Below are 57,671 nucleotides of genomic sequence, written 5' to 3' on the forward strand. Positions count from 1 at the left end.
GATTACGTGAAAGCAGCAGTTGAGGGAAGTTCTTATTATCAATTGCCCCGTGCTCTTCAGTGGGCAACAGGCAATATCGGATTCCACCACGTACACCACTTGGCACCGCGAGTACCAAACTATAACTTGGAAATGGCGCATGAATTGACTCCGCCATTACAAAAAGCTACAACCATTACATTGAAGACTAGTTTTGAATCATTACGTTATCGCTTGTATGATCCAAACCATAAAAAATTCATTACATTCAAAGAAGCAAAACAATATTCACTAAAAGATAAGTTGTCGATTGATTTAAAACCAAAACGTACACGCTTATCATAAAATGGCGAGAGAAGGAGCAATCCTTCTTCGCCTTTTTATTTTGTCCTTATATCTTTAAGAAGCGAGTAGAGAAATTATTTGTTACAATGAAACGAAAAGGATGGCGATGAGAACTGATGTATAGCTGGTATAGTGTTTTCCCGAAAAGCCCATGGCTAAGTATTTATGCTTGGGTTGTATTTTGTATATTGCCTTTCTTTTTTATTTTACGAAGTGCATCTCCCTTTAATTTAACAATAGGTATTATATTACTAGTGTTATTTTTTCTATCATATTATTTTTCCGCCAAGTCAAAAAATGGTCTTATGTATATGTGGATCAGCTTTGAAATTGTCATTACGGTCGTAATGACATTGTTATTTGGCTATGTGTACCTGTCATTATTCATTGCTTTCTCAATTGGAAATATTAGACGACCAGTCGGCTTTTTTATTATTTATGGATTACATATTGCTATTTTAATAGGGGCAATCGTTGCAGGGTTCTTTCTGGAAATTGAATTATTTTTGCCACAAATACACTTTGTTATTATCACGGTTATCGGTGTAGTATTATTGCCATTCAATTTATACAACCGTCAAAAACGAGATTTACTCCAAGATCAGTTGGAGATTGCAAGGGAACGGATATCAGAATTGATGATCATTCAAGAGCGTGAGCGTATTGCTCGTGATCTCCATGATACGCTTGGACAAAAGTTATCCATGATTGGTTTAAAGAGTGACTTGGCATCTCGATTGATGGATCGAGATATCGAGTCAGCAAAAGCAGAGATTCAAGATATACGTCAAATTTCTAGTACAGCATTAAAAGAAGTACGAGTTCTTGTTAGTGGTATGCGGCGTGTGAAACTTAAAGATGAGCTAGTGCGCGTCCAACAAATGCTGAAGGCCGCTGAAATCGAAGTCGATATAGAAGGTAATCCAAATTTCCCCGACGTTTCACCTATTGTAGAAAACGTACTTGTAATGTGTTTGAAAGAAGCAATCAATAACGTAGTGAGACACAGCTATGCAAAGCGATGTTGTATTATATTTGAACAGACAGAAAAGGCATTCGTAATTAGAATAAACGACAATGGAATTAGTATTGCGCAAAACGGCGTGAATTTACCGGGGAATGGACTCGATGGCATGAAGGAACGATTAGAGTTCGTCAACGGTAAACTGTCGATCAAAAGTGACAATGGAACTCAACTGAAAATCATGGTACCTGCTGTCTTAAAGCAAATAAAGGAGGGGTAACGTATGATCCGCATTGTAATTGCAGAAGACCAAGGAATGCTGCTCGGTGCATTAGGGTCGTTGTTGAACCTGGAAGAAGATATGGAAGTAGTAGGTAAGGCTAAAAATGGTCAGGAAGCTGTAGATTTGGTGAAAAGTCTTCAGCCTGATATTTGTATAATGGATATTGAAATGCCGATTAAAACTGGCTTGGATGCAGCAGAAGAACTACAAGATATGGACTGTCAAATTATTATTCTGACGACATTTGCTAGAGCAGGTTATTTTGAACGAGCGCGGAACGCAGGAGTTCGTGGATATTTACTGAAAGACAATCCGATCGAAGAACTGGTGAAATCGATTCATTCTATTATTGAAGGACGCCGCATTTATGCACCAGAATTAATCGACATGGCATTTGATATGAAAGAAGAAGAGAAGAATCCGCTGACTGAGCGGGAAGTCCAAGTACTTAAGTTAGTGTCCGAAGGGAAGACAACGAAACAGATTGCGGCTGAACTGTTTTTATCACCCGGTACTGTTCGTAATTATGTCTCCACAATACTGGATAAACTCGGAGTGCGTAATCGTATTGAGGCGATTACGTTATTCAATGAAAAAGGCTGGTTCGAGTGAAATTTGTGTGGACATACATTTATAACCGAGGAGTGATTGGTAAGTGAATAAGAAGACGCAAAGTGAATGGCTTGAAAAGCTACCCTTATTACAAAGCGTAGTAGAGCAGAAGGAAGTGTTATGGTGTAACCCTTCTGTCGAATGGGTAGCGGCGGGTCTGTTGAAGACGCATTTATCAAAAGTCGATATAGTAGATGCCAGCGATCGCCTAGAACGATTTGCTCCCTATTTGGCGAAAGCCTTTCCCGATACGGATAAAGGTGTCATTGAATCTCCATTAACCCCGATTCCAAAGATGAAGCGAGAACTTGAAACAGCGTACGCTATCCAGATCCCGGGAAAGCTTTTATTAAAGCAGGATAATGCGTTGCCAATTTCAGGGTCAATCAAAGCGCGTGGTGGTATTTATGAAGTTTTGAAGCATGCAGAGACGCTTGCGATCAATAGTCAGTTGCTCGATTCTACAAAAGACTACAGCCAATTTGATACACCGGTATTCCGTGAGTTGTTTGCGAAGCACAAAATCGCAGTAGGCTCGACAGGGAATCTGGGATTGAGTATTGGTATTATGAGTGCAAAACTTGGCTTCCATGTAACGGTGCATATGTCAGCCGATGCCAAACAGTGGAAAAAGGATTTATTGCGCTCAAAAGGTGTTCATGTGGTTGAGTATATCGATGATTACAGTAAAGCGGTAGAAGAAGGCCGACGTCAGGCAGAGGCTGACCCGTCTTGTCACTTTGTGGACGATGAAAACTCGATCGATTTATTCATGGGGTATGCAGTGGCAGGAGAACGTGTTGCAGCACAATTGAAAGAGCAAAATATTATTGTCGATGAAGCACATCCGCTATTCGTCTATTTACCTTGCGGTGTAGGCGGAGGACCAGGTGGCGTGGCATTCGGATTAAAATTGGCATTAGGCGATCATGTGCATTGCCTCTTTGCTGAACCAACACACTCGCCGTGTATGATGATTGGAATGATGACAGGAATGCACGACCAAGTCTCAGTTGCAGATTTTGGCCTGGACAATAAAACTGCAGCTGATGGTTTAGCAGTCGGTACAGCGTCCGCATTTGTCGGGAAAACGATGGAACCATTCCTCACAGGATGCTATACGGTAGAAGATCAGACATTGTTCACGCTCCTGAAAAAGCTGGCGGATAGTGAAGACATCTGGTTAGAACCTTCAGCACTTGCTGGTATGACAGGGCCTGTACAAGTTATACAGTCTAAATTACCGTCAGCAGATTTCAAAAACACAACGCACCTTGTATGGGGAACGGGCGGAAATATGGTGCCTGCAGACGAAATGAAGAGATATTATAATCATACGGGGAAATAACACACTCTATTTCCCGGGAAATCGACAAAAGATCCGCAGAGATATTCTCTGCGGATCTTATTTTTTAAACTATTTGATTTGGAAGAGGGAAGATATCGTTGATCAACGTGCTGGAACGCAAATTGGATCTCATCACTGATCCCCACCATTTTGACTTACATCTTGGTGTTACTGCAAATCTTTAAAAATCTTCAATTTCAACAGTCTTGGAGCCAATAATAGGCCGATAATTGTACCACTCACTGTCGATACAAGAAAAGGGGGTAGAAAGAAGAAGGCAGTGACGGTAGTGCCCATCAAAATTTTGGCATAAGGCACCGCAAACAATGGTGCTATCAAACCGGTTCCAATAATTTCTCCAATACCCGCACTCCAATTTCTTTTGAAACGCTGATAGAGTACGCCAGCTAAAAGTGCACCGATCATTCCGCCTGGAAACGCGAGCAGTGAACCTGTCCCTGTCAATAAACGTACGAGTCCTGTCATAAACGCTACCATCACGGCAGCTCCAGGCCCCATTATAATCGCCACTACGACATTCACAGCATGCTGTATGGGATATGCTCTGGCGATACCAGCAGGGAATGAAACGAATGCAGAGCCGGCAACTGCGATGGCTACAAACATTGTCATGAAAATCATTCTACGTGTATTCATACGAACCCCATTCATTCCAACAAGGAGTATATTGTTCTTGCTAAATCACTTGCTGCATACAGTGGATCTTTAGCCGATGCGATCGCAGAAACAACGGCTACACCATCTGCTCCGGCTTGGATAATAGAGCTGGTTGTAGCCAGCGTAATTCCGCCTATAGCGACTATCGGCATATCAGGGAAAGTAGTATGAATTTCTTCTACTAAAGTGGTACCGACAACTGCCGAAGCATCAAGTTTGGTTGACGTCGGATAGATCGGACCCAGTCCTACATAATCCGCGCCAATGGATTGTGCAATTTGTACTTCTTGTGCATTGTGAGTCGAAACCCCAAGCCATTTATCCGGACCAATTCGCTGACGCACGCTGTCTGCCCGTTCATCATCTTGTCCTACATGAACCCCGTCCGCATTAATTGCCAATGCAAGATCCACATCGTCATTGATGATGAAAGGAACGCGATACAATCTGCATAGCGCCTGACACTTTCTGGCAAACCCGAGCAAAGCTTCGCCTTCGAGGGCATGTAATCCTTTTTCACGCAACTGAAAACATGTGACACCCCCGCGAAGAGCTGCTTCCACTATTGCTAATGGATCTTGATTCCCTGAGTTTGGTGTGCCCATTACAAAATATAAACCTAATGCTTTCTTCAATCCTATATTTGACATCAGTGTATCTCCTTTTTTAGATCACCATATGCCCAATGATTTGTCGGTCCATGGCCTGAACCGATCTTCAAGCCATTTTCAATCGCGGCTTGTATGAATTGCTTCGCTTCGGCAACTGCATCCGTCAAGGAATAGCCTTTAGCTAGAAAACTTGTCAACGCCGCTGCAAATGTGCATCCGGTTCCATGTGTGTCTTTAGTTTGGATCCAAGGTGTAGTTACAGTGAATGACTGACCTTCTTCGTCCGCGTAATAATCCTTTGCGTCCAACACATCATTACGGTGGCCGCCTTTCATAACGACGGCTTTCGCTCCCATTTGGATAAAAGCAGCTGCGGCTTGCTGAATGTCTTCATCTGTTCGTATTTTCATTCCGGTCAGTACTTCCGCTTCAGGAATATTCGGAGTCACAATGGTAGCCAGTGGCAACAAATGCTCTTTTAATGCTTGAATCGCCTGTTGTTGCAATAAAGTTTGTCCTCCCTTTGCAATCATGACAGGGTCAATGACTAATGGAAACGAAGGGTATTCTTTTAATAGCGTAGCTACTTCAGTAATAATTTCTGCAGAAAACAGCATCCCGGTTTTACATGCTTTTACATCAAAATCATCAAGTACTGCACGTATTTGTGCTATTACTCCTTCTGTTTGTATTGGATAAACACCGTGAACACCGTGTGTGTTCTGAGCAGTCACCGCGGTTATAGCAGAAGTGCCAAATACACCTAGTTCCTGGAACGTTTTTAAGTCGGCTTGAATTCCTGCGCCACCTCCGCTATCCGAACCGGCAATGGTCAATGCTACTTGTACTGTCAATTGAAAAACCTCCTGTCTATTAGGTTGAAAATGTTTTCGATTCTCTATCCAATGTATGTAATGTATTTATGAAGTTCACAGCAAAGTCGCCAGGACCACGTGAAATTTTTGCTGTCTGTTCACCAGCCCGTTTATAAAATGAAAGTGCATCTGCTACGGCTTCCAAGGGATGCTCCATTCCTACAGAGAGAAAAGCACCCGTGATAGAACTAAGTAAACACCCCGTACCTGTAATGGTAGTCATCATGGGGTGACCGCCTGTAATGGATAATGTGGAATCACCATCCGTGACAATATCCACTTCGCCTGATACTGCAACCAGACAGTTATACTTGCGAGCAGTCATTGTCGCTATACTTTTGATGTCGGCAGAACCTTCACCTGCGTCAACACCCTTGGCGGCCCATGGAACATCTGCAATTGCAGCAAGTTCCCCTGCATTACAACGGATCAGTGTGACGTCTACTTCGTTCAGTACTTTCAGGACGCTAGCTTTACGAAAAGCTGTGGCGCCTGCACCCACAGGGTCTAGTACGACGGGTTTTCCTACTGCGCGGGCACTGTTTCCTGCCAAAATCATTGCATCTACTGTTTGTTGCTTCAATGTGCCAATATTTAAAATGCTGCAAGAGGCAATTCTAGCGATATCTTCTGCTTCTTCTACTGCATCCGCCATAACGGGAGAAGCGCCTATTGCAAGTAAACCATTTGCTTGGAAATTCGCGACTACAAAATTTGTAATGCAATGAACGAGCGGTTGCCTTTGACGAAGTTCTTGAATAAGCTGCATGTTTCTTTTCCTCCCTTTAAAGGTATATATACAAAAAACCCATGCATAGATGGGCAATTGGGTATGAAAACTACCCACTTCCCTCCGCTAGTATGTGCTAGATCAGGTTCAAAGGGTTTGCGTAATCGCATCTCAGCCGAAAAGAAGGCGCCCCTAGTGGTGGCTATGTATCAGACAGGCTAATTATATCATATACATGAAAAAGGTTGAAATAATACTGGGATTAGAAGGTCTAAGTATTTGGAAATGAGCGATTCCGAATAGACAAAGAGGTATAACGATATGCTGAATGTTACATAATTATCTGAAGGCGTATAACTGTTTCAGATGAAATAGATAAAAGGGAGCAGATCGCAAATGGAGAAATTATTTGAAATTCAACAGATGGTTCATTCATTGGATGATATATCATTCACATGGAGTGACACAGGTGGTTATTATCGTGTTTATAAAAATGACAGGCAAGTATATGAAGGAACGGCTCCAAAGTTTACGGATGGTGAATTAGACCCGTCACATCCTTTTCAATATACAGTGGAACGAGTAGAGGAAGGACGGGTTCAAGATGTGATTGTTATCCAGACGTCCGCCCTAACAGAAGTACAGGAAGATGAACATCCTTTACAACGCTTAGTCATTACAACGATTGTCGCCCCATCACAAATTGCACTGTCATGGGAGTGGATTAAGGACGTAGAGAAGTTTGATATTTACCGCAACGGACAATACATCGAGACAATTACTGATAATCGTTTTATTGATCGTGAGACAAGTCTTTCTGAGTCGGTAGTATATAGTGTCGCGGCAACGCGTCCATTGATTGACAGCAATCAGAAAATGAATGTCAGTAAATCGATCGCATCAAAAGTGTATGAAGTGATTATGCCTCGAAATCTTGAGAATAAACCGACAGAAGAAATCTACACTTTTTCTGTACGGGTAAAGCAGCGGAATCAATTACTAAAACCGGTAGCTGACAGGAAAAAGACAAAAGAAGTGGAACAGTGGAAGTTCCGTTATACGACATTTTTAAAGGAAGATATTATAAAGAATCCGAATCTCTTTTCACCGATACCATACTTTACAGGAGATGATCGGGACTTTAATCCAGAAGGGAAAAGCTTCCGTACCCGTGTGGATATAGAAGGAGAGTTTATCGGGGGAGACAGTACATTGCAATTTACGAAAGCCACGGGACCGTCAATCGGCTTGAATACGATGAAACGGTATAAGCGTCATGACCATGCGTCTGTAGATGGTATAGACATTGATCGGTTGGAAGGGAAATCGACAGAAGTTCATTTTACAATCAATCATGACGTAGGCAATCCATTAACCACTTCACCGCCAATTCATTATGAAGTGAAAGCTCATGTGGATCAGGAAGGGAACATTGACCTGGTTGGCTATCATAATGATGCACCTCATCATGAAATTTATTTAGCGCTTGACGGAGAGGACTGGCGTTCCGTCCATCGTACTGAAAGTGAAGGATTAGCGTATTTGTCAGGTGTGCTGGGAGATAATTATTGGCGTTATACCACATGTAATTAATGCAGTTGAGAAAATAGTATTATCCATCCCCTCTATTCTATCGTCTAGTAAGTATAATTTTATCTATTATTGTCAAAGCTAAATGATATAAAAACGTTAGAGGGTTTTCGTATGAAAAAAACCGGTTCTATAAGTGTCTTGCATGTTATTTTCCTGTCGATGACAATAATTGGTTTGAAAAATCATGTGACTATTATCCCGTCATTGGTGAAAGGGGCGGGAAGGGATGGATGGATATCTATTCTAGTTGCAACTATTGCAATCTTTCCTTGGCTTTTTCTCGTACTTTACATCCATAAAAAATCAAATCAACAACCGTTAACAAAGTGGTTGGAGACGAACATCGGGAAAGTCGCTACAGCCATATTCCGGTATGTAACGGCTTTCTTTTTAATTATTATGGCCGCATTTACAATGGGTGAGACATTATTTTGGATGGTGTCAACTTTTCTGCCAGAAACGCCTATGCTGCCGTTGGTAATCGTTTACACCATTTTATGTATCCTACTTGTCACCACAAACTTACAAACGATTGCGATGGTTAATGTACTTATTTTATTTTGGATCGTTATTTTAGGTTTTTTTATTGCATTTACGAATATGCAAGTGAAAAATTATGAGTTGCTTCAACCTTTTTTGGAACATGGATTTCAACCTGTACTCACTACCGCGATGTTTGCAGCATCCGGATTTGTCGAGATTTTGTTGTTCTTGTTCATACAACAACAAGTCAAAGATCGGATGCGGTGGTATCATTTCGCTATTATGCTTTTCATTTTAATGGGTTTGACCATGGGTCCTACCATTGGAGCCATAACGGAGTTTGGTCCAACCGAAGCGATAAAACAAAGATTTCCCGCCTATGAAGAATGGGGACTGGGATCGGTTGGGCGGTTTATCGAGCATTTTGATTTTGCTTCAATTTATCAATGGTTGTCAGGTGCATTCATAAGAGTGGGGCTTCTTTTATTCATAGCAGCGGACTTGTTAAATATGACAGGAGACAAACAGCGTATTTGGAAAATACTTGCCCCCGCTTTTTTCTTTATGACGTTGTCGTTATCTCTTTTGGATGATCGTCTTTTTCATACCATTAAAGGAGATTATGTATTGATCATCACTTTATTCTTCATGCTCTTTCTATCTTTCTTTTTAGTCGTTATTGCTTTGATTTCAAGAAAACCATCTAGAAAAGTCAGAACATAAAATCTATACAGAAAATGGTGAAGAACCATGAAGTCGGATGAAAAGGAAATAGATATAAATTCCATGAAACAATTGTTTCTAAAGTCCGCGGATGTTCAGTTTCAATCGTACACGTTCAATGAACGTCCAGTAGTATTCATTACATGTAATGCCATGATCGATCAGCAATTGCTGAATGAAGTCATTGTTCAACGTGTTCAGCTTATGATGAATCATTTGAAGGATGTAACGACAGAAGAAGCCATTGTAGCACAATTACACATACCGGATTTAAAAAGAGTGGAAGACATAAATGAAGCGGGTACACTCGTATACACCGGAAATTTGCTTCTATATTTTGAGGAGTTTGGTCTTCTCTTTTCAAGTAATATTGCAAAAAAACCAAACCGAAATCCCGAAGAGACAAAATTAGAAGCACCGGTTAAAGGGCCTAGGGATAATTTTATTGAAGATGTTTCGGTCAATATCGCGCTAATCCGGAAGCGTTTACCAACGAGTTCATTGAGTGTGGAAAAATTTGAATTGGGGAAGCGAACTAAAACGACAGTAGCTCTTCTATATTTTGACGATATCGCTAGTAAAGAGACGTTAAATAGTATAAAAAATCAGATAAAAAAAGTTGATATGGATATCGTATTCAGCCCGGACTTACTGATGGAGAGTATGGATATTAAGGGCGTACTCTTCCCAAGAACTAACTATACAGGTCGACCCGATAATGCGATTCAATCACTAGCAAGAGGTAGATTTCTCATTTTTGTTGATGGGGCGGCCTATGCTGTAATTTTGCCCATAAACCTGTTTTTACTTGTTAAAACAAGTGATGATAATGAGAATATAGCTATTTATAGTTCGTTGGAACGAATATTGCGTATTTTTGGTTTGTCGATAGGTATAACTTTACCGGCACTTTGGCTCGCATTAACAACATTTCATCAAGATCAATTGCCCCTTCTATTATTAGCGACAGTCGTGAAAGCTAATACGGGACTGCCGTTGCCTACAACACTTGAAATGCTACTCATGCTACTCATGTTTGAATTATTTCGTGAGGCAGGCTTACGTCTTCCAATTGCACTTGGAGGAACGATTGGCGTTGTGGGTGGGTTAATTATTGGAGATGCCGCCATTCGGGCAGGAATTACAAGTCCCGCTATGATTGTCGTTATAGCGGCTTCAACGATTTCGACATTTACGTTGGTTAACCAATCGTTGGTGGGATCCGTGAGTATACTACGTATATTTTTCATTATCTTAACATCCTTTTTTGGACTGTTTGGATTCCTTATGGCGCTCTATTTTACCGTTCTATACTTAGCTAGTATTCGAACATTCGGGGTGCCTTACATGAATATTGCGACGGATTTAAGCTGGGAGACCATACAGAAGTCGCTTTTGCGTTTATATCCCAAACAATATAAAAAGCGTCCGAATATGCTAAGTCCCAAGGATAAAACACGGAACAAAGAAGGTGGAAAATGACTGCACGTATACTTGCGCTAGTTTTGGCAATCCTTTCAGCAGTTCTTTCTGGCTGTGTGGATTCTAATGAGCCGGAAAGAATGCTTTATATCAATGGGGTCGGTGTGGATTTTAAGGATGGAAAATACGAAGTGTATGTGCAACTTGTCAGTTTTGCTAATACAGCAAATAGCGAGCAACCCATTGATATCGGAGCCGTGCAAGCGGAAGTTGGACATGCCACAGGCAATACAATGGATGAAGCGCTTTTTGAATTATATCATTCAGTAGATCAAAAATTGTTTTGGGGTCATCTTTCTTATATTGTTGCATCAGAAGACGTGATGGTTAAAGGGAAATTAAGTCCGGTTATTGATAGTTTTATTCGCTATAAGGAAACAAGATATCAAATTTGGCTGTACACCACGAAAGATCCCGTGCAAGATGTTCTTTTATTAAGACCCGTTCTTAATAAATCAATCACATTGTCTAAGCTTGGTGATCCCAAGAACTCCTATGAACAAGAATCTTTCATACAGCCACTAAATATTCGACAGTTACTAATCGGACTGGATGAGCCTGGCCATGAAGCGATGATTCCATTAATTTCAGTGGAGGAAAATTGGAAGTCTATGCAGGAGCCTATTAAAGCACCGGTTTTGTCAGGGGTGGGTGTAATTACCCCTACCAGCTTCAAGGGATTTATCTCAGGTGACAAAGCCCGAGGAATACAATGGATGTCAAATAATACGAAAAGGGGCCAAGTTACCTTTAAATTGGACGGAGGAAATTATTTTACGATGATCATTGATAAGGTGAAGGTGAAAATCAAGCCGATTACTGGAAAGGGAGAAGTGAAGTTTGATATTAATGTCGATTTATCGGCAACTGTCAGTGAAATGGGAAAAGATATTACGACAGATCGAATTCGGAAAGAGATAGAAAAAGTGGTGGAAAGTGAAATTAAGGAAACGTATGAGGATGCTTTAACAATAGACGTTGATATTTATCATCTTTCAGAGAAACTATATAGAAAAAACGTTAAAGAGTGGAAGAAGCATCATAAGGAAGGTAAATTGGAGTTGACCGAGGATTCTATTCGAAACTTGAAGGTGCGTGTTACAAAGCTTTCCTCAGATAGAAAATCATATAAAGAGACGATTGAACGATAAAGAATGACAACACAACTAATGGAATAAGCGATTTCTATTTGTCTGACCTGCACTATGTGAGTGGATAGCGATTGAGCTTTATAAATCAATCTTGGCATCTATACTCTTTTCTTGGGAATAAAAGACCCTGGTTTTACCGCTTATATAGGGGAAAACAGGGTTTTTTCTTTCGAAGGTATAGAATGAAAATATTCTACATTGAATTTTTTTATCGCACAGTTGGATTATGAATAGTAAATAAGTTAGTTCCAGCCAGTGTAATTGGCGAAACTTCTGCCGTATATTTAAAGTGAAAAGTATTTAGTTGAAAGAAATGGAATCTTCCGCTATTATAAAAGATACTACATGTAAGCGCATTCAATTCGCATAAAGTTCTATAGAGATTCGTATAGTAGCTCTGTGTGCAAAAATGATTGCACTAGACTAATAGAAAAATGAGAGAACAGGGAGTGTGACGCAGTATGGTACAAGCTTCAGAAAATCTAGTTTATGCAAATCCGAATACAGAAGGTTCAAAAGTTCAGTTCAAGGAACGCTATGATAACTTTATTGGTGGCAAGTGGACGACACCAGTAAAAGGCCAGTATTTCGATAATCCAACACCACTTACAGGTAAGGTATTTACCCAGGTGGCGAGATCTACGGAAGAAGACATTGAACTGGCTCTGGACGCTGCTCATGCGGCGAAAGATGCATGGGGAAAAACATCAGTCACTGAACGTTCGAATATATTGCTGAAGATAGCAGATCGTATTGAAGAGAATTTGGAAATGCTGGCTGTAGCTGAAACATGGGATAACGGAAAAGCTGTCCGTGAAACGTTGAATGCCGATCTTCCACTTGCAGTAGATCATTTCAGATACTTTGCTTCTGCAATTCGTGCACAAGAAGGCGGAGTCAGTCAAATTGATAACGACACAGTAGCCTACCATTTCCATGAGCCATTAGGAGTCGTGGGTCAGATTATTCCTTGGAACTTCCCGATTCTAATGGCAGTATGGAAACTTGCCCCGGCATTGGCGGCAGGAAACTGTATCGTGTTAAAACCAGCTGAGCAAACACCAGCGTCTATTTTGGTATTGGTAGAATTAATCGAAGATTTACTACCAGCAGGTGTTTTAAACGTCGTCAACGGTTTTGGACTGGAAGCCGGAAAACCCCTAGCGTCCAATCCGAGAATTAATAAAATCGCTTTTACTGGCGAGACGACAACAGGTCGTCTGATCATGCAGTACGCTTCTCAAAACTTGATTCCGGTCACATTAGAACTGGGCGGGAAATCCCCGAACATTTTCTTTGAAGATGTAATGGCGAAAGATGATGCGTTCCTTGACAAAGCAGTCGAAGGTTTTGTTATGTTCGCCTTGAATCAAGGGGAGGTCTGTACATGTCCGTCCCGAGCGCTAATTCAGGAATCCATTTACGACAAGTTTATGGAACGTGCACTTGAGCGTGTTAAAGCGATCAAGACGGGTAATCCATTGGATCCAACAGTCATGATGGGTGCTCAGGCATCTACTGAACAACTGGAAAAAATTCTTTCCTACTTGGATATCGGAAAACAAGAAGGCGCAGAATGTCTGACGGGTGGAGAGCAGAACAAACTCGAAGGGGATCTTGCAGAGGGGTATTATGTGAAGCCGACTGTATTTAAAGGGCATAATAAAATGAGGATCTTCCAAGAAGAGATTTTCGGTCCCGTAGTAGCGGTTACAACATTCAAAGATAAAGAAGAAGCGTTAGAAATTGCGAACGACACATTATATGGACTAGGTTCAGGTGTATGGACGCGTGATATGAATACGGCGTACCGCTTCGGTCGCGGAATTCAGGCAGGACGCGTATGGACGAACTGTTATCATGCGTATCCGGCACACTCTGCATTTGGTGGCTATAAAGCTTCAGGGATCGGACGTGAAAATCACTTGCAAATGCTGGCACATTATCAGCAGACGAAGAACATGCTCGTTAGTTACGACGAAAGTAAACTAGGATTCTTTTAATCGAATCTATCTGGAGGATTCAAAGTGAATGGAGGAAATCCTATGCCAGATCGAGTAATCGCAACAGAAAAAGCGTTGGTTCTTATAAAGTTGTTAAAAGATAAGCACGGTCCTTTGATGTTCCATCAGTCTGGCGGTTGCTGTGATGGATCTTCTCCGATGTGTTACGAAGACGGAGATTTGATTGTAGGTAATCAGGATATCTTGCTTGGTCATATTGGTGGTATGCCATTCTATATGATGAAAAGCCAGTTTGAGTATTGGAAACATACGCAGCTGATTATTGATGTAGTCGACGGACGTGGGGGAATGTTTTCGCTCGAAGGAGTGGAAGGGAAACGTTTCTTAACTAGATCTCGTGCTTTTACCGACGAGGAATATAAGGAATTTACTTCATAAAAAAGCCTTCCATGCAATAGGAAGGCTAGGACTGGAAGCAACTCTCAAAAAGTGGGAGTTTGTTTTCAGTTTTTTTATTTACTGCATCAGGGCTTTATAATGATTAAACACTTCATGCCATAAAACGTTGACGGTCCTCAGGTGAAGGCAACATGCAGGATAATTCCTTTTTACCGAACCATTTATATCGGTTTGTTGCAACATAGTCGTAGACGATATCGCGGATTGCTGGTGGGATGACTACGAATAGAAATGCCAAGTGCCATAAACCATCCAGTTTTTTTGCGATACGCAAGGCTGCGCCTGACTTTGTATAAGCTTTCCCATTTTCGATCAATACTAAGCTATCAACGTTGTCAGGAATTTGATAGTCCTTACGAAGTTTTCTACCTACATCATCTTGTAACGAAGCGAATGAAAAGTGTTTGTATGGATCACGTTTAATAATAAACTGAACGCTTGCATCACAGAAGTTACATTCGCCATCAAATAGTATAATTCTATTTCGTTTCATATATATTCTCTCCTTTAAAAATAGGTGATATCGTACTATACCCACATAGTTTTAACTTCACTCATGCTCATTAAACTGAATAGAGTGAATTACTTTGTGGTTAGTATATAAGAGAAGATGATTAGGATCGATTTGTCTTGTGCATCATATCATATAAAAAAGAAGGAGTGGAAAGGTATGAAACGCCAATACATTCATCCAGCTGAGCTGGCGTTGCGTCGCGACTCTGACTTTTTACACTCTGAGAACATGGTAGGTGAAGGTGCTCCGGTCCATAGCGCATTAAACGGGTGTAAATTTATTGTGAAGAAACCAGAATCAATAGAAAATAGTCTAGGTTATGAGTAGCCTTCTATACGGAGAAGCTGTGAGTTATAAATAGCTTATTAACAAAATAGCAATGACTTTTATCTCTAATGATAAAGGTCATTGCTATTTATTTTTCACTATACTATGGCGGTAGCCCGTAACAAATGTGTTAGCTCGCATGTAATAAGGTATAAGGAGGTGGAGAAATGAATCAAGGACATTGTGGAATGTCAGGCGGACATGGTCAGCAGGGATGGGGACACCATCAGCATCATCAAGGTATGCATGGTCAGCAAGGTTTTCAACCCGTTTTTTGCCCACCGCAATATCGCTTTAACGATTGCTTCACTAAACAGGAAATGCCATTTATTCATCCGATCGTGAATGTGAATCGACACCACGTAGTCGGTGTGCCACAGCACTACTATACAGAAACTACTGAAAATGTTATGGGCTCTACTATCATGCCAGGAAGAGGGCCGGGATATGGAGGTATGTGGGGTGGCGAAGGTTGTCACCGCCGCAGAAGGTGCCGCTAATCATTTTTTAATATGAAGAATCCGCCAACTCTAGTATTTCAGAGATGGCGGATTCTTTTATTTCTACCAACGCCTGTCGAGTCTAGACGGCGCTTTTAGCATTAGGGTTATCCAGCTTCAAGCGCCAGACTCTCGGGGCGTTTCAGAAATGCCAAAAAGGTAAAGAGCACCTTTGTGGTATTTCCTCCAACGCCTATCGAGTCTAAACGGCGCTTTTAGCATTAGGGTCATCCAGCTTCAAGCGCCAGACTCTCGGGACGTTTCAGAAATGCCAAAAAGGTAAAGAGCACCTTTGTGGTATTTCTTCCAACGCCTATCGAGTCTAGACGGCGCTTTTAGCATTAGGGTCATCCAGCTTCAAGCGCCAGACTCTCGGGACGTTTCAGAAATACCACAAAGGTAAAGAGCACCTTTGTGGTATTTCTTCTAACGCCTATCGAGTCTAGACGGCGCTTTTAGCATTAGGGTTATGCGTTAAAGTATCGTGCGTCGGGGTGTGCGAAGACGATGGCTGATACGGATGCTTCTGGTTCCATCATGAATTCTTCGGTTAGCACGACGCCGTGATCTTCCGGTTTGATGAGGCGGAAGAGTTTAGCTTGATCTTCTAGATTTGGACAAGCAGGGTAGCCGAATGAGAATCGCTGACCTTGGTATTTAGCTGCGAAACGTTCGAGCATGGTAAAGTCTGTTGGGTCAGGGAATCCCCATTGATCACGAATTTCTTGGTGAATCCGTTCAGCGAAACCTTCCGCTAATTCCAATGCAGTTGCTTGGAATGCGTGGCTTTCAAGGAATTTTCCTTCTTCCTTCAGTTTGTTTGCATAATCACGGACCCCTTTACCAGCGGTCACTTGCATGAATGCAACGTAGTCCATTTCGCCACTTTGCACTGTTTTCAAGTAATCAGCCAAACATAGGAATGGGTCTTTTTCTTGACGCGGGAACGTAAATCGTTCAATTTCAGTTTTTGAATCTTTCGGATGATAAATGATTACGTCATCGCCGTCTGCTTGGGCTGGGAAGAATTGATAAATACCGGAAGCTCTCATCTTGTCGGACTTCAAGAATCCAGTCACCATGTCATGAAGTTGTACTGCGCGTTCTTCTTTTCTTTCAAGCATTTTATCGACATTTCCTCGTAGGCCTAAGTGGTGACCAATAAGTGTACGCATATTTACGTAAGGATGTAGGTGGGCAACCGAGTAATCTTTCACGACCCGTCTGCGTAAATCAGTTGGGGTGAATACAGGAACATCGGTGCGTACCGTTTTCACAGGACGTGGCTTCACTGCAACCGCTGAAGTACCTCGACTTGCTTTAATCGCATCATTGGTTTCACGTTTCTCTATACTATCTGCTAATTCCTCGAGTAGCGTGCCTTTGTCATTACTTTGGAGACGGTTTGCTAAATCAAGGCCTTGCATCGCGTCTTTTGCAAAAATAACAGGGCCGTCATACTCGGGTGCAATCTTTGTTTCAGTAAAGCGTCTTGTTAATGCAGCTCCACCTACCATTACCGGTGTGTCAATTCCTGCTGCCTTAAAGTCCTGTGCCGTCAACACCATCTGTTGTGCAGACTTTACAAGAAGTCCTGATAGTCCTACGATGTCTGGTTTTTCTTTACGAATCACTTCAATTAATGCAGCTGGAGTAACTTTAATACCGATGTCTATTACTTTAAATCCGTTATTACTTAAGATGATTTCCACGAGGTTTTTTCCGATATCATGTACGTCACCTTTTACAGTTGCAAGAATAATCTTGCCTTTCCCACTATCGTCTTCTTTCTTATCCATAAATTGTTCAAGATAGGAAACAGAAGCTTTCATGACTTCAGCACTTTGAAGAACTTCAGCTACGATCAGTTGGTTATCATTGAATAGTCGTCCAACTTCAGCCATTCCTTTCATTAAAGGACCATTGATGATATCGAGTGGTTCATCATATGTCTTTAAAGCTGTTTCCAAGTCAGGAATTAAACCTTCTTTTGTACCTTCCACTACATAGTATGCAAGACGATCAGGCACGGTTTTTGGAATGTCATCTTCTGACTTTTCTTTTTTCTTCCCACGATAGAAATCCGTAAACTCAGCTAATGTTTCATCAGTTGTTGTAAACAGCAAGTCGTTTGCCAGCTTGATTTCTGCTTCTGGAATCGATGCAAAGCGTTCAAGTTTCTCTGTATTTACAATCGCATAATCCAGACCTGCTTGTGTACAGTGATACAAATACACGGCATTCAACACTTCACGACCAACAGGAGGTAACCCGAAAGATACGTTGCTGACACCGAGAGTCGTTAAGGTGCGCGGTAGTTTTTCTTTGATTAATCGAATTCCTTCAATCGTCTCCACCGCTGATCCGATGTATTGCGCGTCGCCTGTACCAACAGGGAAGACAAGTGGATCAAAAATGATATCTTCTGGTGGGATCTCCCATTTATTGACGAGTAAATCATAAGAACGCAAGGCGACTTCTAGTTTACGTTCTCTCGTAACTGCCATCCCGATTTCATCAATCGTTCCTACAACGACAGCTGCTCCATATTTTTTTACTAAAGGAAGTACAGCATCAAAGCGTTCTTCACCATCTTCTAAGTTAATAGAGTTAATGATTGCTTTACCTTGCGAAAATTTCAGCGCCTCCGCAATAACGTTTTCGTCCGTAGAGTCGATGACAAGAGGAACTTTGACTTTTTTCACGACTTCTTTCATGAAACGAGTCATATCGTACAATTCATCACGGTCAGGGTTCGCAAGACAAATATCTAATACGTGAGCACCACGTTTTACTTGTGCTCGTGCGATTTCAGCAGCTTCTTCAAACTTTTCCTCTACAATTAGTTGTTTGAATTTACGTGAACCGATAACGTTTGTACGTTCACCAATTAATAATGGACGCAATGTATCGTCGTAAAGCAAAGGTTCGATCCCTGAAATAGCATGACCATGAGGGTTTTCGGGCATCTTGCGTGGAGCCTTATCTTTAACTACCTCACGTATTGCACGAATATGATCAGGCGTTGTACCGCAGCAGCCGCCCACCATGTTCAACCAACCTTTTTCAGCGAAGCCTTCCAGTTTTTTCGATAGTGATTCAGGAGATTCATGATAATGTCCTTCCTCATCTGGCAATCCCGCATTTGGATAGCAGGTTACGTAGCTTGTCGCTAAGTCCGATAATGAACGCAAATGGTCCGTCATGAATTCTGGACCTGTCGCACAGTTTAAACCCACCGAAAGTGGATGGACGTGTTCAATGGAAATATAGAATGCTTCAATACTTTGTCCAGCAAGTGTTGTACCCATCGGTTCGATCGTACCTGAAATCATGATAGGAATTTCGCGTCCAAGCTCTTCAAATGCCTTTTTAATACCAATTGTTCCAGCTTTCACATTCAGCATATCCTGACTCGTTTCCATCAGTATCAAATCACTGCCTGCTTCTATAAGCGCTTTAGCCTGTACATAAAAATCATTGGATAGTTCATCGAACGTAATACCGCCCGTGACCGAAAGCGTTTTTGTCGTAGGTCCGATCGCACCTGCGACAAAACGTGGCCATTCTGGAGTAGAAAACTTCGCCGCACTTTTTTTCGCTATCTCTACAGACTTTGCATTAATTTCATCTGCACGATGACCAAGTGAAAATTCATTTAGTACTAGGGGAGTGCCGCCAAATGTATTCGTACAAATGATATCAGCACCGGCTTCTAAATATTCATCGTGAATTTTCTCCAAGACGTCAGGGCGTAACACACTCATGTATTCATTACATCCATCGTATTCTTCTCCGCCGAAGTCTTCCGTCGAGAAATCTTCCGCTTGCAGCATCGTCCCCATCGCACCATCAATGATCAGGATTCGTTTATCTAGTTGTTCTTCAATAGGATGTCTCTGCATGTGTTAATTCCCTCTCCTTCTGCTGGTCTATTTTCTTAATATACTCATACAACTCTAATGTCATATCGTAGCGCAGGAATGGTGTGATGAGATACAGCCCATTAAAATATTGTGCCGCTGTATCTATCAATTCTTTTGCGATTTCAAGACCTGTTTCAGTTGATCTTTCGCGATCCTCTCCGCATTCACGCATTCTTTCCAACACATCTTCTGAAAGCTTGATGCCCGGTACCTCGTGATGCAGGAACTCTGCATTTCGTATATTCGTCAATGGCATGATACCGATGAAGATCGGTGTATCCAAGTGTTTTGTTGCTTCATATACATCGATAATCTTTTCTTTCGTATAAACTGGCTGAGTGATGAAATAGTCCGCACCCGCTTCAATTTTCTTCTCAAGCCGTTGTACAGCACGATCGATTACACGTACGTTCGGATTGAAAGCTGCTGAAATGGAGAAGCTGGCTTTCTTGCGCAACGGCTTACCAGAGAATGAAATCCCTTCATTCAATTTCTTAATCAATTGCAATAACTCCATGCTGGATACATCGTAGACACTTGTAGCACCGGGGAAGTCCCCAACTTTTGTCGGATCGCCTGTTACAGCTAGGATATCGTGAATACCTAATGCATCAAGCCCCATCAAATGTGATTGTAAGCCGATAAGATTGTGATCCCGACACGTTAAATGTACAAGCGGGCGGATATTATGTTGCATCTTAACGATCGAGCCCATCGCCATGTTGCTGATGCGAGGGGAAGCAAGTGAATTATCTGCCATTGTTATAGCGTCAACTCCAGCGTCATATAACATATTTGCACCTTTGATATAATCGTCCGTTTCCAAGTGGCGTGGTGTATCTAGTTCTACAATTACTGTACGCTCTGTTTTCGCTTTTTCATGAAGAGGTTGATGTTTTGCAGGACCCGCTTCATGAATCACGATAGGTTTTGCCGGTTGTACAACCTTTTCTGTGATAGGTGTCAGTCGCGCTAACTGTGTTTTCGCAGCTTTAATATGCTTAGGTGTTGTCCCGCAACATCCACCAATCAGCCGAACGCCTTGATCACGAAGTAATACGGCAGCGCGTCCAAAGTATTCTGCTTCTGATTCATAGACAATACGGCCATCCTCAACATCTAATAGACTGGCGTTTGGATATGCGGATAAAAATGCTTTTTCCGGTAATGTCACATTATCGAATGCTTGAATCGTGTGGTAAGGACCTAATCGACAATTGACTCCTACGATATCTGCTCCAAGAGACTCGAGCTGATGAAGTGCGGCGTTTAATGAAAGTCCGTTCTGCAATACGCCGGGATCATGCATAGAAACTTGTGCAATCAATGGGACATCCGTGATTTTCTTTAATGTTGTAACTACGGATGATAACTCTTCAAAGTCATAATACGTCTCTAATAGAAGACCATCAGGATCACCTGCCAATAATGCATTGGCTTGTTCTAGTACGACTTTTTCTATTTCATCCAATGTAGCATCGCTTTTACGTATCCCCCGCAAGCCGCCTATTGTTCCAAGCACAAATTGCCCGCCAGGTGCCGCTGCACGTTTTGCAATTTTCATAGCTGCCTTATTGAATTCTGTAACATGACTTTCTAGACCGTAGCGAGCTAATTTGTTTGCGTTCGCACTGTAGGTGTTTGTCTGGATAATATCTGCACCGGCTGTGATGTAATCTTGGTGAATTTGCTCTATAATTTCAGGCTTTTCTATGTTTAGTTCTTCATAACAGTAATCAATTCCGTAAGAATATAAAATCGTCCCCATTGCACCATCTGCCGTTAGGACATTTGTTTGTAGTTTCTCGAGCAATGACATAATTCCATCTCCCTTTGCTTTTTTTAATCAAAAAAAGCCTTCAAGTATATTAGAAGGCTTTGTAATCTCAATGACTAGTTCCCTCTCATCTTTTCAGTGTGTCGATTTGACAGACTGCTGGAAGTAGCACCTTGCCAAAATGGCTGGTTGCTGAAGCGTCGACGGGCCAGTCCCTCGGCTTCTCTTGATAAGATATGTTTCTTATTCAATTATTTCGATTATTCTAACCATATCATAGCGGCTTTGTTGGATACCGTCAAGTGAACGTTTGGTGAAGTTCAAAGTGCGGAGTTAGAGCATAGAGAAATTGTGGCATATATGATAAAATACAAGAATCAACTCAAAAAGGTGAGGAATTATGCGATTCTTTAAATACTCATTTCCAATCGCTGTTCTTGTAGGTACACTTGCTTGGATTATGATAGGCAACAGTTACGAGGAAGTTGCTTATGATATGCGTGTGTACATTACGATAGCGGCTGCTATATTTAGTGGATTAATCTCAAGTGTTTTGTTTCGAAAAGAAAAAGAAGAACAGATTGATGAGAAGAAGTAGACTGTCAGCGTGATGCTGCAGTCTTTTTTTGTCTACTTTTATTGGTTAACTAAATAATAAATTATGTTGACAATAAATGAGTTAACCGATATTATTTGTGAGGTAACTAATATAAAAAGAGGTGTCGTAATGACAATAGCAACAGAGAGACGACCGGTAAGTAGATTTAGCGCATTAACTATTGTCTACAGTGGGATGTTCGCAGCGTTAATGATGATTGGAGCGAATATTACATCCTTCGTGCCGTTTTTAGTAGTTGGTGGAGTACCCATCACATTGCAAACATTTTTCGCAATCTTATCAGGACTATTACTTGGCAGTCGTCTAGGTGCGTTATCGATGACGGTTTATATGTTAATAGGGCTAGCGGGCGCGCCGGTCTTCGCTAAATTTTCTGGAGGCTTCGGTCAGATCTTGAGTCCGACGTTTGGCTTTATTCTCACATTTATTCTGATCGCTTATGTAGCGGGAAAGATTGTAGAGCGAAAACACACCATGTCTGCTTTTATTACCGCAGCATTGGTCGCTACAGCAATCAACTATATACTAGGCACAAGTTGGATGTATTTTGCGTACAAGATGTGGGCTGCTGCACCCGACGTGTTTACCTATAAGATTGCTTGGCTATGGATGATGCCTCCACTGCCGAAAGATTTAATTCTTGCTGTATTGTCAGGCGTATTCGCGTTTAGAATGTCAAAACACTTGAAAGTGAGGCGTACGTTATAATGAACTACCAAAGATTGGCTACACAAGTACTTGAAGGTTATGTATTAACTGATGAGGAATCACTCGCAATATTAAATAGCCCAGATGAAGATTTACTATTATTACTGCACGCAACGTATTCAATTCGATCGCATTATTTTGGAAATAAAGTGAAGTTAAATATGATCATCAATACGAAATCAGGATTATGTCCAGAAAACTGTGGGTATTGCGCACAATCCATCATTTCAAAAGCACCTGTCGAAAAGTATGCGATGATGAAATCGGAAGAAATACTAGAAGGTGCAGAACGTGCTGCTGCTAATAAAGCGGGCACCTATTGCATTGTAGCAAGTGGACGGGGACCGCGTGACAGTGAACTGGACATTGTCATTGAGTCTGTTAAACAGATTAAAGAGAAACACAAAGGCATGACGGTATGTGCTTGTCTAGGTATTTTGAAACCAGGACAAGCGACTCGTTTGAAAGAGGCGGGAGTCGATCGCTACAACCACAACTTGAACACTTCTGCAGAGCATCACGAAAGTATTACTACATCGCATACATACGATGATCGGGTAAATACTGTAGGACTTGCCAAAGAAGCAGGCATATCTCCATGTTCAGGTGTCATCGTCGGCATGCGTGAAACAAAGCAAGATATCATCTCCATGGCGCGTAGCCTAAACGAACTGGATGCAGACTCAATACCTGTAAACTTCCTGCATGCAGTGGATGGAACTCCATTAGAAGGGACATCAGAACTGGAGCCACGTTACTGCTTAAAAGTCCTGTGTCTGTTCCGCTACATTAATCCTAGCAAAGAAATCCGCATCTCAGGTGGACGTGAAGTTAATCTAAGAAGCCTACAACCACTAGGCCTATACGCTGCGAACTCTATCTTTATCGGCGATTACCTCACAACAGCTGGCCAAGAAAACGATCAAGATCAAAAAATGCTTGAAGATATGGGCTTCGAAGTTGACTTGGAACCTTTGAACAAAGAACCCATCACTATTTAAATAAAATGAATAAAATTATTTGTATACTTTGTGACTGAAGACAATCCACTATAAGGATCTGTTCTTCAGTCTTTTACTATTCGTTTAGAATACACTATAGAAAGATTACAGTAGTTCACCATAAGTAGAAAGTACCCGTCTGGAACGTTGGACAACGGTGCTAACCTATCCGCCATGTTTTTGTCTCAAGACTAATTGAATAATCATTAGCTAAATGTGGCAACCTAGCAATAGGTTTTCTTTCGACGTAATAAGGTATACATATAAACAAATGAATTGCATCCCACCTAATTTCTGCGATACAATCAAGTCAAAGATAGTCAAAGTCAACTAGAAGATCGAGCGAAATGAGGTGACGAGATGCGTAATATTTCTGACATTATAGAAGGATATTTGAAGTCGATTATAGAAGAGGAAGATAGCGCTTCTATTGAAATCAAAAGAAATGAGATTGCCGAGAAATTCCAATGCGTACCATCACAAATCAATTACGTAATCAAAACCCGGTTTACAGTCGAAAGAGGCTACGCCGTAGAGTCTAAGCGAGGGGGCGGGGGCTATATCCGGATTTACAGGGTACGTACCAACTCCCGAAAGGATTTACTTGAACAAGCGTTGGAGATTTTAGAGAGTGAAGCGTCTTCTACTATGGCGGAAGATGTCATCATCCGTTTAATTGAAGAAGAAGTCATTACAGAACGTGAAGCTAAGTTGATGCTTGCTGCGGTGGGCCGTGCTACTTTGCGTTATATGTTACCTGAGCGGGATGCGTTACGTTCGCGTATTCTTCGCGCCATGTTAGTTACATTAATTTATGAAGAGATAGAATGAGGTGAATCTCAATGCTTTGTGAAAACTGTAAAGAACGACCAGCTACTGTAGTGTTTAAACAAGAGACCTTAAATGATAAAACTGAGCGCCATTTATGTGATAAATGTGCATTTTACTCGCAAACATTTTCATTCAGTCCGGATCAGGAACCGTTATCAATTCAACAATTTTTAGCACACTGGTTGGGCGGATCAGAATTATTCTCAGAACAAAAAGCCGATGAGAGATTACCGGATGGTCCGAAATGTCCGAATTGTGATTTGACCTTCCATCGTTTCCTTGACATCGGAAAGTTTGGTTGTGCTACATGTTACGTGGCATTCAGCGGACAGCTACCAAGGTTGTTTGCTAAATTGCATAATGGGCATACCCAACACCGCGGAAAAATTCCGGTTTCCCTTAATGAGCGTTTTGCTTTAAAGAAAAAACTAGAAGATATCCGTACGAAAATGCAGCAAGCTGTAGAAAATGAACGATTTGAAGAAGCGGCAACTTTGCGGGATGAGGCGAACCAGTTGAAACAGCAACTGTCCGACGGGGGTGATGATCAACATGTCATTTGAAAAATTCTTCAAACAAGAACTGACGGGTTGGATGGTGGCGGAAGGTGAGCATGCTGACATTGTCTTATCCACAAGAATCCGGCTAGCTCGTAATTTACAAGATCATCTATTTCCTATAAATGCTTCACAAGAAGATGCAAACCGTGTAAGCCAAACGTTGAATCAAGCAGTCGAGACGATGCAGGATCACCACTTCACAGGCACCACGATGAAAGATTTGTCACCACTTGAAAGACAAATTTTAGTCGAGAAACACTTGGTCAGTCCGCAATTGATCAATCCTAAAAAACATGGATCGGTTTTGCTGTCGGAAGATGAAACGATCAGTATTATGGTGAATGAAGAAGATCATATTCGCATTCAATGTATTTATCCAGGCTTTCAAATAGATCAGGCATATGAGCATGCTGATCAAGTGGATAGCGAACTGGAAGTGAATTTGAACTATGCCTTCGATGAAACATTCGGCTATTTGACAAGTTGTCCATCTAACACAGGTACAGGAATGCGCGCTTCTGTCATGATGCATTTACCTGCATTAACTATCACTAAGCAAATCGAGCGAATTATTCCTGCGATATCAAGGCTTGGAATGGTCGTACGTGGAAGTTACGGAGAGGGCAGTGAAGCGCTAGGCAATATTTATCAAGTTTCCAATCAAATTACACTTGGCAAATCAGAAGAGGAAATACTGAAGGACTTAGGGAGTATTTCAAAGCGTTTGATTGCGCATGAAAAGAAATCCCGTGAATTATTATTGGCTAAGTCAGAAGTTCACTTAGAGAATAGATTATTTAGAGCACTTGGCACACTGACTCATTCGCGGATTTTACCATCAGCGGAGGCGGCAAAATGTTTGTCTGACGTCCGTTTGGGTATTGATTTAGGTATCATTGAAAATATTGATATGAACATTTTGAATGAATTGATGATTTTCATGCAACCAGGTTTTCTCCAACAATACGCGGAGACAGAGTTAACATCTGATGAACGAGATATTCTTCGTGCACAATTATTCCGGGATCGGCTAGGCGTAGTACGATCTGCTACACAAAAAAAAGACAGTGATCCGTTATGAGCAAAGTTTTTGCAAGAAAGACTCATAGCATTTATAATTAATCAAAGATAGTCAAAGTCAATATGCGAATTAGGTTGTATCGCGAACTGACATGAATATATATAGTTATATGAAACAAAGCATGGATGCGTTATTTTGCATAACATAGAATATAGTCCACTGATGAAGGAAAGAGGGGAATGGATATGATGTTTAATCGATTTACACAACGTGCACAAAAAGTTTTACAACTGGCTCAAGAAGAGGCTATTCGTTTAAAGCATGAATCTATTGGTACTGAGCATATTCTACTTGGATTGATTCGAGAAGGCGGCGGCATCGCGGCAAAAGCTCTTGAAGCAATTAGCGTGAGTGCAGATACTATTGAACGAGAAGTAGAGATTTTAGTAGGCGTAGGCTCTAAAGATGTGGGTCCGATCGTTCATTATACTCCGCGCGCAAAACGTGTGATCGAATTATCTGTTGATGAGTCTCGCAAATTAGGACATTCTTATATTGGTACTGAGCATATTTTATTGGCTTTAATTCGAGAAGGAGAAGGTGTGGCGGCACGCGTTCTGAATAATGCAGGTGTTAGCTTGAATAAAGCTCGCCAGCAAGTACTCCAATTGCTTGGTAATGATGAAAGTTCTGTTGGAAACCCAGCGAATTCTGCATCAGCAGCAACACCTACATTAGATGGCTTAGCGCGAGATTTAACTGAAATCGCACGTGAAGGTACATTAGATCCAGTAATTGGGCGAAGCAAAGAAATCACGCGTGTTATTGAAGTATTGGCACGTCGTACGAAAAACAACCCAGTACTGATTGGGGAACCGGGTGTAGGTAAAACAGCGATTGCAGAAGGCTTGGCGCAGCAAGTCGTAAGTAATGAAGTACCGGAAATCTTGCGCGACAAACGCGTTATGACACTGGATATGGGTACAGTTGTCGCAGGTACAAAATACCGTGGTGAGTTCGAAGATAGAATGAAGAAAGTAATGGAAGAAATTCGTCAAGCAGGTAACATCATTTTATTCATTGATGAATTGCACACATTGATTGGTGCGGGTGGAGCAGAGGGTGCTATCGATGCATCCAATATCTTGAAGCCATCACTTGCACGCGGCGAACTACAATGTATCGGTGCTACAACACTTGATGAATATCGTAAATATATTGAAAAAGATGCAGCGCTTGAACGACGTTTTCAACCAATTCAAGTCGATGAGCCATCCGTAGACGAAACGATTCAGATCATTAAAGGCTTGCGTGACCGTTACGAAGCGCACCACCGTGTGAAGATTACGGATGAAGCGGTTGAAGCAGCAGCGAAGATGTCTGATCGTTATATCTCGGACCGTTTCTTACCAGATAAAGCAATTGATTTAATTGACGAAGCGGGTTCGAAAGTCCGCTTGCGTTCGTATACAACTCCTCCTAACCTAAAGGAGCTCGAGGTGAAGCTTGAGGCCATCCGTTCCGAGAAGAATGCAGCCGTACAAAGCCAAGAATTTGAGAAAGCTGCTTCTTACCGTGATAAAGAGCAGAAGATGAAGGAAGAATTGGAAACAACGAAAGCGGCTTGGAAAGAAAAGCAAGGGCAGACTGAATCCGAAGTGACAGTAAATGATATCGCATCTGTTGTGGCGATGTGGACAGGAATTCCTGTTGACAAGATTGCAGAAACAGAGTCCGCTAAATTGCTTAACATGGAAGAAATTCTACATGAACGCGTCATTGGTCAAAATGAATCCGTTGTAGCAATTTCCAAAGCGATCCGCCGTGCACGTGCGGGGTTAAAAGATCCTAAACGTCCAATTGGTTCATTTATTTTCCTTGGCCCTACTGGTGTAGGTAAAACTGAACTAGCCCGCGCGTTAGCAGAAGTAATGTTCGGTGATGAAGATGCGATGATTCGTATCGACATGTCAGAGTATATGGAGAAGCATGCAACATCTCGTTTGGTGGGATCACCTCCCGGCTATGTTGGTTATGAAGAAGGTGGTCAGTTAACGGAGAAAGTTCGCCGTAAGCCTTATTCAGTAGTACTACTCGATGAAATTGAAAAGGCACACCCTGATGTATTCAATATCTTATTGCAAGTATTGGAAGATGGGCGTCTGACAGATTCTAAAGGACGTACAGTTGATTTCCGTAACACGGTAGTCATCATGACTTCTAACGTAGGGGCAACGGAATTGAAGAAAAACCGTTACGTTGGCTTTAATATTCAGGATGGCGAGTCCAATTATGATGATATGAAAGAGAAAATGCTTGCAGAGTTGAAAAAAGCATTTAGACCAGAGTTCTTAAACCGTGTAGATGATATGATTGTCTTCCACTCATTGGAGAAAGAGCACTTACGTGAAATTGTTAGCTTGATGAGTGATGAACTTGCAAAACGTTTGGCTGAACAGGACATCGAATTGGTGTTGACTGAATCTGCTAAAGATAAGATTACGGAAGAGGGATATGATCCCGAATACGGGGCTCGTCCACTACGTCGTGCATTACAGAAACATGTAGAGGATAATCAGTTTGTCGTACGTACGGAAAAACAAACAGTAGCAGCAGAAAAATAATAATAGGATAAACCGGATAGCTCGCTCGCTTAGTTTTTAAAAAGCGTAGCGGGCTGTCCTTTTCGTATTTTAAGATAAGGAGAGAGTATATGGCTAAGCGTAAATCAAAGTTCATGTGCCGCTCTTGTGGATATGAATCCGCTAAGTGGATGGGGCGCTGCCCTGGTTGTGGAGAATGGAACACAATGGATGAAGAAGTAGAGATTGTGCAAAAAGGACCGCGTGCCGCATTTCAGCACGGGGAAAGAATGAATCAGAAAGCTTTGCCGATCAGTCAGGTAGAAATGGCTGAAGAGCCCCGTGTCAAAACGGAATTAGAGGAATTAAACCGCGTACTTGGAGGGGGGATCGTTCCGGGCTCGCTCATATTAATCGGTGGTGATCCGGGAATCGGGAAATCTACATTATTGCTTCAAGTCTCGTCATTACTTGCGAATCAACAGCAGCGCGTACTATATATATCAGGAGAGGAATCGATTAAGCAAACTAAGTTACGAGCAGAACGTTTAGGTGTGAAGTCAGACGAGTTATATATTTATGCCGAAACCGATCTCGCAATGATCAATGAAACTGTGGACGATGTGAAGCCGAGATTTGTTATTGTGGACTCGATTCAGACTGTTCATCATCCAGAAGTATCATCAGCGCCAGGGAGTGTATCTCAAGTGCGTGAATGTACCGCAGAACTAATGCGTATAGCAAAGACGCAAAACATTGCTATATTCCTCGTAGGTCACGTAACGAAAGAAGGGCAGATTGCAGGACCACGATTGCTTGAGCATATGGTGGATACGGTACTATATTTTGAAGGAGAACGTCACCATACATACCGTATTTTACGCAGTGTTAAAAATCGCTTTGGTTCCACCAATGAAATCGCCATTTTTGAAATGTTGCAAGCGGGATTAAAGGAAGTCTTAAATCCATCTGAAATGTTTTTGCGTGAGCGGTCACAAGGTGGAGCGGGCTCTACCATTGTCGCTTCTATGGAAGGCACACGACCGATACTCGTTGAAATTCAAGCATTAATGACGGCATCAAGTTTTAATTATCCGAAGCGTATGGCGACTGGACTGGATCAAAACCGTGTGCAATTATTGATGGCGGTATTGGAAAAACGTGCAGGGATGCTATTGCAGACACAAGATGCGTATATTAAGGTTGCGGGCGGTGTTAAATTGGATGAACCCGCCATTGATTTAGCAGTCTTACTAAGTATCGTTTCTAGCTATCGTGACACGGCTGTAGGGGCGCGGGATTGTTTTGTTGGTGAAGTAGGGTTAACAGGAGAGGTTAGAAGGGTATCTAGAATAGAACAACGCGTTACGGAGGCGGCGAAGCTTGGTTTTGATCGCATTATCATTCCGTCGTCCAATCTGGGTGGTTGGGATGTTCCGGAGGGGATTGAAGTTGTAGGAGTTGAAACTATAACGGAGGCGTTGGGAGTGGCATTCAGATAATAAATTTTTATACAACGGGATAAGTAGAAAGATAAGAAACTTTCCTGTAATTTAAATAGTCCTAGTAGGTTAAGTGAGGAATTTTCAGAAATTCCTCACTTAACCTAAGCGGCTAACCATAATTCGTTGTATACTATTAGAAAGAAAAGGAGGTGGAAGAATATGTTGAAAAAGGTAGTCCAAGTTTCGTTCTTATTAATCGGAGGAACTCTCGGTGTATTATTTTTACCGTACTTATTCGCTATGTTTGAGTTTACATCTCGCCCCATTATAGAGAACCCGTATGTGGAGGCAATTATAGGAGCCATCATTCTATTTTTATTAAGCTTATTTTTAACTGAACCGATTGTAAATTTCATTAAATGGATTGAAGAAAGACTTCTGAAAGCACCGATCATGGATTTATTATTCGGTACAATTGGATTAGTCGTAGGATTAATCGTTGCATTTTTATTCAGTTTCGGACTAAGTGCTATCGGTTTTCCGGTAGTGTCTTCTGTTGTGCCTGTATTATTGTCTATTCTTCTCGGTTATTTAGGTTTCCAAGTAGGTTTTAAAAAATGGGAAGAATTCATTAATGCATTTTCTAATTTACGCATGACAACAGCAAAAAGGAAAGAATCGTCAGAACCAGTTGTCACTCCCCCACAAAAAGATGTATATAAATTATTAGATACTAGCGTCATTATCGATGGACGTATTGCGGATATAGTGGCAACAGGATTTTTACAGGGAATTTTAGTTGTACCTCAGTTTGTACTGACGGAACTACAGCATATAGCAGATTCATCTGACACGTTGAAGCGAACAAAAGGTAGACGTGGTCTGGATATTCTAAAACGTTTACAAAATGATGATGGCCCTCAAGTGCTCATTACGGACGAAGATATTCCAAATGTAGCCGAAGTGGATCTAAAGTTAGTTAAACTGGCGAAGAAAATGGATGGCCTAGTTGTAACAAATGATTTCAACTTAAACAAAGTATCGGATTTGCATGGTGTTGCAGTTTTGAACATAAACGATCTCGCTAATGCAGTAAAACCGGTAGTCATTCCGGGTGAAGAAATGCATGTGGTCGTCATCAAGGACGGCAAAGAACATAATCAAGGCGTCGCATACTTGGATGATGGCACAATGATCGTCATTGAAGATGGTCGGTCTCATATCGGGGATGCCATTGATGTTGTAGTGACAAGTGTATTGCAAACATCCGCGGGACGAATGATTTTTGCGAAACCCAAGGGTCGATAACCAGCATAGAAAGCAGAGTGACAAACGTGAAATATACAGTGATGATTCCTGCTGCAGGAAGCGGCAAACGAATGGGTGCTGGACAAAATAAACTCTTCCTGAAAATTGGAGGGCATTCAATCTTGTATCATACAGTAAGTGTGTTTCAAGAAGACCCCAATTGTGAAGAAATCATTATGGCTGTGAAGCCGGAAGAGCAAGCCGTGATTGAAGAGATTCTTGAACTGCATCAACATGCGAAACCTATTACATTTGTAAAGGGTGGTGGTGAGCGTCAAAACAGTGTGGCGGCTTGTATCTCTGCTTATGAAAAGAAAGGTATTGTTCTCGTCCATGACGCGGCTAGACCTTTCTTAAATTCATCAGTCATTACCGAACTGGTGCGTACCGCTAATGAAAAAGGTGCAGCTATAGCGGCAGTTAAGGCGAAAGATACAATTAAGTACGCGGAAGCTGGTGCTGTAAAAGAAACGTTGGATCGTGAAAAGCTGTGGCTTGTACAAACGCCTCAAGCATTTCAATATAAATTGCTTAAAGAAGCCTCTGACTCGGCCATTCAAGACGGTTTCCTGGGCACGGATGAATCCATGCTAGTGGAACGGATTGGTCACGAAGTCCAAGTGGTGGAAAGCTCATATGACAATGTAAAAATGACAACCCAGGAAGATCTGGCTATAGGTGAAATCTTACTGGCCAGAAGAAAGTAGGAGGAATAATCACATGTTTCGAATTGGACAAGGTTTTGATGTACATGCATTTGAAGAAGGTAGACCACTTATTATCGGCGGTATCACCATTCCGCACACAAAAGGATTGATTGGTCACTCCGATGCGGATGTGTTGTTGCATACCGTAACAGACGCTGCACTTGGTGCAATTGGTAAAGTGGATATTGGCACACATTTCCCTGATACGGATGATGCGTTTAAAGACGCCGATTCTGCTGTTTTATTGGAAAAAGTGTGGGCGATGGTAAAAGAAGAAGGTTATCGTCTAGGTAATATTGATTGTACGATTATTGCGCAGCGCCCGAAAATGGCACCATATATTGGGGATATCCGTGAACGCGTGGCGGAATTGCTTGAAGCGGATCTGTCGCAAGTGAACGTGAAAGCTACGACTACGGAACGTCTAGGTTTCCCTGGGCGCGAAGAAGGAATCGCAGCGATGGCAACGATTTTACTAATGAAAAACCAGTAACTTTCAAAACATCCTCTACAGTGCTAAAATAGATAGGAAATTATATAAGAACGTAATCAATTTGAAACGGAGAGGTAAATCATATGACACAAGAAGTACGAGTGCGTTATGCACCAAGTCCAACAGGCCAACTACATATTGGTGGCGCGCGGACCGCGTTATTCAACTATTTGTTCGCTCGCCACTATGACGGGAAATTCATTGTTCGTATTGAAGATACGGATACAGCACGAAATATTGAAAGTGGTGAGCTGTCACAACTTGAAAATTTGACGTGGCTCGGTATCCATCATGACGAATCAATTGATATTGGCGGAGAATATGGGCCGTACCGTCAAATGGATCGTCTGGATTTGTATAAGAAGTATGCAGATGAAATGCTCGAAAAAGGGCATGCTTACAAATGTTTCTGTACACCTGAAGAGTTAGAAGCAAAGCGTGACGCACAGAAAGCAGCGGGAATCGCAGCGCCTATGTATGATGGCACTTGTCGCAATTTGACAGCTGAACAAGTAGCGGAAAATGAAGCCGTTGGGAAACCTTACAATATTCGTATGCGCGTTCCTAAAGACGTTACGTATACAATTGATGACCTTGTGCGCGGTGAGGTAACATTCGAATCAAAAGACATCGGTGACTGGGTTATGGTTAAAACGAACGGTATTCCTACGTATAACTTTGCTGTAGTCGTCGATGATCATTTGATGAAAATCTCCCATGTTTTCCGCGGAGAAGAGCATTTGACGAATACACCAAAGCAACTAATGGTATTTGATGTATTCGGTTGGGAACATCCGCGATTTGGTCATATGACGCTGATTGTCAATGAAGAACGTAAAAAGCTTTCAAAACGTGATGAATCCATCATTCAATTCATTACACAATACAAAGATTTAGGTTATTTACCGGAAGCAATGTTTAATTTCTTCTCTTTGCTTGGTTGGTCGCCTGTTGGAGAAGAGGAGATCTTCTCACATGACGAACTTGTGAAACAATTTGATGAGTCTCGCTTATCAAAATCACCTTCTATGTTCGACACGGATAAGCTGACGTGGATGAATAATCAATATATAAAAAAACTGTCTTTGGAAGAAGTAATTGAATTAACATTGCCTCATCTACAAGCGGCGGGATTGGTTTCTGAAAATATGTCTGCTGAAGAACAAGCATGGGTTCACGATTTGATCGCGCTATATCATGGACAATTAAGCTTTGGTGCTGAAATCGTCGAGTTATCTGCCCAGTTCTTCCAGGATACATTGGAATATGATGAAATAGCATCGGAAATTTTAGCTGGTGAACAAGTGCCTGAAGTGATGACTTCGCTTAAGAAGCAACTTGAAGAATTAGAAACTTTCGACGCGCCATCCATTAAAGTGGCTATTAAAGCAGTTCAAAAAGAAACGGGACATAAAGGCAAGAACCTATTCATGCCTATACGTGTTGTGGCGACTGGCCAGACATCAGGTCCTGAACTACCAGATGCAATTGCACTGATCGGTAAAGAAAAAATCATTCAACGCGTTGGAAGATTTGCAAAATAATCAATATTGACAATTCAATGAATTTATGTAAAATGAACCTAATATGAAATTACCATATATAAAGCGTTGAGAAGGAAAGTACGTAGTGGATACTCTGTAGAGAGGGTCATCTAGGCTGGAAATGACCTGAGTCGTTCACTATCGAAATGCACCTTTGAGCGATGAGCCGAAACTGTTAGTAGGCCATACGTATAGTCTGCGTTAAAGACATTAAGCGGGGGACGATTAAGTTCTCAAGCGGAGTGGAACCACGCATTTAATGCGTCTCTGTCATCATAAGTGACGGGGGCGCTTTTTTTATCTCACAAAATTTTTCAATAGTGGAAACCACCGTCATGTGAAAGAGAAAAAAGGGGGAAGTTCATTGTTCAAACGTATGAAAGAAGATATTCGGTGTATTTTCGATCAAGATCCGGCAGCCCGCAGCACGATTGAAGTAATCTTAACGTATTCGGGGTTGCATGCAATTTGGATGCACCGTATTGCACATGTGTTTTATAAGCGTAATCTCCGTTTCTTGGCCCGTGTAGTATCGCAAGTTAGCAGATTCTTTACGGGTATCGAAATTCATCCTGGAGCCGTGATAGGTAGACGTCTTTTCATCGATCATGGGATGGGTGTAGTAATAGGAGAAACATGTGAAATTGGTGATGATGTGACACTGTATCAAGGAGTCACATTGGGCGGGACAGGTAAAGAAGGCGGTAAGCGACATCCGACGCTCTGTGATAATGTATTGGTTGCGTCAGGTGCCAAAGTACTTGGTTCCATCACGATCGGTGAGAATAGTAAGGTAGGAGCGGGTTCGGTCATTTTGAAAGAAGTGCCGCCCAACTCTACAGTGGTTGGGATACCAGGGAAGATCGTTATTTCAAATGGGGTACGTGTGAAAAGTAAACTGGATCATTCTACGCAAGATCCGATTGCGGATGAAATCAAGCGATTAGAAAAGCAAATTCAGGAGTTAAAGCTGCGTACTGAGCAGTTGGAAACTATGAATGAAAAAGAAGGAGATTTACATGAGCATTCAACTTTATAATACATTGACACGTAAGAAAGAAAAGTTTATTCCAATAGAAGAAGGAAAGGTTAAAATGTATGTCTGTGGACCGACCGTTTATAACTATATTCATATCGGAAACGCTCGTCCTGTGATTGCATTTGACACGATTCGCCGCTACTTGGAATACCGGGGGTATGAGGTGAATTACGTCTCGAACTTCACGGACGTAGACGACAAAATTATTAAAGCGGCGAATGAATTAAATGAAGAGGTTGGAGAATTAACCGAGCGTTTCATTGCGGCGTATCACGAAGATGTTAGTGCTCTCGGTTGTGAAGTAGCAACTGCACATCCTCGAGTAACTGAGCATATTCATGACATTGTGGAATTCATCCAAGTTCTTATCGATAAAGGATTTGCCTACGAGTCTTATGGAGATGTCTATTTCCGTACACGTGAATTCGAAGGCTATGGGAAACTTTCACACCAATCTATTGATGAACTAAAAGTAGGTGCGCGGGTGGAAGAAAACGCCATCAAAACAGATCCTCTTGATTTTGCACTTTGGAAATCGGCAAAAAGAGAAGAAATTTCGTGGGATAGTCCGTGGGGCAAGGGGCGTCCGGGGTGGCATATCGAATGTTCGGTAATGGCCAAGCAACTTCTCGGGGATACCATTGATATTCATGCAGGTGGGCAAGATTTAACATTCCCGCACCATGAAAATGAAATCGCGCAGTCTGAAGCGGCTACAGGCAAAACTTTCGCCAACTATTGGATGCATAACGGGTATATCAATATTGATAACGAAAAAATGTCAAAGTCTTTAGGTAACTTTATTTTGGTACATGATATTCGTAAGCAAATCGACCCGAAGGTACTGCGTTTCTTCATGCTATCTGTGCACTATCGTCATCCGGTCAACTTTGCACAGGAACTTGTAGAGAGTGCGGCGAATGGATTGGAGCGTATCCGGACTTCGTACAGCAACTTGCAGCATCGTCTGACGATTTCGGCGGATCTGGCGGAAAATTCCGAGTCATGGTTAAATAAGATCAGCGACCAAGTTAACGCATTTGAGAAATCAATGGATGATGACTTCAATACTGCTAATGCAATCGCGTCAATTTTTGAACTGTCCAAACAGGCAAATGTTTACTTGCTTGAGAAAAATACAGACCGTCACGTACTTCAGCAATTCATCGAAGCGTTTGATCTGTTAATGGGTGTACTTGGATTGCCTTTTGATAGCGCGGATGAATTAGTGGATGATGAAGTGGATAAATTGATCCAGGAACGTCTTGATGCTCGGAAAAATCGTGATTTTGCACGGTCGGATGAAATTCGTGATGAACTAAAAGTGCGAGGGATTATTTTAGAAGATACAGCGCAAGGTACTCGCTGGAAAAGAGGATAACGGCGTGGAGAAATTACGTGAAATAGACGTTAAACAACTCAATGCACTAGCCCTTGCTTATATGGGAGATGCCGTATATGAAACAGCAGTTAGAGAACATTTACTACGCCGTGGACGTGTAAAACCGCAAATTTTGCATAAGGAAGCTACGCGCTTTGTCTCTGCGAAAGCACAGGCGCGAATTATCCTAACGATGAGAGATCAACAAATTCTCACGGAAGAAGAATTGGCGGTAATGCGCCGTGGTCGCAATGCGAAGGCGGGATCTGTCCCCAAAAACACTGATGTGACAACATATAATTATAGCTCTGCATTCGAAGCAGTTCTCGGGTATGTACATTTATTGGATCGGCAAGAGCGACTGGCTGAACTGATCGAGACAGCTATTCGACTGGTGGAGCAGCCTGAGGAGGAGAAAGCATGACAGAGTTAGAAGTTGAATTGATTGGTGGAAGAAACCCTGTCGTAGAAGCGCTACGTTCAGGAAGACAACTGAATAAAATCTGGGTAGCAGAAGGCGTTAATAAGAAAAGTATCGGCGAAATTATGAAGCTTGCTAAAGAAGCGGGAGTAGTTGTGCAGACAGCACCGAAGCAGAAATTGGATGGTATGACGGATCTGAGTCACCAAGGAATTCTCGCTTCAGTTGCCGCTTACGATTATGCGGAGCTGGAAGACTTATTTGCAATTGCTAAAGAAAGGCAAGAAGATCCGTTCTTCATCATTCTTGATGAGCTAGAAGATCCACATAATCTAGGATCTATCTTACGAACTGCTGATGCTTCAGGCGTGCATGGCATCATCATTCCGAAGAGACGTGCTGTTGGTTTGACAGGTGTAGTGGCGAAAGCGTCAACAGGTGCGATTGAACATATACCCGTTGTGCGTGTGAATAATTTGTCCCAAACTGTGGATGAGCTAAAGAGACAAGGGATTTGGATTGCGGGAACGGATGCTTCCAATGCCACTGATTATCGCCATATGGATGCCACATTACCTTTGGCTGTCATTATAGGTAGTGAAGGTAAAGGGATGTCACGCATTTTGCGAGAAAGATGCGATTTCCTTTATGGATTGCCAATGGTCGGAAAAGTTACGTCATTAAATGCTTCGGTAGCGGCGGCATTATTGATGTATGAAGTTCTACGAAAGCGTCAATCCGCTCAGGCTACATCATGAAGAAAGATGTGCTACTCGTTGATGGATATAACATCATCGGTGCGTGGCCTGAACTGCAACAACTGAAACAAGAAGATTTTGCGCAAGCGCGTGATCGACTTATTGAGCGGATGGCGGAATTTCAGGCCAATAGGGGATGGCGTGTCATTGTAATATTCGATGCCCACCTAGTACCAGGTATCGAAAAACGAAAAAAACAATACCGTGTAGAAGTCGTCTTTACAAGAGAGAATGAAACGGCGGATGAGCGGATTGAAAAATTGGTGTCCGAATTATCCGGTCGTTTGACGCAAATCCATGTAGCTACTTCAGATCTTGTAGAACAATGGGTAGTGTTTGCCCAGGGTGCACTCCGCATCTCTGCACGGGAGTTAGAAATTGCTATGAAAGAAGTGGATCGCGTAATTGCGCAAAAGTTAAAAGATTCAATAGAACAACGGCCTCTATCAAAAATTCCTCTGACAGATGAAGTGGCAGCGGAATTCGAAAAAATGAGACGTGGTGGAAAATGAGTAGTTGACGTGAAAAATCACCGCGTCTATACTGGCATATAAAACCAATTAGTACTCTGGGGTGGAGAGGTTGGTGCGGGACATGGAAAATGTAAAGAGTAAAAACGAGTTTTCTAAACTATCTGATGAAGAAATGGTGGAATTGATCCATTTAGGGAATTCGGATGTATTAGATTTTTTAATAACTAAATTTCAGCCAATTGTCCGAATGAAAGCAAGAGCGTATTTCATTATTGGTGGAGATCGTGAAGATATCATGCAAGAAGGAATGATCGGACTCTATAAAGCGATACGTGATTTCCGTCCTGACAGATTAAGCTCCTTTAAAGTCTTTGCTGAGCTATGTATTACGCGACAAATTATTACAGCTATTAAAACTGCCACGCGTCAAAAACATATTCCACTAAATACGTCTATTTCGTTGGACAAGCCGATGTATGATGAAGATCAGGAGCGAACGTTGCTAGATATCATATCGGGCTCTACATTAGATGACCCTGAAGATTTGATAATCCATAAAGAAAACTTCACATTCATGGAAAAAGAGATGAATAAAGTGTTGAGCGGATTGGAAAAAGAAGTATTAACATTGTATTTAGAAGGTCAATCCTATCGCGAAATTTCTGAAGTGTTGAATCGCCAAGTGAAATCGATAGATAATGCTTTGCAACGGATCAAACGCAAATTGGAACACTCGATGGCGGTGGATTTGGTACGTTAAACTTATCAATAGTAAATTGACATATCGTTAGTTAAATGGTACTCTTTAGCGAGACTATTGTCTTGAATTAGGTGAATTGAAATGTCGAAAAAAATAACTTTAAGCTGTGAGATATGTGGTTCGCGAAACTATTCTTTACCCGCAGGCAACAACGGCCGTGAGGGAAGAATGAGTATAAAGAAGTTTTGCAGTCATTGCAATGCGCATACATTGCATAAGCAAACCATTTGACCAGTTACATAGAGTTCGAGTCAGAACGCTATGTCATTCGGAAGGGTTGGAGAAGAATGGGCAAGATTACCGATTTTTTGAAAAAAGTCGTTTCGGAAATGCGGAAAGTCAGCTGGCCGAAACGTAAAGAACTAACAAAGTATACTGTAGTCGTTATTTCGACGGTTATATTCATGGCTGTCTATTTCTTCGTAGTGGATTTAGGAATCTCTGGAGTAATGAAATGGTATACAGGTCTGTAATAAAGAAAGTATGAATAGCGTGAGAATATCCCGTTTTGATGAATAAACGGGTTTTTTCAGCTTTAATTTAAAGGAGGGACGGACGCGCAGTCCTCAATGTCATGGAAATGGATAAAAATTGGTATGTTGTGCATACGTACTCAGGGTATGAGAACAAAGTAAAGGCTAATCTTGAAAAACGTGTCGAGACAATGGGCATGTCTGATAAGATATTCCGTGTCGTCATTCCGGAAGAAGAAGAGACGGATATTAAAGATGGTAAAAAGAAAACGGTTATGCGTAAAACGTTCCCAGGCTATGTTTTGGTTGAATTGATCATGACAGATGACTCGTGGTACGTTGTTCGCAATACGCCAGGTGTTACTGGGTTTATCGGTTCATCAGGTGGTGGAGCGAAGCCTACACCGTTGTTGCCGGAAGAAGTAGAATTCATCCTAAAGCAAATGGGTATGAAAGAGCAGCGTGTAGATATCGATTTTGGAGTAGGCGAAAGTGTAACGGTGTTAGAAGGGCCGTTTGCCAACTTTGAAGGTAAAGTGGAAGAGATTGAAATGGACAAAGGTAAAGTGGTCGTAAGTGTTGATATGTTCGGACGCGAAACGAAAATGGAACTTTCGTTTGATCAAGTAGAAAAAATGGATTGATGGGTAATAGGGATTTCCCTCTTGCAAAATCTGTGTAATGGTGGTATCATTTCAAAGGTCAGACTTAGTCTGTACGGATTAACCAATTCTACCGACATCGTCGGCAGGCACATATTTGAGTGGGAGGGGCAACCCAATTACCACATCACGGACTTAAGGAGGTGTGTCTCGTGGCTAAAAAAGTTACTAAAGTAGTGAAATTGCAAATTCCAGCTGGTAAAGCAAATCCAGCACCACCAGTAGGGCCGGCATTAGGTCAAGCAGGTGTTAACATTATGGGATTCTGTAAAGAATTTAACGCTCGTACAGCAGATCAAGCTGGTCTAATTATCCCAGTTGAAATCTCAGTATTCGAGGACCGTTCATTTACATTCATCACAAAAACTCCGCCAGCAGCAGTATTGCTAAAGGTTGCAGCAAACGTTCAAAAGGGTTCAGGTGAGCCTAATAAAAACAAAGTTGCTACAGTTAAGCGTGATAAAGTTAGAGAAATCGCAGAACAAAAGATGCCAGACTTAAACGCGGCGTCAGTTGAAGCGGCGATGGCAATGGTCGAAGGTACTGCTCGCAGTATGGGATTCAAAATCGAAGACTGATTTTGGTTTTTCATAATACAGCAATTGTTTGAAGGTGGAGGCTGCGGTCGAATGAGATTCGCAGCCTTCATTAAGTGGGAGGTTTAATCCGTTAAAACCACAAATGAGGAGGAAAATTCTGATGGCTAAAAGAGGTAAAAAATTCGTAGATGCATCGAAGCTTGTAGATCGTACAGCTACATACTCTGCGAAAGAAGCAATTGAACTTGCTAAAAAGACAACTACTACTAATTTTGATGCAACAGTTGAAGTAGCTTTCCGTCTTGGTATTGATACACGTAAAAACGATCAGCAAATCCGTGGAGCAGTAGTGCTTCCTAATGGTACTGGTAAAACTCAACGCGTATTAGTATTCGCTAAAGGTGAAAAAGTTAAAGAAGCAGAAGCTGCAGGCGCAGACTACGTAGGCGACGCAGAATTAATTGCTAAAATTCAACAAGGTTGGTTCGAATTTGATGTAATCGTTGCTACACCTGACATGATGGGCGAAGTTGGTAAGATTGGTCGCGTACTTGGACCAAAAGGTCTTATGCCGAACCCGAAAACAGGTACAGTAACATTCGACGTAACGAAAGCTATTGAAGAAATCAAAGCAGGTAAAGTTGAATACCGTGCGGACAAAGCTGGAATCATCCATGCGCCAATCGGGAAAGCTTCTTTCGATAACGAGAAGTTGGAAGAAAACTTCTTGACTATCTTTGAAACGATTCAAAAAGCTAAACCGTCATCGTCAAAAGGAACATACATGAAATCAGTAAACGTTACGACAACTATGGGTCCTGCTGTAAAAGTAGATCCGTCAAGCGTTACTGTTAAAAAATAATTGACAAGCATAAAGTGATCTGTTAAGATTACGCTTGTTATGATGATAACCATTTGTACCGAAGACAGCAGGTGTGGCTTGCCACTTAATGCTCCTGCCGAGGACAAGACGCTCTTTTTTAAAGATGACGACTTTTCTGCCCTCATGTCTTAGACATTGAGGGCTTTTTATATCGGTATAAGTGACCCTAATTACCAGGAGGTGTCAACATGAGCAAAATTTTAGAAGCTAAACAAGCGGTCGTATCAGAAGTCGCTGAGAAGTTGCAAACAGCAGCATCTGTAGTAGTTGTCGATTACCGTGGTCTTACGGTTTCACAAGTTACAGAATTGCGTAAACAACTTCGTGAAGCGGGCATCGAGTTCAAAGTTTATAAAAACTCTATGGTGCGTCGTGCGACAGTAGTTGCAGGACTAGAAGGTTTGAATGAAAACTTGACAGGTCCAAACGCTATCGCCTTCTCAACAGAAGACGTAGTAGCGCCAGCTAAAATCTTAAATGATTTCGCTAAAAAGAACGACAAGCTTGAAATTAAAGCGGGTGTGATTGAAGGAAACGTTGCATCAGCTGAAGATGTGAAAGCATTGGCTACTCTACCGTCTCGCGATGGTCTACTATCTATGCTACTCAGCGTTCTTCAAGCGCCAGTACGAAACTTTGCACTTGCTACAAAAGCAGTTGCAGAACAAAAAGAAGAGCAAGGTGCTTAATTTCGCATTTTGACTATGACCGGAACAAACTAGCCGGTTAAATACAACTTTCCAGGAGGAACTTAAAATGACTAATGCACAAATTTTAGACGCAATCAAAGAAATGACAGTTCTTGAACTAAACGACCTTGTTAAAGCAATCGAAGAAGAATTCGGCGTAACAGCAGCAGCACCAGTTGCAGCAGCTGGAGCAGTTTCAGAAGCAGCTGAAGAGCAAACTGAATTCGACGTAATCCTTGCATCAGCTGGAGATCAAAAGATCAAAGTTATCAAAGCTGTTCGTGAAATCACTGGCCTAGGCTTGAAAGAAGCTAAAGCTCTTGTAGACGAAGCTCCTAAAGCTGTTAAAGAAGCAGCAACTAAAGAAGAAGCAGAAGAAATGAAAGCTAAACTTGAAGAAGTTGGCGCATCTGTAGAAGTTAAGTAATTTCTACTTCCCTGAGAAAAGCCCGTCTATCTGACGGGCTTTTTTCTTCATATACAGATAATGTAACTCTACGCAGGAGGTGTATGTATGGGAGAGCATTACTATTCAAAAAGTCCCCAAGTGTCAAGTGCCCCCAAGCAGTGGAAGGCTGAGATTCGCAACAAAGTCTTTTCATTCACAACAGATGCTGGTGTATTCAGTAAAGGTAGCATAGATGAAGGGTCAAAATTGCTCGCTGAAACGTTTAAAGTACCATCAGTCGGGGGAGACTTATTGGAAATAGGTTGCGGCTATGGTCCGATTGCCTTGTCTATTGCGTCAGATTTCCCTGAACGGCTTGTCCATATGGTTGATGTTAACGAGCGAGCATTGGCTCTTTGTAAAATAAATGCCCAGCAAAACAAGATCACCAATATACAAATTTATGAAAGTAGTGGAATCGATCAAGTTCAATCTGATGGTTTTGCTGCAATTATAACGAATCCACCTATTAGAGCAGGTAAGCAAACAGTCTTTTCATTCTACGACGGTGCTTATGAAAAATTGACTTCGGGTGGGGAGTTATGGGTTGTCATTCAAAAGAAACAAGGAGCTCCATCCACAATAGATTACTTGAAGAAGTTGTTTGGTAATGTGGATACGGTTGCCAAGAAAAAAGGCTACTTTATTTTGGTGGCGAAAAAAGTTTGACAGGATCGACATCTTGTAGTAGCATTATTGAATGCATAAATATTTATATTGCAGCTGTATGCCCTTTTGTGTGATGTAGTAGAGGAAAAGGCATATTGATGTTTGGATAAAGATTGTGAAATCGAAAATGAGCTCTTGTCGGAACTCGTTTTCTTTTTGTTTTTTCGAAGTCACAGCGGAATTTCTGATTTTGCAAAAAACTAATATTGTTTTAATGAGGGGTGAATGAGTTGACAGGTCATTTAGTTCAGTATGGTCAACATCGTCAGCGTAGAAGTTTCGCGCGAATCAAAGAAGTACTCGACTTGCCGAATTTGATTGAAATTCAAACGGCATCTTACGAGTGGTTCTTAGAAGAGGGGTTACGTGAAATGTTCCGGGATATTTCTCCTATCCAGGATTTCACAGGTAACTTATCCTTGGAATTTATCGATTACAAACTGGGTGAACCAAAATATCCGGTAGACGAATCAAAAGAGCGCGATGTGACATATGCCGCACCACTTCGTGTAAAAGTACGTCTTCATAACCAAGAAACAGGCGATGTAAAGGAACAAGACGTTTTCATGGGAGATTTCCCACTCATGACAGAAAACGGAACATTCATTATTAACGGAGCTGAGCGTGTTATTGTTTCACAGCTCGTTCGTTCGCCAAGTGTTTACTATAATGATAAGACGGATAAAAATGGTAAGCGTGGATTTGGCGCTACTGTTATTCCGAACCGTGGAGCATGGCTTGAATATGAAACAGATGCAAAAGACGTAGTGCATGTCCGTATCGACCGTACTCGTAAGTTGCCAATCACTGTTTTATTGCGTGCGTTAGGCTTCTCTACTGATCAAGAAATTATCGATTTAATCGGTGATAATGAGTATTTACGAAATTCATTAGAGAAAGATAATACCGAGACTTCAGAAAAAGCGATGCTTGAAATCTATGAGCGACTTCGTCCAGGTGAACCACCAACACTAGACAGCGCAAGAAGTCTTTTGTATTCACGTTTCTTTGATCCGAAGCGCTATGATTTAGCGAATGTCGGTCGTTATAAAATGAATAAGAAGCTTCACTTGCAAAATCGATTGTTCAATCAAACAGCTGCTGAAACACTTGTCGACCCTGAAACTGGCGAGATTTTAGTGGAAAAAGATCAGCTAATCGATCGACGTACATTAGATAAATTACTACCGTTTTTATCTCAAGGTATCAATACTGAGTCGATTGAACATGTAGGGTCTATATTGGAAGAACCAATGGTTATCCAGACGCTAAAGATTTACGCCCCGAAAAGTGAAGAAAAGCAAGTGATCAACGTCATTTCTAACGCTGAAGTAGACGAGTCTATTAAACATATTACCCCTTCGGATATCGTTGCTTCTATTAGCTATTTCTTTAACCTCTTGCATGGTGTAGGGAACACGGATGATATTGACCATCTTGGTAATCGTCGTTTGCGTTCTGTTGGTGAATTACTTCAAAACCAATTCCGTATCGGTCTTTCCCGTATGGAGCGTGTGGTTAAAGAGAGAATGTCTATCAATGACACGCAATCTATCGTACCCCAACAATTGATCAATATCCGTCCAGTTATTGCATCAATCAAAGAGTTCTTCGGAAGTTCACAGCTTTCTCAGTTCATGGACCAAACAAATCCATTGGCTGAATTGACGCATAAGCGTCGTTTATCTGCACTAGGACCTGGTGGTTTGACTCGAGAGCGAGCAGGAATGGAAGTTCGTGACGTTCACTACTCTCACTATGGTCGTATGTGTCCAATTGAAACACCAGAGGGACCGAACATTGGATTGATTAACTCGCTGTCTACATTCGCGAAAGTGAACCAATTTGGTTTCATTGAAACTCCTTATCGTAAAGTAGATCCTGAAACGGGTCGCGTTACAGCGCAAATTGATTATTTGACAGCAGATATTGAAGATAACTATGTTGTAGCACAGGCTAACTCACTACTTGAGGAAGACGGATCATTTACTAATGAGGGCGTGGTAGGTCGTTTCCAAGGGGATAATACTGTATTCCGCCGCGAACAAATAGACTATATGGACGTTTCACCTAAGCAAGTTGTATCTGCAGCTACTGCATGTATTCCGTTCTTAGAAAATGATGACTCTAACCGTGCATTGATGGGTGCGAACATGCAACGTCAAGCAGTTCCTTTATTAAATCCTGAAGCACCATTTGTGGGTACAGGTATGGAACATATTTCCGCGCGTGATTCAGGGGCGGCTGTTGTATCTAAATACCACGGTATCGTAGAACACGTTGAAGCGAAAGAAATTCGTATTCGTCGTATTGAAGAAGTGGGCGGTAAAGAAGTCAAGGGTGACCTTGTCGTTTGTCGTTTATCTAAATTCATTCGTTCGAACCAGGGAACTTGCTATAACCAACGCCCGATTGTAAAAGTTGGCGACCGCGTAAAACCGCTTGATATTCTTGCGGACGGACCATCAATGGAACAGGGAGAACTTGCGCTTGGTCGGAACGTTCTAACAGCATTCATGACATGGGATGGCTACAACTATGAGGATGCGATTATCATGAGTGAGCGTCTGGTGAAAGATGATGTATTCACATCCGTTCATATTGAAGAATATGAATCAGAGGCACGTGATACTAAGCTTGGACCAGAAGAAATCACGCGTGATATTCCAAACGTCGGAGAAGATGCACTGCGCAACTTGGACGACAGAGGAATTATCCGTATCGGTGCAGAAGTACGTGATGGTGATATCCTGGTCGGTAAAGTAACGCCTAAGGGAGTTACGGAATTGACTGCGGAAGAACGTCTTCTACATGCAATCTTTGGGGAAAAAGCACGCGAAGTTCGCGATACTTCATTACGTGTACCCCATGGAGCAGGCGGAATTGTTCTGGATGTTAAAGTCTTTAACCGTGAAGATGGCGATGAGCTATCCCCAGGAGTAAACCAGTTGGTACGAGTATATATCGTACAGAAACGTAAAATCTCTGTTGGAGATAAGATGGCAGGACGTCACGGTAACAAGGGTGTTATTTCCCGAATTTTACCTGAATCGGAAATGCCGTTCCTTCCAGATGGTACACCGATCGATGTCATGTTGAACCCACTTGGGGTTCCATCACGTATGAATATCGGACAGGTTCTTGAAATGCATCTTGGTATGGCTGCGCGCAGTCTAGGTATTCACACTGCATCTCCTGTATTTGATGGTGCGAACGAAGAAGACGTTTGGGCTACAATGGAAGAAGCGGGAATGAACCGTGACGGTAAAACAATGCTATACGATGGCCGTTCAGGTGAACCATTTGATAACCGCGTGTCAGTCGGCGTTATGTACTTGATCAAACTTGCCCACATGGTAGATGATAAGTTGCACGCGCGTTCTACTGGGCCATACTCTCTCGTTACGCAGCAACCACTCGGCGGTAAAGCCCAGTTCGGTGGACAACGTTTCGGGGAAATGGAAGTATGGGCACTGGAAGCATATGGTGCTGCTTATACATTGCAAGAAATCTTAACAGTCAAATCCGATGACGTCGTAGGTCGTGTGAAAACATATGAAGCGATTGTCAAAGGTGATAGCGTACCTCAACCAGGTGTACCGGAATCATTTAAAGTACTAATCAAAGAACTTCAGAGTTTGGGATTAGACGTGAAAATGTTGACGGAAGACTTTGAAGAAATTGAGCTTCGTGATCTAGATGACGAAGAAGACTTGCAACCAACTGACGCATTGAACTTGATGAAAGAAGATCAGCCGATCGCCTAAAGTCGATAACGCTAATCTGAAATGTAAATAAACCAAACAAAAACGAATAGAAGAGGGCTTCGAGCACCCTCTTCTATTTTATTCAGTAAGAAGAATGTCTTACGTGAATGTACTATTACAAGTTAAGTTGACTGATAAGCCGTTATGGCGATTAGACTAAAGGGAGGTTGGCTCCTTGATAGATGTTAATAATTTTGAGTATATGAAAATTGGCCTTGCTTCACCTGACAAGATTCGCTCTTGGTCGTATGGAGAAGTGAAAAAACCTGAAACGATCAATTACCGTACACTAAAGCCAGAGAAAGACGGATTATTCTGTGAGAGAATCTTCGGCCCAACGAAAGATTGGGAATGTCACTGTGGTAAATATAAACGGGTTCGTTATAAGGGCGTTGTCTGTGATCGTTGTGGCGTAGAGGTAACGCGTCAAAAAGTACGTCGCGAACGAATGGGTCACATCGAGCTTGCGGCACCTGTCACACATATTTGGTACTTCAAAGGAATTCCTAGCCGTATGGGCTTGATTCTGGATATGACACCACGTGCATTGGAAGAGATTATCTACTTTGCATCTTACGTAGTTGTCGAACCGGCGGATACGCCACTTGAGCGTAAACAGCTGCTTTCTGAAAAAGAGTACCGTTTGTACCGTGAAAAATATGGTTCTAAATTCCAAGCTGCAATGGGAGCAGAAGCAATCGAGCAGCTACTTCGTGCAATCGACTTGGATAAAGAAACAGATTCATTGAAAGAAGAGTTGAAAACAGTACAAGGTCAGCGTCGTACACGCGCAATCCGACGTCTGGAAGTCGTGGAATCTTTCCGTAACTCTGGAAATCGTCCGGAATGGATGGTATTGGAAGTACTTCCTGTTATCCCTCCTGAATTACGTCCTATGGTACAGCTAGACGGAGGGCGTTTTGCAACATCTGACTTGAATGATCTTTACCGTAGGGTTATTAACCGGAACAATCGTCTGAAGCGTCTATTGGATTTAGGAGCGCCTGGTATTATCGTTCAGAATGAGAAGCGGATGCTTCAAGAAGCAGTAGATGCACTAGTAGATAATGGCCGTCGTGGAAGACCTGTAACGGGTCCAGGCAACCGTCCATTGAAATCACTTTCTCACATGCTGAAAGGTAAGCAAGGACGTTTCCGCCAGAACTTACTTGGTAAACGTGTAGACTATTCTGGTCGTTCGGTTATCGTAGTAGGCCCTAACTTGAAAATGTACCAATGCGGTCTGCCAAAAGAAATGGCGATTGAGCTATTTAAGCCGTTCGTTATGAAAGAATTAGTAGAACGCAATTTGGCGCATAACATCAAGAGTGCGAAACGTAAAATTGAACGTCTTCATTCCGAAGTGTGGGATGTATTGGAAGATGTCATCAAAGAACATCCAGTGCTTCTTAACCGAGCACCAACGCTTCACCGTCTAGGGATTCAAGCGTTTGAACCGATACTGGTCGAAGGGCGCGCAATTACATTACACCCTCTAGTATGTACAGCTTACAACGCTGACTTCGATGGTGACCAAATGGCTGTTCACGTACCGCTATCTGCTGAAGCTCAAGCTGAAGCGCGTTTATTGATGTTAGCTGCCCAAAACATTTTGAATCCGAAAGACGGAAAACCAGTTGTAACTCCTTCACAGGATATGGTTCTTGGTAACTATTACTTAACAGTCGAGCGTAAAAATGCAGCTGGAGAAGGTTCTGTGTTCAGTGATCCGAATGAAGCGTTAATCGCCTATCAAACAGGACACGTTCACTTACATTCCCGCATCGCAGTTCAGGCTGGCAGTATTAACAATCCAACGTTTACGGATAAGCAAAATAGTCAGCTATTGTTAACGACTGTAGGTAAAATCATTTTCAATGAGATTCTACCGGAATCGTTCCCGTACATTAACGAACCGACGAATCAAAACTTACAGGTAGAAACACCTGAAAAGTATTTCATCGACGGAACAGTGAATGTTAAGGAACATTTGCAAGAAGCAGAACTGATCACGCCATTCAAAAAAGCAATCCTTGGGGAAATTATCGCGGAAATCTTCCGACGCTTCCACATTACAGAAACTTCTAGAATGTTGGATAGAATGAAAAACCTAGGATTTAAATATTCTACTCGTGCTGGAATTACGATCGGTATTTCCGATATCGTCGTTTTGCCAAATAAAGCAGAGATTCTTCATGAAGCACAAGAAAAAGTTGACAAAGTCACGCAGCAGTTCCGACGTGGTTTAATTACCGAAGAAGAGCGCTATGATCGTGTCATCTCTTATTGGAGCCATGCGAAGGATATCATCCAGAATAAGCTAATGGATTCATTGGATATTGAAAACCCGATCTTTATGATGAGTGACTCCGGAGCCCGTGGTAACGCATCAAACTTCACACAACTTGCTGGTATGCGTGGACTAATGGCCAACCCGGCTGGGCGGATTATCGAACTTCCGATCAAATCTTCCTTCCGTGAGGGGCTAACAGTACTCGAATACTTTATCTCTACACACGGTGCACGTAAAGGTCTTGCCGATACAGCACTGAAGACTGCCGATTCAGGTTACTTGACTCGTCGTCTCGTAGACGTAGCGCAAGATGTTATCGTTCGTGAAGAAGATTGCGGAACAGACCGCGGTCTTGCGATTACTGCATTAACCGAAGGAAATGAAATGATCGAAACACTGTTTGAGCGTATTGAAGGTCGACACACGAAGAAGACTATCAAACATCCGGAAACAGGTGAAGTCATTCTTGAGAAAAACGGATTAATTACTGCGGACATAGCGAACATAGTAATTCAAGCCGGTATCGAAGAAGTGACGATTCGTTCTGCATTTACTTGTAATACAAAACATGGCGTATGTAAAAAATGTTACGGTATCAACTTGGCTACTGGAGAGACGGTAGAAGTAGGGGAAGCAGTGGGAATCATTGCGGCACAATCTATCGGAGAACCAGGAACGCAGTTAACGATGCGTACATTCCACACAGGTGGAGTTGCTGGAGATGATATTACACAAGGTCTTCCACGTATTCAGGAGATTTTCGAATCCCGGAATCCGAAAGGTGTAGCGGTTATTTCTGAAATTGCAGGTACGGTTATTGAAATTGATGAAATCCGTGAAGGGTTAAAAGAAATCACTATTGAAGGCGAAGTAGAAACACGTAAATATCCTACGTTGTATAATGCGCGTTTAAGCGTAGAAGTAGGCGATGTGGTTGAGCGTGGACAAACTATTACTGAAGGTTCAATTGATCCTAAACAATTGATCATAGTAAAGGACGTTTCAACTGTACAAGAGTATCTGTTGAAAGAAGTTCAAAAAGTTTACCGTATGCAAGGTGTAGAGATTGGTGATAAGCACGTTGAAGTGATGGTACGTCAAATGCTTCGTAAAGTTCGAGTTATCGAAGCAGGAGACACGGATCTTCTTCCAGGTTCATTATTGGACATCCACCAATTTTCTGAAGCGAACGAAAAGGTGTTGTTAGCGGGTAAAGTTCCAGCTACTTCACGTCCTGTAATTCTTGGAATTACGAAAGCTTCACTTGAAACGGAATCGTTCTTGTCAGCCGCATCATTCCAAGAAACGACTAGAGTTCTTACAGATGCAGCTATTAAAGGTAAAACAGATGAGTTGCTAGGTCTGAAAGAAAACGTTATTATTGGGAAATTGGTTCCTGCAGGTACTGGTATGCAGAGATACCGTCAAATAAAAATGCAACATGATGAAGTAGAAGAGACTATTACAGCTGAATAAAAATAAACGGGACATCGTTCCCGTTTATTTTCTTAAATTTGTTGACAAGTCGTTGTGAAGATGATAATATACAAAAGGTTGATAGTTGTTGACCGTTAACTTATCAGGAAGAAAAATGTTCTTTCGAATAAGTGCAAGGCGATAAGCAATCATCATTATAAAATAACAGTAAGCAGAGATCTCTGGAGTTACTGTCACCCGTTTTTGTGTGTGCACGCACAAAAACTTTGTTTTTACTCAAAAATGAACCACCTGGGTGTGTGGTATTATAAAAAGCTCGGAAGGAGGAACAACCTGATGCCTACAATTAATCAATTAGTCCGTAAACCTCGTAAATCGAAAACGGAAAATTCTAAGTCTCCGGCTCTAGGAAAAAGCTATAACAGCTTTAAAAAGTCTATGACAAACGTGAACTCACCACAAAAAAGAGGTGTTTGTACACGTGTTGGTACTATGACTCCTAAGAAGCCAAACTCGGCGCTACGTAAGTATGCTCGTGTTCGTTTAACTAATACATTGGAAGTAAACGCATATATTCCAGGTGAAGGCCACAACTTGCAAGAACACAGTGTGGTACTAATCCGCGGAGGACGCGTAAAAGATTTACCGGGTGTTCGTTACCATATCGTACGTGGGGCACTTGATACAGCTGGAGTTACTGGCCGTATGCAAAGCCGTTCAATGTATGGAGCTAAAAAGCCCAAAGTTAAGAAGTAAGACAAAACTAACCATATTGAAAGGAGGAACTAATTATGCCTCGTAAAGGTCCAGTAACAAAACGTGATGTACTACCTGATCCGATTTATAATTCCAAGCTTGTAAGCCGCCTTATCAACAAAATGATGGTAGACGGTAAAAAAGGTACTTCTCAAAAGATTCTTTATGGAGCGTTCGAAATTGTTAAAGAACGTTCTGGACAAGAGCCAATCGAAGTATTCGAAGCAGCTTTAAATAATGTAATGCCAGTTCTTGAAGTGCGCGCTCGCCGCGTAGGTGGAGCTAACTATCAAGTGCCGGTTGAAGTACGCCCTGAACGTCGTTCGACTCTAGGTCTTCGTTACCTTGTAAACTATTCACGTACACGTGGAGAAAAAACAATGGAAGAACGTCTAGCGAATGAAATTCTTGATGCATCAAATAACACAGGTGCTTCTGTTAAACGCCGTGAAGAAATGCATAAAATGGCTGAAGCCAACAGAGCATTCGCTCACTATCGCTGGTAAGGTCGGATAAACAATAGCAGTAATCCGAAACGGAAGGAGATTACAAAATGGCTAGAGAGTTCTCACTAGAGAATACTCGTAACATTGGTATCATGGCTCACATTGACGCTGGTAAGACAACGACAACTGAGCGGATCCTTTTTTACACAGGTAAAATCCACAAGATTGGTGAAACGCACGAAGGTGCATCACAAATGGACTGGATGGAGCAAGAGCAAGAACGTGGAATCACGATTACTTCCGCTGCAACAACAGCAGCATGGAAAGGTCACCGCGTAAATATCATCGATACACCGGGGCACGTAGACTTCACAGTTGAAGTTGAACGTTCACTTCGCGTATTGGATGGTGCTGTAGCGGTACTTGATGCTCAATCAGGTGTTGAACCACAAACAGAGACAGTTTGGCGTCAAGCGACAAACTACAAAGTACCACGTCTTGTATTCGTAAACAAAATGGATAAGACGGGTGCTGACTTCCTTTATTCTGTAGGAACACTACGTGATCGCCTACAAGCGAATGCACATCCTATTCAATTGCCGATCGGTGCGGAAGATAACTTCTCAGGAATTATTGACTTAATCGAAATGAAGGCAACTATGTATCCAAATGATCTAGGAACAGATACGACAGTGGAAGAAATTCCTGCTGAACATCTTGAACTAGCTAAAAAATATCGTGAGAGCCTAATCGAAGCTGTTGTAGATTTCGATGAAGATCTTATGGAAAAATATCTTGGCGGTGAAGAACTTACAATAGAAGAACTTACAACAGCTATTCGTAAAGCTACGTTGGCAGTTGAATTCTATCCTGTAGTTTGTGGAACTGCTTTCAAAAACAAAGGTGTACAACTAGTACTGGATGCGGTAGTAGACTACCTACCATCACCACTTGATGTACCACCAATGATGGGCTTCAACCCTGAGACTGAAGAAGAGGAAGTGCGTGAATCAACTGATGAAGCACCTTTCTCAGCATTGGCGTTTAAAGTTATGACGGATCCTTATGTAGGTAAACTTACATTCTTCCGTATATACTCTGGTGTTCTTCAAGCAGGTTCTTACGTAGCAAACTCTACAAAAGGTAAGCGTGAGCGCGTAGGACGTATTCTACAAATGCACGCAAACAGCCGTGAAGAGATTTCTGAAGTACACGCGGGTGAAATTGCTGCTGCTGTTGGTTTGAAAGATACAACTACTGGAGACACACTATGTGACGAGAAATCATTGATCATTCTTGAATCAATGGTATTCCCTGAACCGGTAATCTCTGTAGCGATTGAACCGAAAACAAAGGCGGATCAGGATAAAATGGGTCAAGCTCTTGGTAAGCTACAAGAAGAAGATCCAACATTCCGTGCGCACACAGATCAAGAAACAGGAGAAGTTATCATCGCAGGTATGGGTGAACTTCACTTGGATATTATCGTCGACCGTCTACGTCGTGAATTTAAAGTGGAAGCAAACGTGGGTGCACCACAAGTTTCTTACCGCGAAACATTCCGTCAGTCAGCTGAAGTCGAAGGTAAATTCGTTCGTCAATCAGGTGGACGTGGACAGTTTGGTCACGTATGGATCGAATTTGGTCCAAACGAAGAAGGAAAAGGATTCGAGTTCGTGAATAATGTTGTTGGTGGTTCTGTTCCTCGTGAATATATCCCAGCAGTTGAAGCGGGAATTCGTGATTCATTAGATAACGGTATTTTAGCTGGATATCCATTAATCGATGTCAAAGCACGCCTGTATGACGGATCTTACCATGACGTCGACTCCAACGAGATGGCATTTAAGATTGCTGCATCAATGGCTTTGAAAAATGCTGCATCAAAATGTAATCCTGTAATTCTTGAACCGACAATGAGAGTAGAAGTAATCATTCCGGAAGAATACATGGGCGATATCATGGGTGATATTACATCACGCCGTGGCCGTGTTGAAGGTATGGAAGCTCGTGGTAACGCACAAGTAGTTCGTGCGATGGTTCCACTTGCTGAAATGTTTGGTTATGCAACATCTCTACGTTCAAACACGCAAGGACGCGGAGTATTCTCAATGGTGTTTGATCACTATGAGGAACTTCCAAAGTCTATCGCTGAAGAAGTAATCAAGAAAAACAAAGGTGAATAATAAAGTTCATCCTTGTTTCTTTTAAGCAATACTTGTAAGATATGGATAGTCGAAGGTATACATTCGACTATCCATATTATAAAAATTAATCTTTTTAAATAAAGGGAGGACCTCTAAAATGGGTAAAGAAAAATTCGACCGCTCCAAGGAGCACGCAAACGTAGGAACAATTGGTCACGTTGACCATGGTAAAACAACTTTGACTGCTGCAATCGCAACAGTTCTTTCTAAAGCACAAGGTGGAGAAGCAAAGTCATATGCTGACGTTGATAACGCACCTGAAGAAAAAGAGCGTGGAATTACAATCAGTACTTCACACGTTGAGTACGAAACTGACAAGCGTCACTATGCACACGTTGACTGCCCAGGTCACGCTGACTACGTTAAAAACATGATCACTGGTGCTGCACAAATGGACGGCGGAATCTTAGTAGTATCTGCTGCTGATGGTCCAATGCCACAAACACGTGAGCACATCCTTCTTTCACGTCAAGTAGGTGTTCCTTACCTAGTTGTCTTCATGAACAAATGTGACATGGTAGATGACGAAGAACTACTTGAATTAGTAGAAATGGAAATCCGTGAACTTCTTTCTGATTACGACTTCCCTGGTGATGATATTCCTGTAATCAAAGGATCAGCTCTTAAAGCTCTTGAAGGAGAGCCAGAGTGGGAAGAAAAAATCCTTGAACTTATGCAAGCGGTAGATGACTATATTCCAACACCAACTCGTGACACTGACAAGCCATTCATGATGCCTGTTGAGGACGTATTCTCAATCACAGGTCGCGGTACAGTTGCAACTGGCCGTGTTGAGCGTGGAGTAGTTAAAGTCGGAGATGTTGTTGACATCATCGGTCTTGCTGAAGAACCAAAAGCTACTACTGTAACTGGTGTAGAGATGTTCCGTAAACTTCTTGACTATGCAGAAGCAGGCGACAACATCGGTGCTCTTCTTCGTGGTGTATCACGTGAAGATATCGAACGTGGACAAGTTCTTGCTAAGCCAGGAACAATCACTCCACACACTCAGTTCAAATCTGAAGTTTATGTTCTATCAAAAGAAGAGGGTGGACGTCATACTCCATTCTTCTCAAACTACCGTCCTCAGTTCTACTTCCGTACAACTGATGTAACTGGTATCATTCAACTTCCTGAAGGCGTAGAAATGGTTATGCCTGGAGATAACGTTGAAATGACAGTTGAACTTATTTCTCCTATCGCGATTGAAGAAGGTACTAAATTCTCAATCCGTGAAGGTGGACGTACAGTTGGAGCTGGCGTTGTAGCAACAATCACAAAATAATTTGTTTTGATCCCGCCCTTGAGGCGGGTTTTTTTTTGCTTTCGATGATACTAAAGTTAGTATGTAATCGGATATAGAATGAGAAATAGATTCTATAAGTGCACATCGAATCGCGTGCAAATCAAGAAGAATGCTGGTAGTATAGTAAACGGATTAAAAGTTAAACTAATTTCTTCAAAAGGGTTGCACAATCCTTTTATATTATGTATAATGTTGAATGTTGGTCTTTGACTGCGATGAAGCGAGAGGTTACCGATACACCCGGCCGCTTTGCCATGGCGCGTGTAAGGAAAATTTTCGTGGAGAATTGTCTAGAAAATAGGCGAAAGGGAGGGAAAATAATGGCAAAACAAAAGATTCGTATTAGATTGAAAGCTTACGATCACAGAATGATCGATCAGTCAGCTGAAAAGATTGTTGAAACGGCTAAACGTTCTGGAGCTAGTGTTTCAGGTCCAATTCCGTTACCAACTGAAAGATCAGTTTACACGGTATTGCGTGCTGTTCACGTATACAAAGATTCACGTGAGCAATTTGAAATGCGTACGCACAAACGTTTAATCGATATCGTGAATCCAACGCCACAAACGGTGGATGCACTTATGAAGCTTGATTTACCATCAGGCGTCGACATCGAAATTAAACTATAAAACATAAAAACAAACAATATTACAGGAGGTGTGACTAATGACCAAAGGAATCTTAGGAAGAAAAGTCGGAATGACGCAAGTTTTTGCTGAAAACGGCGATCTAATCCCAGTAACAGTGATTGAAGCTGCTCCAAACGTTGTTCTTCAAAAGAAGACAATTGAAACAGACGGCTACGAGTCAATCCAACTAGGATTTGATGATAAACGTGAAAAGCTTTCAAACAAGCCAGAACAAGGCCATGTAGCAAAAGCTAACACTGCACCTAAGCGCTTCATTCGCGAAGTTCGCGGAGCTGACGTTAGTGCATACGAAGTTGGTCAGGAAGTCAAAGTCGATACATTCGCAGAAGGCGAAGTAGTAGACATTACAGGAGTTTCAAAAGGTAAAGGATTCCAAGGTGTCATTAAGCGCCACGGTTACTCACGTGGACCAATGTCTCACGGATCACGTTTCCATCGCGCACCAGGTTCACTTGGAGCAGTTGATGCACAACGCGTATTCAAAGGAAAAAAATTACCTGGACGTACTGGTGGCAAAACAGTAACGATCCAAAACGTTGAAATCGTTCGAGTTGACGCTGAGCGCAACTTGTTATTAGTAAAAGGTAACGTTCCTGGAGCTCGTAAATCACTTGTACAAGTGAAAAGTGCTATCAAAGGAAACTGAGTAAAACAGAAAGGAGGAAACAGGAATGCCTAAAGTATCTGTAGTAAGTCAAACAGGTTCTGCTGTCGGCGACATCGAACTAAACGATGCGATTTTTGGAATCGAGCCGAATGAAGCAGTATTATTCGAAGCAATTGTTCAACAACAAGCTTCTTTACGCCAAGGTAACCACAAGGTTAAAACTCGCGCGGAAGTAGCAGGCGGCGGTCGTAAACCATGGCGTCAAAAGGGTACAGGTCGTGCTCGTCAAGGTTCAATCAGATCACCACAATGGCGTGGAGGCGGTATCGTATTCGGTCCTTCACCACGTAGTTACAGCTATAAAATGCCTAAGAAAGTTCGTCGTTTAGCTCTTCTATCCGCTCTTTCTACGAAAGTAGCAGCTGAAGAACTAATCGTTCTAGAAAACTTAGCATTTGATGCACCAAAAACAAAGGGCTTTGTAAAAGTGCTTGAAGATCTTTCAATCACTAAGAAAGCATTATTTGTTACAGCTGACCTAGAAGAATCAGTAGCATTGTCTGCTCGTAATATTCCAGGAATCAGCGTCGTTTCAGCGAACGGTATTAATGTTCTAGACCTAGTCGGACATGACCAGCTTGTAATGACAAAAGCAGCAATAGAAAAAGTCGAGGAGGTGCTTGGTTAATGGAAGCACGTGATATTCTGAAACGTCCGGTCATTACCGAGCATTCTTCTGAACAAATGGAAGACTTAAGAAAATATACATTCGAAGTTGATACGCGCGCGAGCAAAACTCACGTGAAACAAGCTATTGAAGAAATCTTCGGTGTTAAAGTTGAAAAAGTTAACGTTATGAACTAC

54 protein-coding genes, 1 pseudogene, 2 riboswitches and 2 other annotated features (2 of these 59 cut by a window edge) are annotated in these 57,671 nt (G+C 41.9%); of the genes and pseudogenes, 48 read left to right on the forward strand and 7 right to left on the reverse strand.

Translation table 11 applies throughout. The annotated features are described in order from the left end of the window. The 4 genes from desA to CSV70_RS02895 all read left to right on the forward strand — a co-directional run. A protein-coding gene (gene desA / locus CSV70_RS02880) for a Delta(5) desaturase DesA (protein ID WP_099628518.1) crosses the window boundary here: on the forward strand, positions 1–324 show its end. 723 nt of this gene lie to the left of the window's left edge; only the last 324 of its 1,047 coding nucleotides appear in the window; its start codon lies off the left edge, out of view; its stop codon occupies positions 322–324. A gap of 116 nt (positions 325–440) precedes the next feature. Continuing rightward, on the forward strand, positions 441–1,568 hold the full coding sequence (locus CSV70_RS02885) for a sensor histidine kinase (protein WP_085132058.1): 1,128 nt from the start codon (positions 441–443) through the stop codon (positions 1,566–1,568). A gap of 3 nt (positions 1,569–1,571) precedes the next feature. After that, positions 1,572–2,183, forward strand: coding sequence for a response regulator transcription factor (locus CSV70_RS02890; RefSeq protein ID WP_085132057.1), 612 nt, complete (start codon positions 1,572–1,574; stop codon positions 2,181–2,183). 43 nt (positions 2,184–2,226) lie between these two features. Next, positions 2,227–3,531: a D-serine ammonia-lyase gene (locus CSV70_RS02895; protein ID WP_099628519.1), complete on the forward strand. Its 1,305-nt coding sequence runs from the start codon at positions 2,227–2,229 to the stop codon at positions 3,529–3,531. A gap of 168 nt (positions 3,532–3,699) precedes the next feature. Here the strand turns inward: CSV70_RS02895 and thiW are convergent, their stop codons facing one another. Genes thiW through thiM form a run of 4 tightly spaced genes read right to left on the reverse strand, consistent with a single transcriptional unit; the run spans position 3,700 to position 6,464 of the window. Next, positions 3,700–4,188 (reverse strand): energy coupling factor transporter S component ThiW, encoded by a 489-nt coding sequence (gene thiW / locus CSV70_RS02900; RefSeq protein WP_085132055.1) that lies wholly within the window; start codon positions 4,186–4,188, stop codon positions 3,700–3,702. Between the two features lie 11 nt (positions 4,189–4,199). Further along, positions 4,200–4,859: a thiamine phosphate synthase gene (gene thiE, locus CSV70_RS02905; protein WP_099660796.1), complete on the reverse strand. Its 660-nt coding sequence runs from the start codon at positions 4,857–4,859 to the stop codon at positions 4,200–4,202. Continuing rightward, complete coding sequence (gene thiD, locus CSV70_RS02910) at positions 4,859–5,674, reverse strand: bifunctional hydroxymethylpyrimidine kinase/phosphomethylpyrimidine kinase (protein ID WP_099660797.1); 816 nt, start codon at positions 5,672–5,674, stop codon at positions 4,859–4,861. Before thiD ends, thiE begins: the two co-directional genes overlap by 1 nt. Positions 5,675–5,693: 19 nt before the next feature. After that, positions 5,694–6,464 (reverse strand): hydroxyethylthiazole kinase, encoded by a 771-nt coding sequence (gene thiM / locus CSV70_RS02915; RefSeq protein ID WP_099660798.1) that lies wholly within the window; start codon positions 6,462–6,464, stop codon positions 5,694–5,696. Positions 6,465–6,526: 62 nt separating this feature from the next. Next, a riboswitch (TPP riboswitch) is annotated at positions 6,527–6,629 on the reverse strand. A gap of 192 nt (positions 6,630–6,821) precedes the next feature. Between thiM and CSV70_RS02920 the strand changes: the two genes are divergently transcribed. The 6 genes from CSV70_RS02920 (at position 6,822) to CSV70_RS02945 (ending at position 14,259) form a co-directional block, all read left to right on the forward strand. Beyond that, entirely contained in the window at positions 6,822–8,018 is a 1,197-nt protein-coding gene (locus CSV70_RS02920; protein WP_085132051.1) for a DUF3238 domain-containing protein, read from the forward strand. 111 nt (positions 8,019–8,129) lie between these two features. Continuing rightward, on the forward strand, positions 8,130–9,224 hold the full coding sequence (locus CSV70_RS02925) for an endospore germination permease (RefSeq protein ID WP_099660799.1): 1,095 nt from the start codon (positions 8,130–8,132) through the stop codon (positions 9,222–9,224). 27 nt (positions 9,225–9,251) lie between these two features. Then, positions 9,252–10,706, forward strand: a complete 1,455-nt coding sequence (locus tag CSV70_RS02930) for a spore germination protein (RefSeq protein WP_085132049.1) — start codon at positions 9,252–9,254, stop codon at positions 10,704–10,706. Beyond that, positions 10,703–11,857, forward strand: a complete 1,155-nt coding sequence (locus CSV70_RS02935) for a Ger(x)C family spore germination protein (protein ID WP_085132048.1) — start codon at positions 10,703–10,705, stop codon at positions 11,855–11,857. Before CSV70_RS02930 ends, CSV70_RS02935 begins: the two co-directional genes overlap by 4 nt. Positions 11,858–12,318: 461 nt before the next feature. Further along, complete coding sequence (gene adh, locus CSV70_RS02940; protein ID WP_099629208.1) at positions 12,319–13,860, forward strand: aldehyde dehydrogenase; 1,542 nt, start codon at positions 12,319–12,321, stop codon at positions 13,858–13,860. A gap of 42 nt (positions 13,861–13,902) precedes the next feature. Continuing rightward, positions 13,903–14,259 (forward strand): DUF779 domain-containing protein, encoded by a 357-nt coding sequence (locus CSV70_RS02945; RefSeq protein WP_085133592.1) that lies wholly within the window; start codon positions 13,903–13,905, stop codon positions 14,257–14,259. Between the two features lie 112 nt (positions 14,260–14,371). Here the strand turns inward: CSV70_RS02945 and CSV70_RS02950 are convergent, their stop codons facing one another. Next, on the reverse strand, positions 14,372–14,773 hold the full coding sequence (locus tag CSV70_RS02950) for a thiol-disulfide oxidoreductase DCC family protein (protein ID WP_085132046.1): 402 nt from the start codon (positions 14,771–14,773) through the stop codon (positions 14,372–14,374). 177 nt (positions 14,774–14,950) lie between these two features. On the opposite strand from CSV70_RS02950, the gene CSV70_RS16420 reads away from it, so the two are divergent. Together CSV70_RS16420 and CSV70_RS02955 are read left to right on the forward strand one after the other, a co-directional pair. Then, complete coding sequence (locus CSV70_RS16420; protein WP_157111238.1) at positions 14,951–15,121, forward strand: hypothetical protein; 171 nt, start codon at positions 14,951–14,953, stop codon at positions 15,119–15,121. Positions 15,122–15,288: 167 nt separating this feature from the next. Beyond that, the gene (locus CSV70_RS02955; RefSeq protein WP_085132045.1) at positions 15,289–15,621 is read left to right on the forward strand and encodes a hypothetical protein; all 333 of its coding nucleotides are present in this window, start codon (positions 15,289–15,291) and stop codon (positions 15,619–15,621) included. A 467-nt stretch (positions 15,622–16,088) separates the two neighbouring features. On the opposite strand, the gene metH is transcribed toward CSV70_RS02955, so the two are convergent. Both metH and CSV70_RS02965 read right to left on the reverse strand, forming a co-directional pair. Next, positions 16,089–19,526 (reverse strand): methionine synthase, encoded by a 3,438-nt coding sequence (metH, locus tag CSV70_RS02960; protein WP_099629209.1) that lies wholly within the window; start codon positions 19,524–19,526, stop codon positions 16,089–16,091. Then, positions 19,507–21,366, reverse strand: coding sequence for a bifunctional homocysteine S-methyltransferase/methylenetetrahydrofolate reductase (locus CSV70_RS02965; RefSeq protein WP_085132043.1), 1,860 nt, complete (start codon positions 21,364–21,366; stop codon positions 19,507–19,509). Before CSV70_RS02965 ends, metH begins: the two co-directional genes overlap by 20 nt. Before the next feature lie 82 nt (positions 21,367–21,448). Then, positions 21,449–21,560, reverse strand: a riboswitch (SAM riboswitch). Between the two features lie 164 nt (positions 21,561–21,724). Here CSV70_RS02965 and CSV70_RS02970 point away from each other — a divergent pair. The 36 genes and pseudogenes from CSV70_RS02970 to rplW form a co-directional block, all read left to right on the forward strand. Next, positions 21,725–21,922 carry a hypothetical protein gene (locus tag CSV70_RS02970; RefSeq protein ID WP_085132042.1) on the forward strand — a complete coding sequence of 66 codons (198 nt, stop codon included), beginning with the start codon at positions 21,725–21,727 and terminating at the stop codon, positions 21,920–21,922. A 129-nt stretch (positions 21,923–22,051) separates the two neighbouring features. Then, positions 22,052–22,651, forward strand: a complete 600-nt coding sequence (locus CSV70_RS02975) for a biotin transporter BioY (protein WP_099629210.1) — start codon at positions 22,052–22,054, stop codon at positions 22,649–22,651. Further along, a complete protein-coding gene (bioB, locus tag CSV70_RS02980; RefSeq protein ID WP_143560426.1) occupies positions 22,651–23,652 on the forward strand; it encodes a biotin synthase BioB in 1,002 nt (333 codons plus the stop codon). Before CSV70_RS02975 ends, bioB begins: the two co-directional genes overlap by 1 nt. 360 nt (positions 23,653–24,012) lie before the next feature. Next, entirely contained in the window at positions 24,013–24,483 is a 471-nt protein-coding gene (locus tag CSV70_RS02985; protein ID WP_029053306.1) for a CtsR family transcriptional regulator, read from the forward strand. 11 nt (positions 24,484–24,494) lie between these two features. Further along, the gene (locus CSV70_RS02990) at positions 24,495–25,046 is read left to right on the forward strand and encodes a UvrB/UvrC motif-containing protein (RefSeq protein WP_085132039.1); all 552 of its coding nucleotides are present in this window, start codon (positions 24,495–24,497) and stop codon (positions 25,044–25,046) included. Further along, positions 25,036–26,124 (forward strand): protein-arginine kinase McsB, encoded by a 1,089-nt coding sequence (gene mcsB, locus CSV70_RS02995; RefSeq protein ID WP_099660800.1) that lies wholly within the window; start codon positions 25,036–25,038, stop codon positions 26,122–26,124. The genes CSV70_RS02990 and mcsB overlap by 11 nt, the downstream gene beginning before the upstream one ends. 185 nt (positions 26,125–26,309) lie before the next feature. Next, positions 26,310–28,637, forward strand: a pseudogene (locus CSV70_RS03000) (ATP-dependent Clp protease ATP-binding subunit); the annotation flags it as partial. Positions 28,638–28,777: 140 nt separating this feature from the next. Further along, positions 28,778–30,148, forward strand: coding sequence for a DNA repair protein RadA (gene radA / locus CSV70_RS03005; protein ID WP_099626718.1), 1,371 nt, complete (start codon positions 28,778–28,780; stop codon positions 30,146–30,148). A gap of 162 nt (positions 30,149–30,310) precedes the next feature. Beyond that, positions 30,311–31,399 (forward strand): PIN/TRAM domain-containing protein, encoded by a 1,089-nt coding sequence (locus CSV70_RS03010; protein WP_085132035.1) that lies wholly within the window; start codon positions 30,311–30,313, stop codon positions 31,397–31,399. A gap of 26 nt (positions 31,400–31,425) precedes the next feature. Further along, positions 31,426–32,106: a 2-C-methyl-D-erythritol 4-phosphate cytidylyltransferase gene (gene ispD / locus CSV70_RS03015; protein ID WP_085132034.1), complete on the forward strand. Its 681-nt coding sequence runs from the start codon at positions 31,426–31,428 to the stop codon at positions 32,104–32,106. A gap of 13 nt (positions 32,107–32,119) precedes the next feature. Beyond that, entirely contained in the window at positions 32,120–32,599 is a 480-nt protein-coding gene (ispF, locus tag CSV70_RS03020; protein ID WP_085132033.1) for a 2-C-methyl-D-erythritol 2,4-cyclodiphosphate synthase, read from the forward strand. Positions 32,600–32,682: 83 nt separating this feature from the next. Further along, entirely contained in the window at positions 32,683–34,143 is a 1,461-nt protein-coding gene (gene gltX, locus CSV70_RS03025; RefSeq protein WP_099629214.1) for a glutamate--tRNA ligase, read from the forward strand. A gap of 57 nt (positions 34,144–34,200) precedes the next feature. Further along, positions 34,201–34,415: a binding site (T-box leader), on the forward strand. A 92-nt stretch (positions 34,416–34,507) separates the two neighbouring features. Then, on the forward strand, positions 34,508–35,182 hold the full coding sequence (cysE, locus tag CSV70_RS03030; protein ID WP_085132031.1) for a serine O-acetyltransferase: 675 nt from the start codon (positions 34,508–34,510) through the stop codon (positions 35,180–35,182). Then, complete coding sequence (cysS, locus tag CSV70_RS03035; protein ID WP_099626722.1) at positions 35,163–36,563, forward strand: cysteine--tRNA ligase; 1,401 nt, start codon at positions 35,163–35,165, stop codon at positions 36,561–36,563. The genes cysE and cysS overlap by 20 nt, the downstream gene beginning before the upstream one ends. Positions 36,564–36,567: 4 nt before the next feature. Further along, on the forward strand, positions 36,568–36,987 hold the full coding sequence (locus CSV70_RS03040) for a Mini-ribonuclease 3 (RefSeq protein WP_099626723.1): 420 nt from the start codon (positions 36,568–36,570) through the stop codon (positions 36,985–36,987). Further along, positions 36,984–37,742, forward strand: a complete 759-nt coding sequence (gene rlmB / locus CSV70_RS03045; protein ID WP_085132029.1) for a 23S rRNA (guanosine(2251)-2'-O)-methyltransferase RlmB — start codon at positions 36,984–36,986, stop codon at positions 37,740–37,742. Before CSV70_RS03040 ends, rlmB begins: the two co-directional genes overlap by 4 nt. Next, entirely contained in the window at positions 37,739–38,254 is a 516-nt protein-coding gene (locus CSV70_RS03050) for an NYN domain-containing protein (RefSeq protein ID WP_085132028.1), read from the forward strand. Before rlmB ends, CSV70_RS03050 begins: the two co-directional genes overlap by 4 nt. Positions 38,255–38,336: 82 nt before the next feature. Next, positions 38,337–38,975, forward strand: a complete 639-nt coding sequence (gene sigH, locus CSV70_RS03055; protein WP_085133590.1) for an RNA polymerase sporulation sigma factor SigH — start codon at positions 38,337–38,339, stop codon at positions 38,973–38,975. A gap of 81 nt (positions 38,976–39,056) precedes the next feature. Continuing rightward, the gene (rpmG, locus tag CSV70_RS03060; RefSeq protein ID WP_085132027.1) at positions 39,057–39,206 is read left to right on the forward strand and encodes a 50S ribosomal protein L33; all 150 of its coding nucleotides are present in this window, start codon (positions 39,057–39,059) and stop codon (positions 39,204–39,206) included. Positions 39,207–39,262: 56 nt separating this feature from the next. Then, positions 39,263–39,448, forward strand: coding sequence for a preprotein translocase subunit SecE (gene secE, locus CSV70_RS03065; RefSeq protein ID WP_085132026.1), 186 nt, complete (start codon positions 39,263–39,265; stop codon positions 39,446–39,448). 107 nt (positions 39,449–39,555) lie between these two features. Continuing rightward, positions 39,556–40,092, forward strand: a complete 537-nt coding sequence (nusG, locus tag CSV70_RS03070; RefSeq protein WP_085133589.1) for a transcription termination/antitermination protein NusG — start codon at positions 39,556–39,558, stop codon at positions 40,090–40,092. 170 nt (positions 40,093–40,262) lie between these two features. Further along, positions 40,263–40,688, forward strand: a complete 426-nt coding sequence (gene rplK, locus CSV70_RS03075; RefSeq protein ID WP_029053289.1) for a 50S ribosomal protein L11 — start codon at positions 40,263–40,265, stop codon at positions 40,686–40,688. 121 nt (positions 40,689–40,809) lie between these two features. Further along, positions 40,810–41,511, forward strand: coding sequence for a 50S ribosomal protein L1 (gene rplA, locus CSV70_RS03080; RefSeq protein ID WP_085132025.1), 702 nt, complete (start codon positions 40,810–40,812; stop codon positions 41,509–41,511). Positions 41,512–41,551: 40 nt separating this feature from the next. Further along, positions 41,552–41,690 (forward strand) — a sequence feature (ribosomal protein L10 leader region). Positions 41,691–41,720: 30 nt separating this feature from the next. After that, positions 41,721–42,221: a 50S ribosomal protein L10 gene (rplJ, locus tag CSV70_RS03085; protein WP_085132024.1), complete on the forward strand. Its 501-nt coding sequence runs from the start codon at positions 41,721–41,723 to the stop codon at positions 42,219–42,221. 67 nt (positions 42,222–42,288) lie between these two features. Further along, entirely contained in the window at positions 42,289–42,648 is a 360-nt protein-coding gene (gene rplL / locus CSV70_RS03090; RefSeq protein WP_085132023.1) for a 50S ribosomal protein L7/L12, read from the forward strand. An 87-nt stretch (positions 42,649–42,735) separates the two neighbouring features. Next, entirely contained in the window at positions 42,736–43,338 is a 603-nt protein-coding gene (locus CSV70_RS03095; protein WP_085132022.1) for a class I SAM-dependent methyltransferase, read from the forward strand. Between the two features lie 221 nt (positions 43,339–43,559). Further along, positions 43,560–47,105: a DNA-directed RNA polymerase subunit beta gene (gene rpoB / locus CSV70_RS03100; RefSeq protein ID WP_198166096.1), complete on the forward strand. Its 3,546-nt coding sequence runs from the start codon at positions 43,560–43,562 to the stop codon at positions 47,103–47,105. 175 nt (positions 47,106–47,280) lie between these two features. Next, positions 47,281–50,874 carry a DNA-directed RNA polymerase subunit beta' gene (rpoC, locus tag CSV70_RS03105; protein WP_099626724.1) on the forward strand — a complete coding sequence of 1,198 codons (3,594 nt, stop codon included), beginning with the start codon at positions 47,281–47,283 and terminating at the stop codon, positions 50,872–50,874. Between the two features lie 297 nt (positions 50,875–51,171). Continuing rightward, a complete protein-coding gene (gene rpsL, locus CSV70_RS03110) occupies positions 51,172–51,591 on the forward strand; it encodes a 30S ribosomal protein S12 (RefSeq protein WP_085132019.1) in 420 nt (139 codons plus the stop codon). Between the two features lie 35 nt (positions 51,592–51,626). Then, positions 51,627–52,097, forward strand: a complete 471-nt coding sequence (gene rpsG / locus CSV70_RS03115; RefSeq protein WP_029053281.1) for a 30S ribosomal protein S7 — start codon at positions 51,627–51,629, stop codon at positions 52,095–52,097. Positions 52,098–52,144: 47 nt separating this feature from the next. Beyond that, entirely contained in the window at positions 52,145–54,223 is a 2,079-nt protein-coding gene (fusA, locus tag CSV70_RS03120) for an elongation factor G (RefSeq protein ID WP_085132018.1), read from the forward strand. 118 nt (positions 54,224–54,341) lie between these two features. Then, positions 54,342–55,529 (forward strand): elongation factor Tu, encoded by a 1,188-nt coding sequence (gene tuf, locus CSV70_RS03125; RefSeq protein WP_085132017.1) that lies wholly within the window; start codon positions 54,342–54,344, stop codon positions 55,527–55,529. A gap of 341 nt (positions 55,530–55,870) precedes the next feature. Next, the gene (gene rpsJ, locus CSV70_RS03130) at positions 55,871–56,179 is read left to right on the forward strand and encodes a 30S ribosomal protein S10 (RefSeq protein ID WP_085427465.1); all 309 of its coding nucleotides are present in this window, start codon (positions 55,871–55,873) and stop codon (positions 56,177–56,179) included. 37 nt (positions 56,180–56,216) lie between these two features. Then, the gene (gene rplC, locus CSV70_RS03135; RefSeq protein WP_085132015.1) at positions 56,217–56,846 is read left to right on the forward strand and encodes a 50S ribosomal protein L3; all 630 of its coding nucleotides are present in this window, start codon (positions 56,217–56,219) and stop codon (positions 56,844–56,846) included. Positions 56,847–56,871: 25 nt separating this feature from the next. Then, on the forward strand, positions 56,872–57,495 hold the full coding sequence (gene rplD / locus CSV70_RS03140) for a 50S ribosomal protein L4 (protein ID WP_085132014.1): 624 nt from the start codon (positions 56,872–56,874) through the stop codon (positions 57,493–57,495). Then, positions 57,495–57,671 carry the 5' portion of a 50S ribosomal protein L23 gene (gene rplW / locus CSV70_RS03145; RefSeq protein ID WP_099660802.1) on the forward strand. Its footprint extends 111 nt past the window's final position, so 177 of the gene's 288 nt are visible here — the first part of the coding sequence; the start codon lies at positions 57,495–57,497; its stop codon lies off the right edge, out of view. The genes rplD and rplW overlap by 1 nt, the downstream gene beginning before the upstream one ends.

It is taken from the genome of Sporosarcina sp. P25, from assembly GCF_002743235.1.
Taxonomy (GTDB): domain Bacteria; phylum Bacillota; class Bacilli; order Bacillales_A; family Planococcaceae; genus Sporosarcina; species Sporosarcina ureae_B.

What these genes read in the sequence shown, in the direction of transcription:
- CSV70_RS02885 (WP_085132058.1), top strand. Translation starts at nt 441, where the DNA reads ATGTATAGCTGGTATAGTGTTTTCCCGAAAAGCCCATGGCTAAGTATT.
- CSV70_RS02890 (WP_085132057.1), top strand. Translation starts at nt 1,572, where the DNA reads ATGATCCGCATTGTAATTGCAGAAGACCAAGGAATGCTGCTCGGTGCA.
- thiW (WP_085132055.1), bottom strand. Translation starts at nt 4,188, where the DNA reads ATGAATACACGTAGAATGATTTTCATGACAATGTTTGTAGCCATCGCA.
- thiE (WP_099660796.1), bottom strand. Translation starts at nt 4,859, where the DNA reads ATGTCAAATATAGGATTGAAGAAAGCATTAGGTTTATATTTTGTAATG.
- thiM (WP_099660798.1), bottom strand. Translation starts at nt 6,464, where the DNA reads ATGCAGCTTATTCAAGAACTTCGTCAAAGGCAACCGCTCGTTCATTGC.
- CSV70_RS02920 (WP_085132051.1), top strand. Translation starts at nt 6,822, where the DNA reads ATGGAGAAATTATTTGAAATTCAACAGATGGTTCATTCATTGGATGAT.
- CSV70_RS02925 (WP_099660799.1), top strand. Translation starts at nt 8,130, where the DNA reads ATGAAAAAAACCGGTTCTATAAGTGTCTTGCATGTTATTTTCCTGTCG.
- CSV70_RS02930 (WP_085132049.1), top strand. Translation starts at nt 9,252, where the DNA reads ATGAAGTCGGATGAAAAGGAAATAGATATAAATTCCATGAAACAATTG.
- CSV70_RS02935 (WP_085132048.1), top strand. Translation starts at nt 10,703, where the DNA reads ATGACTGCACGTATACTTGCGCTAGTTTTGGCAATCCTTTCAGCAGTT.
- adh (WP_099629208.1), top strand. Translation starts at nt 12,319, where the DNA reads ATGGTACAAGCTTCAGAAAATCTAGTTTATGCAAATCCGAATACAGAA.
- CSV70_RS02945 (WP_085133592.1), top strand. Translation starts at nt 13,903, where the DNA reads ATGCCAGATCGAGTAATCGCAACAGAAAAAGCGTTGGTTCTTATAAAG.
- CSV70_RS02950 (WP_085132046.1), bottom strand. Translation starts at nt 14,773, where the DNA reads ATGAAACGAAATAGAATTATACTATTTGATGGCGAATGTAACTTCTGT.
- CSV70_RS16420 (WP_157111238.1), top strand. Translation starts at nt 14,951, where the DNA reads ATGAAACGCCAATACATTCATCCAGCTGAGCTGGCGTTGCGTCGCGAC.
- CSV70_RS02955 (WP_085132045.1), top strand. Translation starts at nt 15,289, where the DNA reads ATGAATCAAGGACATTGTGGAATGTCAGGCGGACATGGTCAGCAGGGA.
- metH (WP_099629209.1), bottom strand. Translation starts at nt 19,526, where the DNA reads ATGCAGAGACATCCTATTGAAGAACAACTAGATAAACGAATCCTGATC.
- CSV70_RS02965 (WP_085132043.1), bottom strand. Translation starts at nt 21,366, where the DNA reads ATGTCATTGCTCGAGAAACTACAAACAAATGTCCTAACGGCAGATGGT.
- CSV70_RS02970 (WP_085132042.1), top strand. Translation starts at nt 21,725, where the DNA reads ATGCGATTCTTTAAATACTCATTTCCAATCGCTGTTCTTGTAGGTACA.
- CSV70_RS02975 (WP_099629210.1), top strand. Translation starts at nt 22,052, where the DNA reads ATGACAATAGCAACAGAGAGACGACCGGTAAGTAGATTTAGCGCATTA.
- bioB (WP_143560426.1), top strand. Translation starts at nt 22,651, where the DNA reads ATGAACTACCAAAGATTGGCTACACAAGTACTTGAAGGTTATGTATTA.
- CSV70_RS02985 (WP_029053306.1), top strand. Translation starts at nt 24,013, where the DNA reads ATGCGTAATATTTCTGACATTATAGAAGGATATTTGAAGTCGATTATA.
- CSV70_RS02990 (WP_085132039.1), top strand. Translation starts at nt 24,495, where the DNA reads ATGCTTTGTGAAAACTGTAAAGAACGACCAGCTACTGTAGTGTTTAAA.
- mcsB (WP_099660800.1), top strand. Translation starts at nt 25,036, where the DNA reads ATGTCATTTGAAAAATTCTTCAAACAAGAACTGACGGGTTGGATGGTG.
- radA (WP_099626718.1), top strand. Translation starts at nt 28,778, where the DNA reads ATGGCTAAGCGTAAATCAAAGTTCATGTGCCGCTCTTGTGGATATGAA.
- CSV70_RS03010 (WP_085132035.1), top strand. Translation starts at nt 30,311, where the DNA reads ATGTTGAAAAAGGTAGTCCAAGTTTCGTTCTTATTAATCGGAGGAACT.
- ispF (WP_085132033.1), top strand. Translation starts at nt 32,120, where the DNA reads ATGTTTCGAATTGGACAAGGTTTTGATGTACATGCATTTGAAGAAGGT.
- gltX (WP_099629214.1), top strand. Translation starts at nt 32,683, where the DNA reads ATGACACAAGAAGTACGAGTGCGTTATGCACCAAGTCCAACAGGCCAA.
- cysS (WP_099626722.1), top strand. Translation starts at nt 35,163, where the DNA reads ATGAGCATTCAACTTTATAATACATTGACACGTAAGAAAGAAAAGTTT.
- rlmB (WP_085132029.1), top strand. Translation starts at nt 36,984, where the DNA reads ATGACAGAGTTAGAAGTTGAATTGATTGGTGGAAGAAACCCTGTCGTA.
- CSV70_RS03050 (WP_085132028.1), top strand. Translation starts at nt 37,739, where the DNA reads ATGAAGAAAGATGTGCTACTCGTTGATGGATATAACATCATCGGTGCG.
- sigH (WP_085133590.1), top strand. Translation starts at nt 38,337, where the DNA reads ATGGAAAATGTAAAGAGTAAAAACGAGTTTTCTAAACTATCTGATGAA.
- rpmG (WP_085132027.1), top strand. Translation starts at nt 39,057, where the DNA reads ATGTCGAAAAAAATAACTTTAAGCTGTGAGATATGTGGTTCGCGAAAC.
- secE (WP_085132026.1), top strand. Translation starts at nt 39,263, where the DNA reads ATGGGCAAGATTACCGATTTTTTGAAAAAAGTCGTTTCGGAAATGCGG.
- nusG (WP_085133589.1), top strand. Translation starts at nt 39,556, where the DNA reads ATGGATAAAAATTGGTATGTTGTGCATACGTACTCAGGGTATGAGAAC.
- rplA (WP_085132025.1), top strand. Translation starts at nt 40,810, where the DNA reads ATGGCTAAAAGAGGTAAAAAATTCGTAGATGCATCGAAGCTTGTAGAT.
- rplJ (WP_085132024.1), top strand. Translation starts at nt 41,721, where the DNA reads ATGAGCAAAATTTTAGAAGCTAAACAAGCGGTCGTATCAGAAGTCGCT.
- rplL (WP_085132023.1), top strand. Translation starts at nt 42,289, where the DNA reads ATGACTAATGCACAAATTTTAGACGCAATCAAAGAAATGACAGTTCTT.
- CSV70_RS03095 (WP_085132022.1), top strand. Translation starts at nt 42,736, where the DNA reads ATGGGAGAGCATTACTATTCAAAAAGTCCCCAAGTGTCAAGTGCCCCC.
- rpsL (WP_085132019.1), top strand. Translation starts at nt 51,172, where the DNA reads ATGCCTACAATTAATCAATTAGTCCGTAAACCTCGTAAATCGAAAACG.
- rpsG (WP_029053281.1), top strand. Translation starts at nt 51,627, where the DNA reads ATGCCTCGTAAAGGTCCAGTAACAAAACGTGATGTACTACCTGATCCG.
- fusA (WP_085132018.1), top strand. Translation starts at nt 52,145, where the DNA reads ATGGCTAGAGAGTTCTCACTAGAGAATACTCGTAACATTGGTATCATG.
- tuf (WP_085132017.1), top strand. Translation starts at nt 54,342, where the DNA reads ATGGGTAAAGAAAAATTCGACCGCTCCAAGGAGCACGCAAACGTAGGA.
- rpsJ (WP_085427465.1), top strand. Translation starts at nt 55,871, where the DNA reads ATGGCAAAACAAAAGATTCGTATTAGATTGAAAGCTTACGATCACAGA.
- rplC (WP_085132015.1), top strand. Translation starts at nt 56,217, where the DNA reads ATGACCAAAGGAATCTTAGGAAGAAAAGTCGGAATGACGCAAGTTTTT.
- rplD (WP_085132014.1), top strand. Translation starts at nt 56,872, where the DNA reads ATGCCTAAAGTATCTGTAGTAAGTCAAACAGGTTCTGCTGTCGGCGAC.